We start from the raw sequence: 56,150 nt of genomic DNA, 5'->3' as shown, positions 1-56,150 counted from the left end.
CGTTGGTCAGCACTTCGTCGCCACGCTTGATCTTCTCCAGCATGGACTTGTGCTCCTTCTGCCGCTTCATCTGCGGGCGGATCATCAGGAAGTACATGATGGCGATCAGGATGACCGGGAACAGCAGCGTGGTCAGGCCCATGCCCTGCGGTTGGCCGCCGGCGGCCTGGGCGTGGGCGGCGGGAATCAGGAAGGCAAGCAGGTTCATCGTTGGTCCTTTGGTTGGGCGGCGCTTCGGCCCTTTCACGGGCACGAGGTGTCGACCGCGGATCTGGGTCAGCCTTGAAGTATGCCACGGCCCCGGGCATTCGTCCTTGGGCCGTTTGGCAGGGGGTGTTCGGGTTACAGGGGCGGCGCGACCGCCCCGCGTGCCGCGTAGAAAGACTCACGGAAGGCCAGGAAGGTTCCCGCCTCGATCGCCGCGCGGATGTCGGCCATGAGCTTTTCGTAATAGAACAGGTTATGCAGGGTGCCCAGCATCGGCGCCAGCATCTCGTTGCAGCGGTCCAGGTGGCGCAGGTAGGACCGGGTGTAGCCGCCGGTGCAGGCCACGCAGCCGCAGCCCGGCTCGATCGGGTCCATGTCGCGCGCGTACTGGGAATTACGGATGCGAACGGTGCCGAACGAGGTGAAATAGTGGCCGTTGCGCGCATTGCGGGTCGGCATTACGCAGTCGAACATGTCCACGCCACGTGCGACACCCTCGACCAGGTCCTCCGGCCGGCCCACGCCCATCAGGTAGCGCGGGCGGTCAGCAGGCAGTTCCGGGTCCAGGTGGTCGAGCATGGCGTTGCGCTCGTCTTCGGGCTCGCCCACGGCCAGGCCGCCGATGGCATAGCCGTCGAAACCGATCGCCTGCAGGGCATCGGCCGAGCGGCTGCGCAGGTCGGTGTGCACGCCGCCCTGGACGATGCCGAACAGGGCCGCGTCGTTGCCGAGCTCGTCATGCGCGTTGCGGCTGCGCTGGGCCCAGCGCAGGCTCAGCTCCATCGAACGGCGCGCCACATCCTCGGTGGCCGGGTACGGGGTGCACTCGTCGAAGATCATCACCACATCCGAATCGAGCACCTTCTGGATCTTCATGCTCTCTTCCGGGCCCAGGAACACCCGGGCACCGTCGGTTGGCGAGGCGAAGGTCACGCCCTGCTCGGTGATCTTGCGGCGGTGGGCCAGCGAGAACACCTGGAAGCCGCCGGAGTCGGTCAGGATCGGGCCATCCCAGCGGCAGAAGCCATGCAGGCCGCCGTGGTCGGCGATGATGTCCAGGCCCGGCCGCAGGTACAGGTGGAAGGTATTGCCGAGGATGATCTCGGCACCCAACGCACGCACCTGGTCCGGCAGGATGCCCTTGACCGAGCCATAGGTACCCACCGGCATGAAGGCCGGCGTTTCCACCGTGCCACGCGGGAAGGTCAGGCGGCCACGGCGGGCACGGCCGTCGCGGGTCTGGAGCTGGAACTGCAATCGGGACATGGAGCGGTCATTCGGGCAAATAGTTGCCCATTGTCCCCCAAAACCCGGCGCCGACGAACCCCACGACCTGTCTACGCCGTTCAGCGCCCTGCCCGCAGGCGCCAGCGCTGCGCCACCAGATCGGCCAGCGCATCCGCCTGGATGGAGTTCAGGATGTCGTTGTGGTCGGCCGAGACACTGTCTGCGCCTGCGATCACCCAGACCGGACGTTGCTGCATCGACGCACAGCCCTGGCCCAGCATGGTCCGGGCGCGCAGAACGAAACGGCCATCGGCAAGTGTTGCGGTACAGGCGTCCAGCTGTGGTGGGGGACAGGCGTCGGCCGTGGCGCAGACCCAGGCTCGATGAGTCTGGCGCTGACGGTCAAATCCAATGGGCGTGCCCCTGAACGCAATCCGGTAGCCCACACCGACGGCCTTGTCGCCCTGCCCCTGCAGCACCGTCACCTTTCGATGCTGGCGCAAAGCATCCGCAGCCGTGATCGATACCGTTCCGGCAAACGCCGGTGACGCGGCCCACGCGGAGACCAGCGCCTGCTCGACCTCGTCGAACTCACGCTCAGCCACTGCCGGATTGAGCATGAAGTACTCGAAGCCGTCCAACTGCTCCTGCACCAGGCCATCCTTGATGGCATGGAACAAGGCCGAGCCGCCGAAACTGTGGCCGATCATGTAGACCGCCCTCTCGGAATGCTGCTCGCGCAACAGGGCCACCACCTGCGCCAGCCCCTTCTCCCCTACCGTCACCGAGGCGTTCTTGCGATCCCATACCGTCAGAAAGTCGCTCGGCTCCCAGGCCAGCGGAGTATCGAAGGAGTCACCACGCCACCCCACATAGAGCCCCCTCACCGGGATCCCCGCCTTGGCCTCGACCTTGCCAAGGAACTCGTCAAAATCAGTGAAGTTGCTGTCATTGGGCGATGCGTTGTGGTGCCAGCCGTTGATGAAAACCACCACTGGGAGATCAACAGGTTCCGTCGCCAACCAGCGCTGCAGGCGGTCGAACTGACCCGGCCAATGGAAATTCCCGGCATCATTGATCTCGATCACCATTCGCTCGCTGCGCGCAGGCAACGCGAGGGGACGGGCCTCATGCTCGGGCCAGTAGGCGACATCGGGCACGCTGGAACAGGACGAAAGGCCACACACGATCAGGCACAGCCCGGCAATCCGGCGCATGAGCGTTCTCCTTGGTGGGGCACCGGCCCCTCCCCGGGGTCTGCGCGCTGCGATCCTAGCCTGCTGGCGCAGGCCTTGGACGACCGCCTGTCGGCGGGCTGCCCGCTCAACCCTGGAAGTAGCAACAAACCTTGAGGGGCGAGGCTTCAACTTCGCCGCCACTGGTCTTGGCGGGTGGTCACCCATCCCTCGCAGTGCACCTTCTGCTGGAGAGATCGTCGGGATGCCATCCACGCATGGCGTGGATCTACTGGTTCAAGTGTTGGAGCAGATCGACCCCATGCGGGGACTCGGTTTTCCGGGTACAAGCCTTGCGCACCAACGGTGCGCACCCATCAGGCTGGGACACCCATCAGGTTGGCTCACCCATCAAGGCAGTGCATCCACCAGGCAGAGGCAGCGCCTCAACCCGCCTGCGGGAACAACAGCATGGCGTCGCCGTAGCTGAAGAAGCGGTAGCGCTGCGCGATCGCGTGCTGGTAGGCCTCGAACACGCGCTCCTTGCCGGCGAACGCGGAAATCATCATCAGCAGCGTGCTTTCCGGCAGATGGAAGTTGGTCACCATCGCGTCGACGCTGCGGATGCGGTAGCCCGGGGTGATGAAGATCTGCGTTTCACCAGCAAACGGCAGCAGTTCGCCATCGCGCATCGCGCTTTCCAGCGCGCGCACCACGGTGGTACCGACGCCGATCACCCGGCCGCCAGCGGCGCGCGTGCGCCGTACCTGCTGCACCAGCTCGGCACCCACGTTCAGCCACTCGCGGTGCATCACGTGGTCCTTCAGGTCATCGGCACGCACCGGCTGGAACGTACCCGCACCCACGTGCAGCGTGACGTGGCCGAAGTCCACGCCCTTGTCCTTCAGCGCGGCCAGCAGCGGTTCGTCGAAATGCAGGCCGGCGGTCGGCGCGGCCACCGCGCCCACTTCACGCGCGAACACGGTCTGGTAGCGCTCACGGTCGTCCATGCCCGGCTCGCGCTGGATATACGGCGGCAGCGGCAGGCGACCGGCATGCAGCAGCCACTGCTCCAGCGATTCCGGCACATGGAACTGCAGCACATAGAACTCGCCGTCGCGGCCCAGCACCTCGGCTTCACCACCGGCATCCAGCGCGATGCGGCTGCCGGCCTTGGGCGACTTGCTGGCTCCCACCTGCGCGCGGGCCTGCTGGCCGCCGAGCAGGCGCTCGATCAGGATCTCCACACGGCCACCGCTGGCCTTCTGCCCGAACAGGCGCGCTGGGATCACCCGGGTGTCGTTGAACACCAGCAGATCGCCCGGCTGCAGCAGCGACGGCAGGTCACGCACCTGCAGATCGGTGAAGGCGGCGGGGGCTTGCGGCACCAGCAGCAGGCGGCTTGCGGAACGTTCGGCCAAGGGCGCCTGCGCGATCAGTTCAGCCGGCAGGTCGTAGTTGAAATCGGACTTCTTCAAGGCAGTGGGCGGCAACAGGTCGACAATGGCGCGCATTGTACGTCCAGCGTCTGCGAGCCGGCGCGCTTCGCGGCGAACGTCGCGCAAAATGCTGCTATGCAGCAGGTTTCTGCGGGGTTATCGCGCAAAAAAACAAGTGCTAGCATCGAGTTGGAAGTCCGCTGCACGAGCCTGCCCCAAGCGCGCGTGATGACGCGCGTTTTGCTTTTGAAGACCCGTGCGACCCATTGTTTCAGGAGATCTGCAATGAGCTTCATCGAACGTCTCGCCCCCCTGCGCAACCAGCCCGGCACCCGCCTCACCTCCGGCCTGGACGATGCCACCCTGAAGGCCCTGTCCGCCAACCACCCGCAGCTGATCGCCGCGGTGGACGCCGCCGCCGAGGAATTCGCGCGTGTGCAGGCCGACCTGGGGCCGCTGCTGGCGCAGGACGAACAGGCGCAGATCGACGCGATGCAGGACGGCTTCGTCAATTTCTATGCCGATGATGCGGTGACTCCGTACGTGGCACTGGCCGCACGCGGCCCCTGGGTGGTCACCCTGAAGGGCGCGGTGCTGTACGACGCCGGCGGCTACGGCATGCTCGGCTTCGGCCACACCCCGGATGCCGTGCTGGAGGCTATGGCGCGCCCGCAGGTGATGGCCAACATCATGACCCCCAGCCTGTCCCAGCAGCGCTTCATCACCGCGCTGCGCGCCGAGATCGGCCACCGTCGTGGCGGCTGCCCGTTCACCCGTTTCATGTGCCTGAATTCCGGCTCTGAAGCGGTCGGCCTGGCCGCTCGCATCGCCGACGTCAATGCCAAGCTGCAGACCGACCCGGGTGCCCGCCACGCCGGCGCCGCGATCAAGCGCGTGGTGGTCAAGGGCAGCTTCCATGGCCGTACCGACCGCCCTGCCCTGTATTCCGATTCCAGCCGCAAGAGCTACATGCAGCACCTGGCCAGCTACCGTGGCGAAGACTCGGTGATTACCGTGGCGCCGTACGATGAGACCGGCCTGCGCAAGGTGTTCGAGGATGCCGCACGCAACCAGTGGTTCATCGAGGCGGTGTTCCTGGAACCGGTGATGGGCGAAGGCGACCCGGGCCGTTCGGTGCCGCCGTCGTTCTATGCGGTGGCCCGCGAACTGACCCGTGCCCATGGCAGCCTGTTGCTGCTGGACTCGATCCAGGCCGGCCTGCGCGCGCATGGCGTGCTGTCGGTGGTCGACTACCCGGGCTTTGAAGGCCTCGATCCGCCGGACATGGAAACCTATTCCAAGGCGCTCAACGCCGCGCAGTACCCGCTGTCGGTGCTGGCCGTGACCGAGCATGCCGCGCAGCTGTACCGCAAGGGCATTTACGGCAACACCATGACCAGCAACCCACGTGCGCTGGACGTGGCCTGCGCCACCCTGGCCCAGCTGACCCCGCAGGTACGCGCCAACATCGCCGAGCGCGGTGCCGAGGCGGTGCGCAAGCTGGAGCAGCTCAAGGGCGAACTGGGCGGCCTGATCACCAAGGTGCAGGGCACCGGCCTGCTGTTCTCCTGCGAGCTGGCCCCGCAGTTCAAGTGCTACGGCGCCAATTCCACCGAGGAATGGCTGCGCCAGCACGGCATCAACGTGATCCACGGTGGCGAGAACTCGCTGCGCTTCACTCCGCACTTCGGCATGGACAGCGAGGAGCTGGACCTGCTGGTGGGCCTGGTCGGCCGCGCCCTGCGTGAAGGCCCGCGCCGCGAGCAGGCCGCCGCGGCGTAAGCCCCGTTCTTTGTAGAGTCGAGCTTGCTCGACTCTACCGTTGCCGCGATCTGAACGAAGAACCGCCGAGCGCGGCTCGGCTCTACAGACGGCAACCGCGAAGGTCCATAATCCATAGACACCCCGTCCCTGACCGCTCTGCGGTCGGCGATGGGGCGTTTTCGTTTCCGGCCAAGAGACAGGAAGATCCATGAAATCGATCTGTGTGTACTGTGGTTCCAACGCTGGCAGCAAGCCGGCCTATACCGAACGCGCCCTTGCCCTGGGCGACCGCATCGCCCGCGATGGCATGCGCCTGGTGTACGGCGGCGGCAACGTCGGCCTGATGGGAACCGTGGCCAATGCCGTGCTCGCTGCCGGCGGCGAAGTGACCGGCGTGATTCCGCGCCAGCTCGCCGACTGGGAAGTGGCACATCGCGGCCTCACCGAACTGGAAATCGTAGGCTCGATGCATGAGCGCAAGTCGCGCATGTTCGACCTGGCCGATGGCTTCGTCACCCTGCCCGGCGGCTTCGGCACCATGGAAGAGATCTTCGAGATGCTGACCTGGCGCCAGCTGGGCATCGGCAACAAGCCGTGCGCGTTCCTCGACGTGGAAGGCTTCTACGCACCGCTGATCGGCATGATCGACCGCATGGTGGAAGAGCGCTTCCTGCATCCCGACCAGCGCCAGGACCTGTGGTACGGCTCGGACATCGAAGAAATGCTGGCGTGGATGAAGAACTACCAACCGGCGCAGGCCTCGAAGTGGATCGACGAGAAGCGTCGCGCCGCCCTGCGCTGAGGCTTCCCTGCGCGGTGGTTCAGACCGCCGCGCAGCCCCACGGTGCCGGCCGCCCCAGCAGGTAGCCCTGGCCATAGTCGCAGCCGAGTTCGCGCAGCGTCTGCTGCTGCGCCTCGGTTTCGATGCCCTCGCCGATGGTCTCGATGCCCAACGTGCGCGCCAGCGACAGCACGCCCTCGACCAGCGCGCGCGTGCTCTGCACTTCCGGTCCATGCAGACCGGCGATGAAGCTCTGGTCGATCTTCAGCGTGCTGATCGGGAAGCGGTGCAGGTAGGACAGCGCCGAGAAGCCGGTACCGAAATCGTCCAGCTGCACCTGGATGCCGCGCTCGCGCAGGCCCTGCAGGATGCGCAGCGTGTGCGGGCCGTCATCCAGCAGTGCGACCTCGGTGATCTCCAGCCGCAGCCGCTGCGGATCGGCACCGTACGCATCCAGCAGGCCGAACAGCCGGCCGCTGAACTCAGCAGAGCGGAAATGACGCGGTGACACGTTCACCGACACATAGGTGTGCCCGCCTTCGGCCAGGCCGGCGATGACCTGTTCGTAGATCAGCCAGTCGACCTGTTCGATCAGCCCACTCTCCTCGCCCAGCTCCAGGAACGCCCCCGGCAGCAGCAGGCCACGGCGCTCGTGCTGCCAGCGCAGCAGCGCCTCGTGCCCGACCACCTCGCCATCGGAGAGGCGCACGATCGGCTGGTAGAACGGCACGAAATCGTGGTTGTTGATCGCGCGGCGCAGATCGGCTTCCAGGTCGAGGCTGCGCATGGCCTGCTCGCGCATGTCCTCGTCGAAGATCGCGCAGCGGTCATGGCCCTGCGCCTTGGCCCGGTACATCGCGGCGTCGGCATCGCGCAGCAGCTCTTCGCCGGTACGGTAGCGCGGGTTCCACAGGGCGATGCCCAGGCTGCCAGACGGGAACAGTTCGCGGCCGGCGATCCACATCGATTCCTGCAGCGCCAGTAGCAGTCGCTGGCCAAAATCCAGTGCCTGCGCCAGACCCTGCGGACACTGCAGCAGCACTGCGAATTCGTCACCGCCCAGCCGCGCCACCACATCGTCGGTGCTGGCCATCGACACGATGCGCTTGGCCACTTCCACCAGCATGCGATCGCCCGCGGCATGGCCGATGCTGTCGTTGACCAGCTTGAAGCGGTCCAGGTCAAGGAACAACACGGCGAACACCGGTCCACCCTCGCGTCGGGCCAGCGCCAACGCATCCTGCAGGCGGTCGAGCAGATGCAGGCGGTTGGGCAGGCCGGTCAGCGCATCGTGCATGGCCTGGTGGGTCAGCCGTTGTTCTGCGCGCAGCCGCTCGCCGATCTGGCCGAGCAGTTTCTCGTTGACCTCGGCCAACTCGCGGGTGCGCTCTTCCACCCGTTTTTCCAACTCGGCATGCGCCGAACGCAGCCGTTGCTGGTCGCGCTGGCGGGCCAGGCCGGTGCCGATGTTCTGCGCGACGAAGGTCAGCAGGCGCTGGTCGTGCACGCTGAAGGTGCTGTTCTGGCTGTAACTCTGCACCACGATCGCGCCGACCACTTCGTCGTCGCGCAGCAGCGGCACGCCCAGCCAGCAATGCGAGCGCGCACCGGATTCGCGCACCTCGCCGTTGGCCAGCAGCGCATCGATCTGCGCGCGCGAAGCCAGCAGCGGCCGCCGGTTGCGTACCACGTATTCGGTCAGGCCACGGCTGAACGGTCGCGGCGCACGGCTGGCATTGTGCTCGTCCACCGAATAGACGAAATCCAGGCCATTGCCCGCCGCGTTGACCAGCGCGATGTAGAAATTGCGCGCGTCGAGCAGGCGCCCCACCACGCCGTGTACCCGCCCGTAGAACTGGGCCAGGCTGTCGGCCGACATCGCCATCTCGGCGATGTTGTACAACGCGGTCTGCAGCTGCTCGGCACGGCGTCGTTCGGCCACCTCGTCCTGCAGGCTGTGGTTGGCGCGCTGCAGCTGCTGGGTGCGCCGCTCGACCTGCTGTTCCAGCCGCACCTGGGCCTGGCGTCGGTCCATCGCGGTCTGCACATGCTGGGCGACAAAACCCAGCAGGGCACGCTCGGACTCACCATAGCGGGCCGCGTGTTCGTAGCTCTGCACCACGATGGCACCGCACACGCGGCCATCGCGCAGCATCGGTACGCCCAGCCAGTCCAGGCTTTCCGGGCCACGCTGCGGATCGTGCTCCTGCTCGACCACCCGCGCAAGCAGCTCGCGTGACGGGCCACTGAGCGGCCTGCCATGGCGCAGCAGCGCCACCGTCAGACTGCGCGGCATCTCGCTGGCGTCATGGCTCTGCGCCGGGTCGGCAACGAAGTCATCAACCTGGTCGGCGAAGTACAGGAACCGGATCTGGTCGCGCACATCGTCGTACTCGACGATGTAGCAGTTCTCGGCGTACATCAGCGTGCCCAGCACACCGTGCACGTGGCGCAGCATCTCGCCCATCTCCAGGTCGGCACCGGCCAGGTCGGCGATCTGGAACAGCGCCTGCTGCAGCCGCTCGGCCTCCTCCAGCGCCTTGATCTGTCCCGCCTGGCGGCCGCGCTGCAGGGCCAGCTCCATCGCCTGCCGGGCCAGCCCCCACCACGCCGGCGAGGGGATCGCGCCCTCCACCGACAGCAGCAGGCGCGCACCGTCGTAGTCCCAGCCATGCTGGCCATCGCCGATGCCAGCAGGTACTGCAGGCCGGTCACCGCTGACGGGCGGCCAGCCGCCCTCGCCACGCCCCAGCTGCGGGTCTTCCCAGCCGACCCGGAGCACTGCCGTTTCCGGCAGCAGCGCATGCAGCGCGCGCACCAGCGCCGTGCTCAGCACGGCCTCGTGTAGTGGTTCTTCCGCCGGTTCAGCATGCGTGGACAAATGACAATCTCTTGGCGCCGTCTGTGCGTCGCCTCCCCTGAGCCGCCGAGCATAGCGCGCCACCCGGGGGGCAATGGAAGCCCGCAAACCCCGAATCGTGCGCCCGTACGTTTTTCCTGCCGACCGTAGCCCCTTCCGAGCCATGACCCTCGCCCTTCCCACCGCCGCCACCGGCTATGCGCCACCGTCTGCAGGCCTTACCCTGTACGCCGTGGAAGCCAGCGCACTGCCAACCGATGAAGCCTTGATGCTGGCCTGGGCCGGTGGCGACCTGCGCGCGTTCGAAAGCCTGTATGCACGCCACCGCAAGCGCCTGTTCGGCTTCCTGCTGCGGCAACTGCGGGACAACGCGCTGGCCGAGGAGATCTTCCAGGATGTGTGGCAGCGGGTGATCAGCGCCCGCGCCGGCTGGCAGCCCGAAGCGGCGTTCAGCACCTGGCTGTTCCGCATCGCCCACAACCGCTTGAACGACCACTGGCGCGCTGCCCGCCACCGCCCCGCCGCGCCGGCCGATGCCGACCTGCGCCTGGCGGCGATCGAGGACGGGCAGACCCCGGAAGCCGAGCTTTCCGAATTCGAACAGCGTCGCCGCATCCAGCTGGCGATGGAGCAACTGCCGCCCGAGCAGCGCGAAGTGCTGCAGTTGCGGCTGGATCAGGAACTGAGCCTGGAGGAGATTGGCCAGATCACCGGCGTGGGCCGGGAAACCGTGAAATCGCGGCTGCGCTATGCGATGGACAAGCTGCGTGCGGGATTGAACGCATGAACCGAAACGCCCCCCTGACGCCGGAAGAACGCGAGCTGGCCCAGCTGCTCGGCCGTCGCGCCGAGCAGGCACCGCCGGCCGCGCTGGACGCCGCCATCCTGGCCGCGGCACGTGCCGCCGTGGATGCGCCGTCCGCCGATGCCACCACCTCACCGGACGCGCCCCGCGTGCGGCGCACCCGCCCGCGCTGGCCGGCGGTGTTCGGCATCGCGGCCTCGATGGTGTTCGCGATCGGTATCGCCTGGCAGCTGCGCCCGGAACCGCCGCCGGTTCCGGCCGGCGAAGCCCAGATGGCGGCTGCGCCTGCAGCTGCCGATGTCGCCGCCACTGAGCAGACGATTGAAAGCAGCGCCGCAGACAACACGGCTGCCGCTGCAGAACCGGCTGTTGCCCCGGCAACGCCGGAAGCTGTTGCCGCCCCGGCAGCGGCCATTGCACGCGAGCGCAAGCCAGCACCAGTAGAAGCCACCGATGCACCGGCACCGGCCGCGCGATCGATGGCGGCAGAACCCGCTGCCGACAGCGCCTTCGCTGCACTGCCGCCGCCACCGGCTGCGGCGCCACCGGCGCCCCCTGCTCCCACTGCCTACTCGGCACCCGCGCCGCTGATGGCACCGGCTGTCGCCAGTGGTTCGCTGAAGGCACGCTCGGCAGGCACGCCAGAGCCCAACAGCGTGCAGGCCGAACAGGCCCCGGCATTGGACCGGGTAGAGATCACCTCGATGAAGCGCGAAGCCCCCAGCCGTTCCGCACCGGGGGTCATGCGCCGCGGCAGCGATGCTGGCCTGAGTGCGGACACGGTGCAGGCCGAAGTGGCCGCTGACGCCCGGCTGCCACGGCGGCAGTGGCTGCAGAAGATTCGAGAACGTCGCGACGATGGCCAGCGCGACCTCGCCCGCGCCAGCCTGGAGCGCTACATCCAGCAGTATCCGGAATCGCGCCTGCCGCGCGACCTGCGTCCGCTGCTGGACGACTGAGCCGGACCGGGTACTGCAGCAACCCCGTAGAATGGCGGGGATGCCCGATACCCTCGCCCAGCCGGTCAACCACACGCTGGAAGTCAAGCACAGCCGTTTCATCGCCCACGCCGCGCCAATCGACGGTGCGGTGGCGGCGATGGCCTTCCTGCAGCAGGTTGCGGTGACTGACGCCACGCACAACTGCTGGGCCTACCGGCACGGCCAGGACTATCGATCCAGCGATGATGGCGAGCCTGCTGGCACTGCCGGCCGGCCGATCCTGGCCGCCATTGATGGCCAGGGCTTCGACCGGGTGATGGTGGTGGTGACGCGCTGGTTCGGCGGCATCAAGCTGGGCGCCGGCGGTCTGGTGCGTGCCTATGGCGGGGCCGCGGCCGAATGCCTGCGTACCGCGCCGAGGCTGCCGCTGGTGGCCATGTCCCGGCTGCGGCTGCTGGCCGGGTTCGAGGATCTGGGCACCCTGCACGCCACCCTGCCCGTCTTCGCCGCAGAGAAGCGCGATGAACAGTTCGATGCCGACGGCGTGTGCCTGCGGGTCGAATTGCCTGCCGATCAGGTCGACGCATTGAAAATCCGCCTGCGCGACGCCACCCGTGACCGTATCCGCATACAAGACGACGACCAGGATGACTGACAAGGACGACGCCCCCGCTTCGCCCCCGCCGCTGCGCCGCCTCGGCAGCCTGCGCACGCTGTGGCCGTTCGTGCGCCGCCACAGTGGCCTGTTCACGGCCTGGCTGATGGCCTTGGCGGTGTCATCGGCGGCAACGCTGAGCCTGCCACCGGCAGTGAAGCAGATGATTGACCATGGCTTCACCAGTGGCGGCCAGATCAACCGCGCGTTCGCCCTGCTGATGCTGGTGGCGGTAGTCATGGCACTGGGCACGGCTGCGCGCTTCTATTTCGTATCGCTGCTTGGCGAAAAGGTGGTAGCCGACCTGCGCAGCCAGCTGTACGCCCACCTGATCCATCTGGGTGCGGGCTTCCACGACCGCAGCCGCAGCGGTGAACTGGTATCGCGCCTGACGGCAGACACCGAACTGCTGCGCAGCGTGGTCGGCTCGACCATGTCGGTGGCCCTGCGCAGCACGGTCACCGTGATCGGCAGCCTGGCGATGCTGTTCGTCACCAGCCCGCGGTTGGCCGCGTGGTCGCTGCTGGGTATCCCGTTGGCGGTGCTGCCGATCATCATCGGCGCGCGCAAGCTGCGCACGGTCGCACGCAACAGCCAGGACCGCATCGCCGATGCCAACAGCCTGGCCAGCGAAACTCTGGGAGCGGTGCGCACGGTGCAGGCACATGCACGCGAACCGTACGAACGCGGACGCTTCGACAAGGCACTCGTTGATGCCATCGGTGCCGCGCGCCGCCGCATCGGCGCACAGTCGCTGGTCACCGCCAGCGCCATTCTGCTGGTGTTCGGCGCCATCGTCGGCGTGTTGTGGCTGGGCGCGCACGACGTCATCGACGGCCGCCTCAGCGCCGGTACGCTGGGCCAGTTCGTGCTGTATGCACTGATCGGTGGTGGCTCGGTGGGCGCGCTGGCCGAAGTATGGAACGAGCTGCAGCGCGCGGCCGGCGGCATGGGCCGCATCGGCGAACTGCTGCAGGAAGACATCGAGATCCGCGCACCGGCACAGCCGCACGCATTGCCACAGCCATTGCGCGGCGAGATCCAGTTCAACGACGTGGTGTTCCACTACCCTCAGCGCCCTGAGCAGGCTGCGCTGGATCACTTCAACCTGCATGTGCGCCCGGGCGAGACCGTGGCGCTGGTGGGGCCATCCGGCGCCGGCAAGAGTACGGTGCTGTCGATGCTGCTGCGCTTCCACGATCCGGCTGCTGGCCACATCTGCGTGGACGGCATCGATGTACGCGAGGTCGATCCGGCCGAACTGCGCGACCAGCTTGCGCTGGTGCCGCAGCAGCCCACCCTGTTCGCGGCCAGCGCACGCGACAACATCCGCTACGGCCGCCTGCAGGCCAGCGACGCCGAGGTCGAAGATGCTGCGCGCGCAGCCGAGGCCGATGGCTTCCTGCGTGCGTTGCCGCAGGGCTATGACAGCGAACTGGGTGAGCGTGGCGCGCGCCTGTCCGGCGGCCAGCAGCAGCGTGTGGCGATCGCCCGTGCGCTGCTGAAGGACGCACCGATCCTGCTGCTGGATGAAGCGACCAGCGCGCTGGATGCGCAGAGCGAGCATGGCGTGCAGCAGGCGCTGGAGCGATTGATGGCCGGCCGTACCACGCTGGTCATCGCCCACCGCCTGGCCACCGTGCTCAAGGCAGACCGCATCGTGGTGATGGACCAGGGCCGCATCGTGGCCGAGGGTACGCACGCGCAGTTGCTGGCCGAAGGCGGTCTGTATGCTGAACTGGCAAGGCTGCAGTTCATCGATTGATGACAGCCGGCTAACACCCGGCGCGCCAAGCTGGCCACGCGTCAGCAACACCTGCTGAAGGAGGTGCACGATGTCGTTCCGACAGTTCCCCGCCGTCGACAGCAATGGCGACAGCCACATCATCATCGAGTTCAAGCCCGAGGCCAATGGCAGCGGGCACAACTCCGAGTCCACGCCGCGCTACGAGCTGGATGATGGACGCCAGCTGGTCCGCAATGGCCGTGAGTTCACCACCAGTGGCGGTGAAGTGCGGCTGACGATCTGAGGTTCGCCGGGCATGGCCCGGCGCTAGCGGATCTCGTATCGCCCCGCCCTGATAGGCGTCGACCTTGCTCGTATCGCCCCGCCCTGGTAGGTGTCGACCTTGGTCGACACGCTTCTTGCCAAGGGTAGTTGAGCATGGCCCGACGCCATAGAAAGCGTGGTGAATTTTTGACCAACCATCTTGACAGCCTTTCCTGGCAAGGGCTGCAGGCGGTTATCCACACCTTTGCTCAGAAACCATCCACACCGCCTGTGGATGAATATGCTCAGCCCAGCACCCGTCCGATGCCGCTGGCGTCCACCTCGGCCGCCGCCAGTGCGATGGCGGCCGGATCACTTCCCGCCACGAAACCGATACGGAAGTGCACTTCGCCGCTTGGAGTGCGCGAGGAATGGATCGAGGCCAGGCTGATGCGATGCTGCTCGAACACGTTCAGCAGCTCACGCAACGAACCTGGACGATCTTCCGGCAGGTGTACCGACAACGCGTTGCGCTCGGTCAGGTCGGCCAGCAGGTACCCCACCCGTTCAAAGGTGTAGTTGCCAGCGGCCAGCGCCTGCTCACCGAAGGCATTGTGGTTGGCCGACAGCGACTGCTCGCGGAACGCAGCACGCGCAGTGTCGTCGCCCTGCCCGACCTGTACCTGCAGGGCCTGCAACTGGCCCACCAGGCGCTCCAGCATCGGCGCCACGTAGGGATTGCCGAACTGGATGTCCTCGTAGATCGCCGGGTTCAGCGAGAGGATGCGCGAGATGATCGCCGTATCCAGCTCGAACGACGCGGAGCGGTACGGCATCATCGCAGCAAGATCTCCCAACTGCGGCTGGTACTGGCGCAGCACGCCGGCCTGGGCCAGATGGGTGGCATGCACCATCGCCTGCACCAGCGCCATCATCTGGTCGTGATGCTGCGGCGTGGCGCGCACGCACTCGGCCTGCAGCGCCGCGCACAACGCGTCGACCCACGGCTGCCAGTGCTGCAGCCGTGCTTCGCAGACCACCATCACCCGGCCCTTCAGCGTCGGCGCCTTGGGCGGAGCAGTCATCGGGTGCAGCCCGACCACTTCGGCCTGCGAGGCCAGCATCGCCTGTACCGGTGCCTCCTTTACCGAAGTCACATCCAGCCACAGGCGGTCCCGCTCGCGACCGGCCGATTGCCGCACGTATTCGGCGATCAGCGCCGGCGTGTGCCGGATCGGTGCCGAGAACACCAGCACATCGGCCTGCGCCAACAGCTGCTCCGGCGTATGCGAGGTTGCATCGGCCGGGTCGTGGCCGATCACCTGCAACTGCATGTGCTGCTGGAAGAAGCGGGTCAACCAGCGCCCATAGGCGCCGGCGCTACCGATGATGCCGACCGTGCGCGGCGTGCGTTCCTGCAGGCCGCTCATGCCACGCGTTCGGCGCGGAAGCGCATGCCTTCGGCCAGCGCGGCAGGCGCCGCGGCGATCACGTCGAATTCCTCGAAGCCGTTGTCCAGGGTCGCTTCCAATGCCGCATGAGTACCGGCGATGGCGCGCGAGATCGCCTGCTGCATTGATTCACCGCGCAGCAGGAACGACACCACCAGCGACATCAGCACGTCGCCGGTACCGGCCACGTCCACCGGCAGCAGTGGCGAGGTCCAGCGCCAGGTTTCCTCGCGGCCGACCGCCAAAGTCACCAACTCACCCGGGTTGCCACCCACGCTGTGCGCGATCACCCAGTGCGGACCGCGGTCCAGCAACGTGCGCGCGGCAGCGATGGCGTCAACCTCGGCCAGCGCAGGCATGCCGGTCAGGCGATTCAGTTCGAAGGCATTGGGCGTCACCAGCCAGGCATGCGGCAGCAAGCGTTCGGCGAAGATCGCCTCCAGGCCCGGTTCCACGTAGGGCCCGGTATGGGTATCGCCGATCACCGGGTCCAGGCAGTAGCGCAGTTGCGGGCAGGCCGGCAGGATTTCATCCAGCCAATCGGCGAACGCGGCGCCATTGGCCGTGCTGCCGAAGTAGCCGGATACCAGCATCTTCGCCCGCTGCGGCAGGCCGCGTTCGCGGGTGCCGAGCAGCAGATCGGCGAACCAGTCGGCGGGTAGCACGCGGCCGCGGGTGGTGTCGTAGAACGGCGCATTGCTGAGCAGCACGGTCGGGATCTCCGCCACGCGCACGCCAAGTGCACGCATCGGCGGCAGCGCGGCGCTGTTGCCGGCGTGGCCGTAGACAAGTTGCGACTGGACCGAGATGACATCGATCGGCGATGGGCCGTCGGGCCGCTGGCGGCGGCCGTGGACCAGGTGGCTGTCAAGGGATTCGCTCATGCGTGCATTCTACGCCCGGTGGAGGGTTCGGCAGGGCTTGCAGCCCTGCACCTGCCGAAGCAACGGCAAAGGCAACGGCAAAGGCAACGACAAAAGCAACGGCAAAAGCAACGGCAAAAGCTCGCATCCCTTGGGATGGCGGGGCGATGTCGGAGTGCGGGGACGCCGTGAACCCATCCATGGGGGCTTGGCAGCCGCATCCATGCGGCTGACACCCCGCACTCCGACACCGCCCCACCTCTGACAGATTCCGTGTGCTGTTGGTAGGTGTCGACCTTGGTCGACACATCTGTGAGACATCGAATGAATTCATCCGTGTCGACCAAGGTCGACACCTACCAGAGCAAAACGCCGCTCTGACAGATCGCGGAAAACTGTCGAAGGCGGGGTGGGTCCGGTTGAGGGGGCGTGAGCCGCATGGATGCGGCGACCGAGCTTACATGGACGTACTTGCAGTCCCCCTCAACCGGACCCACCACGCCAACCCACGGATAGCCCGCTTCTGCTGTTGACGTTGCCTCTGCGGGTGCAGGGCTGCAAGCCCTGCAAACTCAAACCCCTCAGTGAACAACAGGCCGCGACGGTGGCAGCCACGCCGCGACAATGCCGAGCAGCGGCAGGAACGCAGTCAGCTGGTAGACATACTCAATGCTGGTCTTGTCCGCCAGCAGGCCCAGCACGGCCGCCCCCAGCCCGCCCATGCCGAACGCGAAGCCGAAGAACAGCCCCGACACCATGCCGATACGGTGCGGCATCATCTCCTGCGCATACACCACGATGGCCGAGAACGCCGAGGACAGCACAAAGCCGATCAGCACCGCCAGCACCGTGGTCCACAGCAGGTCGGCATGCGGCAGCATCAACGCGAACGGCGCCACGCCGAGGATCGAGGTCCAGATGATCGGCTTGCGGCCGATGCGGTCACCCAGCGGGCCACCGAGGAATCCGCCGGCGGCGGAGGCCACCAGGAAGGCGAACAGGTGCAGCTGCGCCTGCGCCACCGGAATGCCGAAGTGGTGGATCAGGTAGAAGGTGAAGTAACTGCCGATGCTGGCCATGTAGAAGTACTTGCTGAAGATCAGCACGAGCAGGATCACCAGCACCCTGGCCACGGTGCGCGGCGGATGGCGCGGGGCCATCGACGCGGTGCTGGCCGGACGCGGTGTACCCAGGTGCAGCGCGTACCAGCGACCGACATAGGTCAGCAATGCAATGCCGATCAGGGCGGCGCCGGCAAACCACGATGCGGCATGCTGGCCATACGGCACGATCACCGCGGCGGCAATCAACGGGCCCAGCGCGGTACCGAAGTTGCCGCCGACCTGGAACACCGACTGCGCGAAACCATGGCGACCGCCCGAGGCCAGCCGCGCGATGCGCGAGGCTTCCGGGTGGAAGATGGCCGAACCAATGCCGACCATCGCCGCCGCCAGCAGCACCATCGTGTAGTTCGGCGCGAAGCCGAGCAGCAGCATGCCGCACAGGGTCGAGGCCATGCCGATCGGCAGCGAATACGGCGCCGGACGGCGATCGGTGGCGATGCCGATCAGCGGCTGGAAGATCGATGCGGTGAGCTGGTAGGTCAGCGTGATCAGGCCGATCTGGGTGAAGCTGAGATTGAAGCCGCCCTTGATCACCGGATAGATGGCCAGGATCAGCGACTGCATCATGTCGTTGACGACATGCGAGGTAGAAATGGCGGCCAACACGCCGGGAGCCACCGGGCGTGAGGTCGTTTTGGGGGAAGCCAGGGTCGACATGGACACAGTCAGGTTGGGGGCGAGCCACGCATGCTACGGTTGCACCTTCCTCCCCTCTGCCGCGTTCTGGTCATGGCCTATCGCAAAAAGGACATCACCTGCCCGGTCCGCGAAACCGCTCCCTGGCGGGAGGTGCCAATACAACGACCGGTGACCTGCCGTGCCCGCCATTACCAGGCCGGCACGCATATCTCGCCGCACAAGCACCGCCGCCACCAGTTGGTCTATGCGCAGTCCGGGTTGATGGTGGTGCGCTCGGAAGTCGGCCGCTGGGTAGTGCCTTCCACCCGTGCGATCTGGGTGCCTGCCGGCATTGCCCATGCGGTGGACTGCATTGCCGAGGTACACATGCGCAGCCTGTATGTGGAGCCGGAGTTCGCGCCACACCTGCCTGCCGAAGCTTTCGCGATACAGGTGGCCCCCCTGCTGCGTGAACTGCTGCTGGCTGCCAGCCTGATCGAGGGCGCGCACGAGGACGACAGCCGCGATGGCCGTGTGGTGCGCCTGCTGCTGGACGAACTGCGGCGGATGGATGCGCTGCCGCTGCACCTGCCGGAACCGTCCGATCCCCGCCTGCTGAAGATCTGCCTGCACATCCAGAAGCATCCTGCGGATGACGCAACGTTGCAGGACTGGGCGCAGGCACTGGCGGTGGACGTGAAAACCATCCAGCGTCATTTCGCCAGCGAACTGGGCATGACCTTTGGCCAGTGGCGGCAGCAGGCGCGACTGCTGGCAGCAATGGAACGGCTGGCGCTCGGCGAAAAGGTCATCGATGTCGCACTGGCGATGGGCTATGACAGCCCGAGTGCATTCACCAGCATGTTCAAGCGCCAGCTCGGGCAGACGCCGGCGGCGTTTTTCCGGTAGCGCCGGGCCATGCCCGGCGGCGGCAGTGCGGCACCACAAACGAAAACGCCGGGCACGGCCCGGCGCTACCGTTCAACGTTTCCGTTGAAGACTCAGGACGTCATCCGGTCCCAGAAGCCCTTCACGCCATCGATGAAGGTCGCCGACTTCGGCGAGTGCTTGCGCGCATCCTCACCGTTGAAGGTCGCTTCAAACTGCTCCAGCAGCTTGCGCTGATCGTTGGTGAGGTTGACCGGGGTCTCCACCACCACACGGCAGTACAGGTCGCCTTCGCTGCGGCTGCGCACCGAACGCACGCCCTTGCCGCGCAGGCGGAACAGCTTGCCTGTCTGGGTCTCGGCCGGGATGCGGATTTCCGCTTCACCGCCAAGGGTTGCCACACGCACGGTGTCGCCCAGCGCAGCCTGCGAGATGCGGATCGGCACTTCGCAGTGCAGGTCGTCGCCATCGCGCTGGAAGATCGCGTGCTCGCGTACCCGCACTTCCACGTACAGATCGCCTGGCGGCGTACCGGCCGGGCCGGCCTCGCCTTCGCCCGACAAACGGATGCGGTCGCCGGTATCCACGCCCGCCGGCACCTTCACCGACAGCACCTTGTCTTCCTCGACACGGCCGTTGCCGTGGCAGGTCTTGCAGGGCTTGGCGATGATCTGGCCGCGGCCGCCGCAGTTGTGGCAGGCCTGCTGCATGGCGAAGATGCCGCGCTGGATGCGCACTTGGCCGCGACCATGGCAGACGTTGCAGGTCTCGACCTTGCCGTCTTCGGAGCCGCTGCCATCGCAGTCGCCACATTCGGCCAGGGTTGGAATTTCGATGCGGCGCTCGACGCCACGCACCGCTTCTTCCAGGTCCAGCTCCATCACGTAACCGATATCGGCACCACGGCGGGCCTGGCGCGGGCCACCGCCGCCTGCACCACCAAAGATGTTGCCGAAGATGTCGCCGAAAATATCGTTCATGTCCGGGCCGCCCGGACCGCCGCCACCGCCCATGCCGTGCTCGAACGCGGCGTGGCCGTGGCTGTCGTACATGCGGCGCTTGTTGCCGTCGGACAGCACTTCGTAGGCTTCCTTGCACTCCTTGAAGGATGCTTCGGCCGCCGCATCACCCGGGTTGCGGTCCGGGTGGAACTTCATCGCACAACGGCGGTAGGCCTTCTTCAGCTCTTCGTCGTTGGCAGTGCGGGCAACGCCCAGCACTTCGTAGTAATCGCGCTTGCTCATATCGTGGATCGCATTCCGGAAAGTCGGGATTCGTCAAAGCGGAAGAGCGGAACCAGGTCCGCTCTTGCGTCGGGCGCCCCGACACGCCAGAGGGCGGTCAGGACCCTGGTACGACAACGGGACGCTGGCAGGCAGCGTCCCGCGTCGGTCCGGATCAGGACTTCTTGTCGTCCTTGACTTCGGTGAACTCGGCATCCACCACGTCATCCTGCGCCTTGCCCGCATTGCCGGCGTCGGCGCCCGGGGCGGCACCGCCCTGCTCGGCCGAAGCAGCGGCGAACAGCGACTGGCCAGCTTCCTCCAGCACCTTCGACTTGGCTTCGATCTGCGCCTTGTCGTCACCCTTCATCGCGGTTTCCAGGTCAGCCAGGGCCGCTTCCACCTTGCCGATGACATCACCGCCAACCTTGCTGCCGTGCTCGGTGATGGCGCTGCGGGTGCCGTGGATCAGGGCGTCGGCCTGGTTGCGGGCCTGCACCAGTTCCTGGAACTTCTTGTCTTCTTCGCGGTTGGCTTCCGCGTCGGCGACCATGCGCGCGATCTCTTCCTCGGACAGGCCCGAACCGGCCTTGATCTCGACCTTCTGTTCCTTGTTGGTCTTCTTGTCCTTGGCCGACACGTGCAGGATGCCGTTGGCGTCGATGTCGAAGGACACTTCCACCTGCGGCAGGCCACGCGGGGCCGGCTCGATGCCGGACAGGTCGAACTTGGCCAGCGACTTGTTGAAGCGGGCCTGTTCGCGCTCACCCTGCAGCACGTGCACGGTCACCGCCGACTGGTTGTCCTCGGCGGTGGAGAACACCTGCGAGGCCTTGGTCGGGATGGTGGTGTTCTTTTCGATGATCTTGGTGAACACACCGCCCATGGTTTCGATACCCAGCGACAGCGGGGTCACGTCCAGCAGCAGCACGTCCTTGACGTCGCCGCCCAGCACGCCGCCCTGGATCGCAGCACCCAGTGCCACGGCTTCGTCCGGGTTGACGTCCTTGCGCGGTTCCTTGCCGAAGAACTCAGTCACCGCCTGCTGCACCTTCGGCATGCGGGTCTGGCCGCCGACCAGGATCACTTCGCTGATGTCGCTCGAACGCAGGCCGGCATCGTTCAGGGCGACGCGGCACGGCTCGATCGACTTCCTGATCAGTTCTTCCACCAGCGACTCCAGCTTGGCGCGGGTCAACTTGATGTTCAGGTGCTTCGGACCCGACGCGTCAGCGGTGACGTACGGCAGGTTCACTTCGGTCTGCTGGGCGCTGGACAGCTCGATCTTGGCGCGCTCGGCAGCATCCTTCAGGCGCTGCAGGGCCAGCGGATCCTTGCGCAGGTCGATGCCCTGGTCCTTGTTGAACTCTTCAACCAGGTACTCGATGACGCGGTTGTCGAAATCTTCGCCGCCCAGGAAAGTGTCACCGTTGGTGGCCAGCACTTCGAACTGCTTTTCACCATCGACGTTGGCGATCTCGATCACCGAAACGTCGAAGGTGCCGCCGCCCAGGTCGTACACCACGATCTTGCGATCCTTGTTGTCGCCCTTGTCCAGGCCATAGGCCAGCGCGGCCGCGGTCGGCTCGTTGATGATGCGCTTGACGTCCAGGCCGGCGATGCGACCCGCGTCCTTGGTTGCCTGGCGCTGGCTGTCGTTGAAGTAGGCCGGCACGGTGATGACCGCTTCGGTGACCTTCTCACCGAGGAAGTCCTCGGCGGTCTTCTTCATCTTCTCCAGCACCTTGGCCGAGATTTCCTGCGGCGCCATCTTCTTGGCATCGCTGGTGGCCACCCAGGCATCGCCATTGTCATGGGCCAGGATGCTGTACGGGACGTGCGCGATGTCCTTCTGCACTTCGGCGTCGGTGAACTTGCGGCCGATCAGGCGCTTCACCGCGTAGAAGGTGTTCTTGGGGTTGGTGACGGCCTGGCGCTTGGCCGAGGCGCCCACCAGGACTTCGCCGTCCTTGGTGTAGGCGACGATCGACGGGGTGGTGCGATCGCCTTCCGAATTTTCGATGACGCGGGCCTTGCCGCCGTCCATGATCGCCACGCACGAGTTGGTGGTGCCGAGGTCGATACCAATGATCTTGCCCATGGGGGAGACTCCTTGAAGGATGTTGTTTTTGTCAGTCCGGCCGTTCGGCCGGTGGATGAATGGGATGTGGGGGAGGCCCGTGGAACATTCAAGCCATCCTCCGAACGCTGTGTTTCCGGTTGTCCGGCGCGTTCAGCGTCGGGTCGGGCGCGGGTCGTGCCCGCCTCCCGGCCCCGCGGGGGTCAGTCGGCCGCCACCACCACCAGCGCCGGCCGCAGCAGGCGCTCGTTGAGCAGGTAGCCCTTCTGGAACACGGTCACCACGCTGCCCGGGGCGGCACCCGGAGTCGGCACCTGGCTGATGGCCTGGTGATGCTCCGGATTGAACGGCTGGCCGGTCGGGTCCAGCAGGACCAGGCCGTTGTCGCCGGCGACCTTCAGCAGCTGCCGGTAGGTCAGCTCCAGGCCTTCACGCAGCGGATGGGCATCATCGCCGGCGGCCTTCAGGCCGGCATCCAGGCTGTCGAACACCGGCAGCAGCTCGCCCAGCAGCTTCTCGTTGGCGAACTTGCGGGCCTGCTCGATGTCGCGGGCAACGCGCTTGCGCTGGTTCTCGAGGTCGGCGCGTTCGCGCAGTACATCGGCCTTGACCTGCTCAAGCTCGGCGCGCAGGCGCTCCACTTCGTCGTTCACGCCGGCGGCGGCGGCCGCATCGGCGGCACTCTGCTGGGATTCGATATCTGGATGTTCGTGGTTCATGTCTGGGTCCCTGGCGGTCAATCTCCGCCTCCACCCACCCTAGTGTGGGCGGGATGCTGCGTTTCAAGCGTCGGATGTTCCGGGAGTACGCCCGGCCGGTGAAAAGGCCGCGCCGAGCACATCGGCGGTGGCCTGGACCAGCGGGATCATGCGGTCGTAGGCCATCCGCTTGGGCCCGATCACGCCCAGCACGCCCAGCACCTGGCCATTGGCGGTGTACGGGGCGGTGACCAGCGAGACGCCCTGCAGCGGCATCATCCCTGTCTCCTCACCGATGAAGATGCGCACGCCCGGGGCCTGGATGGTGCGCTCCAGCAGCTGCAGGATCTCGCGTTTGCTGGAAAACAGCTCGAACAGCTCACGCAGTCGCTCCAGGTCGGACAGGTCCTGTACTCCCATCAGCCGGGTCTGGCCGGCCACCAGCATGTCGTCGGCCGGCGGCTGCAGGGCCTGCTCGGCCAGCTCGATGCTGTGCGCCAGCAGCTGCTCCAGCTCCGAGCGGGCGTCGCGCAGCTCCAGCAGCAGGCGGGTACGGATCTCGGCCATCGGCAGGCCGGCGAAATGGGCATTGAGGTAGTTGGCGACCTGCTCCAGCTGGCCTGGCGCGAAGTCCTGACGGGTCTCGATGACGCGGTTCTGCACCTCGTTGTCGGCGAACACCAGGATCGCCAGCACCCGGCGTCCATCCAGCGCCACGAAATCGATCTGGCGGAAGGCGAACTGCTCGCGTCGTGGCGCGCTGACCACGCCGACGAAGTGGCTCATCGCCGACAGCAGTTCCGAGGCGCTGCCGAGCAGGGCCTGGGTGCTGCCGCCGCCCGCCAGTTCCTGACGCAGGCGGGCCAGCTCGCCCTCGCCCGGCGGCTGCATCTGCAGCAGGCTGTCGACGAACACCCGGTAGCCATGCGCGGTCGGGACGCGCCCGGCCGAGGTATGCGGCGACGCCAGCAGCCCCAGGTCTTCGAGGTCGCCAAGGATGTTGCGGATGGTGGCCGGGCTGACCTCCAGGCCGGCCACGCGCGCCAGCGTCTGCGAGCCGACCGGCTCGCCGTCCTGGATGTAACGCGCGATCAGCGTGCGCAGCAGATGGCGCGCACGCGGGGCAAGCTGGTCGGGAGAACCGTGCATGGAATCAACCTGTGAGACACGGACACTAGATAATGGCGGCGCATCACCTTGGCAAGTCATTGGACCTCCCTCGCCCACGTGCTAGCGTTGCGCGGCTGCTGATACCCCTTACCCATGCTCAGACATCTTTCGATCAAGGATTTTGCCGTTGTCCGCGCCACCGAACTGGAGTTCGGGCCCGGCATGACGGTCGTTTCAGGCGAGACCGGCGCCGGCAAGTCGCTGATGGTCGACGCCCTGGGCTTCCTGTCCGGCCTCCGCGCCGACAGTGGCGTGGTCCGCCACGGTGCCGCGCGCGCCGAGCTTTCCGCCGAATTCGCGCTGGACCAGCTGCAGGCCGCACGCCAGTGGCTGGCCGACAACGAGCTGGACGATGAGGAACAGTGCCAGCTGCGGCGGGTGATCCGCGCCGATGGCGGTTCACGTTCGTGGATCAACGGCCGCCCGGTGACGCTGGCACAGCTGGCGGACCTGGCCGGATTGCTGGTCGAAATCCATGGCCAGCATGAGCAGCAGGCCCTGCTGACGCGTCCGTCGCAGCTGGCCCTGCTCGACGCCTATGCCCGCAACGAGGACGAGCGCCGCCAGGTGCGCCGTGCCGCCGCCGCCTGGCAGACGCTGGTCGACGAATCGCTTGCCCTGTCGCAACAGGGCGACGTCAGTGACCGGATCGGCTTCCTCGAACACCAGCTGCGCGAGCTCGACCGCGAGGACCTGGAGCCGGAGTCGATCGCCGCACTCGGCGCCAGCCACCGCCGCCAGGCCCATGCCAGCGCCCTGTTGAGCGCCTGCCAGGCGGCCAGCAACCAGCTCAACGGCGACGACGGCAGTTCCGCACTTGACCTGCTGCAACAGGTCCGCCATGAGCTGTCGAGGCTGATCGAGCACGACCCGCGCCTGGGCGAGGTGGACGGCCTGATCGAGAACGCCTCGATCCAGCTGCACGAAGCCCTGTCGCTGCTGGACCGGGTACACGATGACCTCGACGCCGACCCCGAGCAGTTCGAGGAGAACGAGCGTCGCCTCGGCCGCCTGCACGACCTGGCCCGAAAGCACCGCGTGCCGATGGACGAGCTCGGCGCGCAGCGCGAGCGCATGCATGCCGAAGTGGAACAGCTGCGTGGCGCCGACGAGCGCCTGCAGCGCCTGGCCGGCGAGATCGACAAGGCCGCCGCCGCCTGGCGCGTACAGGCCGACGTACTGTCCGCCAGCCGCCGCAGCGCTGCTGCCGAACTGTCGGCCACCACCACCGGCATTATTGCCGAGCTGGGCATGGGCGGCGGCCAGTTCCTGATCGAGCTGGAGCCGCAGGACGCCGGCAAGCCCGATCCGCAGGGTGCCGAACGCGTGGAATTCCTGGTCGCGGCCAACGCCGGCCAACCGCCGCGCGCGCTGCGCAAGGTGGCCTCCGGCGGTGAACTGTCGCGCATCTCGCTGGCCATCGAAGTGGCCGCGCTGGACCTGGATGCGGTGCCGACCATGGTGTTCGACGAAGTCGACTCCGGCATCGGCGGCGCGGTGGCTGACATCGTCGGGCAGAAGCTGCGTGCGCTTGGCGAGAAGCGCCAGGTTCTGTGCGTGACCCACCTGCCGCAGGTCGCCTCGAAGGGCCATGCGCACTACCGGGTCAGCAAGGCGCCGGTGGAAGGCATGACCCAGAGCGCAGTGGAAAAGCTGGACAGCAAGGCGCGCGAAGAAGAACTGGCACGCATGCTCGGCGGCGTGGAAGTGAGCAAGGAAGCGCGCGCCGCCGCACGCAAGCTGCTGCAGGTCTGAGGCCCGCTTTTGTAGCGTCGGGCCATGCTCGACTTCCGCACGGTAGTGCCGGCCGCTGGCCGGCACCCCGACGCGGTTGGGCGAAGATCGTGAGGTTGCCGGCCAACGGCCGGCACTACCAGGCTCACCCCAACGGCCGCGCCAGATCCACCGTTTCCACCAGGAAATCGAGGAACGCGCGTACGCGTAGCGGCAGGTAACCGCCCTGCCCCAGGAACACTGCGTGCACCTCTTCGAGGTCACCGGGATTGGCCGCTTCCAGCACCGGCAACAGGCGTCCGGCAGCGATGTCCTCCTGCACCTGATAGGTCGCCAGTCGCGCCATGCCCAAGCCCCCCAGCACCAGCTGACGCAGTGCATTGCCGTTGCTGGCGCGGGCATTGCCGCTGGGCAGCAGCATCCGCTCGCGCCCTTCCTGCAGCAATGGCCAGCCCTGCATCGCACGCGCATGGCCGATGTCCAGACGGTTGTGCGACAGCAGCTCTTCAGCGTTGCGCGGCAGGCCGTGCCGCTGCGCATAGGCCGGTGCGGCCACGATCATCATCCGCGTTGCGCCCAGCCGTCGCGCGACCAGGCTGGAACTCTTCAGTGGGCCGGCGCGCACGGCCACGTCGGTGCGCTGCTCGAGCAGGTCGATCACCTCGTCATTCAAGGTCAGGTCCACCCCGACCTGCGGGTTGCGCTCGAGGAACGCCGGCAGCAGCGGCAACAGGAAATGCTGGCCGAACGGCACGTTGGAATTGACCCGCAGCCGTCCGCGCGGCTCGGCATGCGCGCTGGCGCAACGCTCGGCCTCCTCCAGGTCGGCGAGCACGCGCAGGCCACGCTCATAGAACGCGCAGCCCTCCGGGGTCAGCTGCAGCTGGCGGGTGGAACGCTGCAGCAGGCGCGTGCCCAGCCGCTGCTCCAGCCGTGCCACCAGCTTGCTGACTGCCGACGGCGTCATGTCCAGCGTACGGGCGGCGGCGGAAAAGCCACCGGTCTCGATCACCCGCACGAACACTTCCAGTTCGCCGGATCGGTTGATGTCGGGTCGTGCCATGGCTATGAATACAGTTCACAGATGATTATCCATGCGCAGTCTAGTTCACAGATCACTGCGGAATCACCATGGCGCTCCCTCCTCCCGGGATTGCCCGATGAACCGCTTCAGCCAGCTCACCGCCGCCGCGTTGATCACCCTGTCCGGCGCTGCCAGCGCCGCCCCTGCCCCGCACTGGGTCGCCAGCTGGCAGGCCAGCCCGCAGCGGGTGTGGGGCGCGGATTTCCTGTTTCCCACCCTTATTCCGGCCGAGCTGCATGACCAGACCTTCCGCCAGACCGCGCGTATCAGCCTGGGCGGCCCTCGGCTGCGGGTGCGACTGAGCAATGCCTACGGCACCCAGCCGCTGCGGATCGGAGCGGCGAGTGTGGCGGCACAGGCAGGCGCAACGCCGCAGCCACTCCGTTTCGACGGCCAGCCCGGCGTGCTGATCGCCCCCGGCCAGGAACGGCTGAGCGATCCTCTGCCACTGGCCACCAAACACCGCCAGGCCCTGCAGGTCAGCGTCTACGTGCCCGGACCAATCCCGTTGCAGACCTTCCATTGGGACGGCCGCCAGACCAGCTGGATCGCCGAAGGCGACCAGAGCCGAACCCTCGACCTGCAGCGGGCCAGCCCCAGCACTGCCCGGTTGTTCCTGACCGGCATCGAGGTCGAGGCGGCGGCCAGCGCGCGCAGCGTGGTGGTGATCGGCGATTCAATCACCGACGGCGCTACCGCCAGCCTCGACCAGGACCAGCGCTGGACCGACCATCTGGCGGCGCGCCTGGCACCGCAAGGCGTGGCCGTGGTCAACGCCGGCATCTCCGGTGGCCGGTTGCTGCGCGACGGGATGGGGGACGCCGCCCTCAGTCGCTTCCAGCGTGACGCGCTGGACCAAGCGGGCGTGGCCAGCGTGATCGTGCTGATCGGCATCAACGACATCAGCTGGCCCGGTACCGCCTTCGCCCGGAACCAGGTGCGGCCAACGCTGGCCGAACTGCAGGCTGGCTATCGCGCCTTGGCCGACCAGGCCCGTGGCCGGGGCCTGCGCATTCTGGTTGCCACCCTGACGCCGTTCGCCGGCGCCCTGCCCGGCACGCCGCTGGACGACTACTACCAGCCGGAAAAAGAAGCGCTGCGCCAGCAGCTCAATGCCTGGCTGCGTACCGGGAGCCCGTTCGATGCGGTGATCGATCTGGATGCCGCCCTGCGCGACCCGGCGGATCCGTCACGGATGGCTGCCGCCTATGACTCCGGCGACCACCTGCACCCGGGCGATGCGGGCAACCAGGCGATGGCCGAGGCGGTGGATCTGGACGCCGTGCTGGGCAGGCCGGGGTCGGATCCCCTTCCCGCAGGGAAAGGGCACTGACCCCATCAACGAAAAACCCCGGGCAGGCCCGGGGTCTTGTCGCATCCAGCTGGCCGGAACGGCTTACTTGCGCTTCTTGCGCACGTACAGCACCAGCGAGTGCTCTTCCAGCTCGTAGCCGTGGTCGGCTGCGATCTTGCGCTGCAGCTCCTCGATCTCGTGGCTTTCGAACTCGATGATCTTGCCGCTGTCCACGTCGACCATATGGTCATGGTGGCCACCACGGTCCAGCTCGTAGACGGCCTGGCCGCCTTCGAAATTGTGCTTGAGCACGAGGCCGGCGGCCTCGAACTGGGTCAGCACCCGGTACACCGTGGCAAGGCCGATCTCGTCGCCGTGCTCGAGGAGCTGGCGGTAGATATCTTCGGCGGTCATGTGGTGCTGGGCGTTGCGCTGCTCGAGCAGCGCCAGGATCCGCATCCGCGGATGGGTCACCTTCAGGCCGACTTTACGCAGGTCGTGGGTTTCCATAGGTCTCCGTTCATTGGCGATTTAGCGCCAGCTGCCTCGGATTGGGTCGCGGTGGCACGCCGGGAGTGTATCATCGGTTTGATTTCCCCAACCGCCAGTCCCGATGCGCAATCTCCTGTTGGTCGCCGCCGTCGCCCTGTCCACCACCGGGTGCGGCATCATCTACAAGCAACCCATCTATCAGGGCAACCTGATCCGGGAAGATGCCGTGGCCAAGCTGCAGGTCGGGCAAAGCAAGCAGCAGGTCACCGCGCTGCTGGGCACCCCGTCCATTCCCGACCCGTTCCATGCGCAGCGCTGGGACTACACCGCCAGCCAGCGCGTGAACCGCCTCGGCCGTACCGAGGTGAAGAACTTCACCGTGTTCTTCGAGAACGACAACGTGACCCGTTGGGAAGGCGAGTATTTCCCGGGCAACGACAAGGCCCTGGCCCAGCAGACCGTCCGCCAGTTCGGCCGCAACCTGCCGAAGGACAAGAAGAAGAAGGGCCGCTGAGGCCCCCTGCCCGTCCACGCGGACGGGTTGCGGGAATCAACCGCCGAGCGCGCGACGCCGGCGGTTGTCCTTGGGGTCGGCCAGCAGCGGGCGTAGCAGCTCGATGCGGTCGCCATCCAGCAGTACCTGCTGCGGGCGCGCCAGTACGCCGTGCACGGCCACGGCCGGGCATCCAGCACTGCCTTCCAACGCGGCAGCGACAATGGCTTCAGCCACGGTGGCGCCCTCTTCCAGCTGCAGCCGGCGCGAGAGCACCTGTCGCGGCCAGGCCAGCACCACCTCGACCTCGATCATCGTTCAGGCCTCGTCGGCGACGCGGACGAAGTCGTTGACCATGCGGTCGGCCAGCCCCTGGAAGCCGATCGCCAATGCCGGGCCAAGCAGCCGCGAGCTGGGCTCGAACTCCAGGGTCAGGGTCACCTTGCAGGCATCCTCGGCCAGCACATGGAATTCCCAGCGGCCGTGCAGTTGCTTGAACGGACCGTCACGCAGCTGCATGTCGATGCTGTGCGGGCGCTGCAGGGTGTTTTCGGTCTGGAACCAGGTACTGAACGAGCCCAGGCCCAGGTCCAGGCGCGCGACAAGGCGGTCCTCGCCCTGCTCCAGGATCTGGGCAGCCGAGCACCAGCGGAAGCGGCGCGGATAAGCCTGGACATCGTTGACCAGGTCGAACATGCGTGCGGCCGAATGTTCGACCAGGGCGCTGCGGCGGATAGTTGGCATGAATACAGGACGTTTCGGCAATCGACCGGGCGGGCCCGAATCGGAGACAATACGGAAATGAGCAAGAACAGCGGCAAGGATAAAGCAAAGAGCGCGACGGCCAACAAAACCATCGCGTTGAACAAGCGTGCCCGTCACGAGTACCACATCGAAGATCGCTTCGAGGCCGGCCTGGCCCTGCAGGGCTGGGAAGTGAAGTCGATCCGTGCTGGCCGCGGCAACATCGTCGACGCCTACGCCTACGTCAAGGATGGTGAGATCTTCCTGATCGGCGCGCAGATCACCCCGTTGATCCAGGCCTCGACCCATGTGGTGGCCAATGACCGGCGCGAGCGCAAGCTGCTGCTGCACCGGAGCGAGATCGACAAGCTGGTGGGCAAGGTCGAGCGTGATGGCTACACGATCGTGCCAACGGCGATGTACTGGAGCAAGAACAAGATCAAGCTGGAAGTGGCGCTGGCCAAGGGCAAGCAGACCCACGACAAGCGCGATGCCGCCAAGGATCGTGACTGGGCGATCGAGAAGCAGCGCGTGATGCGTCGCGGTAACCGCGACGCGTAAGGCCCTTGCACATGACCATGTAGAGTCGAGCCATGCTCGGCTTCGGCATTTGTAGAGTCGAGCCGTGCTCGACTGCGGTGAAGCAGCCGAGCATGGGCTCGGCTCTACAACACGATGCGGCTCAGCCAGCCAGAATGCCCTGCCTGCGCATCCGCGGCGCCAGCGCCGCATGCATCACTGCCAGGTGCATCACCACGGCCAGTTCCGGCGCGTAGCGGTCATCGCCCGCCCGCCATTTGCGGGCCAGTTCAGCCGCATCAGCCGGCAACAGCGCCAGTAGTTGGGCGTCATCCAGCGCATCAGCCGCGCCCTGCAGCTGCCGGGCCATCTGCCGCGACTGCCACACGTGCACACCAATACTGAGGCTGGCCAGCGACATCAGGACCATGGCCAGCCCGTGCTCAAACCACTGCGACAGCACCTCCGGCCCCCACAGCAGGGCAGCCAGCACCGCCAGCGCCGGCAGGCGCCAGCCCAGCCAATGGAACCGGCCCCGCTGCGACCAATGCACCACCACCGCGCTGGCCACCAACGCGGCAGCGGCCGTAGCCGGCAACTCAGTCAGCCAGGTGGCCGCCAGCAGCACCGCCAGCACCGCCCACACCCAGCCCGGCGGCAACGCGCGCCGCTGGTAGTCGGCACCGACCGGCCCGACCAGTTGTCGCAGGCTGCGTTGTTGGCTTGCATCGGTCACCCACCGTCTCCGTGTCTGTCCTGGCTTGGATGGTCGTTGCCAGTGTGTCGCAAATTCGTGCCCACGAAGTTAGCAATCCGCTATGACAGGCGCTCTACAACAAGTTGCGGATTGACAAGACGCGCGGGTGGCGGCCGTGCTCACCCCGCTGACAGATCCTTGCTGAGGAACACCCTGCACGTACCCGGCGGATCGCACGGCACTTCACCGAATACGGTCCAGCCATGCTTCACATAGAAGTCCGGCGCCTGGAAGCTGATCGTGTACAGCACACCGGAGCGGCAACCCCGCCGCCGCGCCTCGTCTTCCGCAGTCTTCCGCAGCCTTCAGCACACGCGAGCCCAGCCCGCTGCCGCGGTATGCCGGTGGCAGATGGAACAGATCGACAAACCACAGGCCCAGCGACGTTCGCCCTGTAAGGCCCCCTACCACCTTGCCGCTGGCCGGATCGGTAACCAGTACCGCCAGCGCGCGTCGATCGGCATACCCCGCAGCCTCCAGATTGAACTGGTCCAGGCCACTGCCAATCAGGTCCAGCGCCTCGTTGCTGGGTTCATCCGTTACAGCGATTTCAAGCGACATCGGCTCCGTCCATAGGCTGCATATCCGGGATCCTGATCCTATCAACCCTGCGTGCACCCGGCGCAGCGCCCAACGCTATTTCACCTTGTCGTCAGCACAGGCAGATGCCGCTGCATCCAACAGCGGGCCGGCCTCCAGGCGTGGCGCAGGACCTGTTGCCGGGAACGCTGCCGCGAGCGACTTCGCTGCCCGGTCTGCATGGGGCTGGATGTACCAGGACGACTCCGGCGACAGCGTGCCACCCCGTACCTCCTGCTCGAACCGGTACTGGCCCCAGTAGATCGCCAGTGGTTCCTCCAGCGCATTCAATGGGTTGCGCAGCGCCAGCGCGGCCGGGCACAACGTCACGAAGGCTTCGGCCAACGCCCTTCGTTGTGCTGGCGGCTGCCCAGCGGAAAGAAAGTGGCTGTACTCGTGCATCACGATCGGTGCCCAGTCTTCCTCGGCATCGAACGTCGAGAACAGAAAGATGTAACCGCCCCGCAGCTTGGCCTGGGTCTGCGTCGCATCCGGCCACCAGAGGAAACGCACCTGGAAGGTGGCTGGAGCATCCACTCTGAAGAACGCCTGCATCTGCGCCGCAAGCCCACCGACCGGGTCGGATGCCAGCTGCCGTGCGAGTTCGCGCGTCTGCGCGTTGAATGGCGCCTGCCCTGCCAGCAGCAGGCGGGCATGCGGGGCGAAGTGCGCGTAGTACCGCCACAGCAGCTTCTGGTCACGGCGGTCCTGGCCGACAATCGCGGCCCTGACGGCTGCATCGAACGATTCTGCCGCCAGGAAATGGCTGGCGAACGGATCGCCGTCGCGGGTATCTGCACCTGCGAACACCCGCTCGGCTGCCGCGGCCATTACCTCGTGATCACGCACCAGTGGCGACGTGCGCTGGCGGAATGCGGCATAGGCCGCCAACAACGCGCGGTCCCGCTCGTCCAGGCCGAAGCGCCGCTGCCATTCCTTCTTGTAGACCGAAGCGGTATATCCCGGCAGCCAATCGGGCAGGTTGTCGAGCAGGTTGAACAGGTCCAGCGATGGACTGTAAGCCACCTCCACCGTCGCCTGCGGGGATTCGGCCGCTACGACGGGCCATGCCTGCATTGCCAGAACGGCCGCGGCAAGCGCACCCGCCCATCCCAGTCGCATCTTGCCGGAGCTGACGGATACGACCATGGGAGGCCCGTGGAATGACGTCGGGAAATTCGAGCACGCCTCCCCGGGGATGGCAACGTGCCAAGCGGCAGGGGCACGAGGAAATCCCCGCGCGTGACTGTTCAGGAAGATTGCCGTACCATTTGCCCCGTTAGGCAGGTTCCTGGGCGACATCTGGTCAACTTGGAACCTGAAAGCCTTGCAAGACTTGAAGAAACCGGGGGTGCATTGGTTTCGACGGGGGTTGTGAAGTCGCCTGGCGCATGCCGAGGGGGTAGCTTTCCTCGTAAATCCAGCTGCAAAACTCTAGTTGCCAACGACGACAACTACGCTCCGGTCGCTCTCGCAGCCTAAAAACTGCGGTGCGTGACCTTCTGCCGACTTAGGCGGAGCCTCGAAACTGCTTGTGTCCATGCTCGCAGCGTAGAGTCATTATCATGGAATCGCGCTGGGCGGCTGCCTGTCAGTCCGGCACTAGAACACAACAGGCTGGTTCCCGGGTGCGCTTTGCACACCGTGCTGCTCGGGGATGAGATCCAACGGTGAGCTAAGCATGTAGTGCTGGGGATGGAGTGCCTTCGGACGGCGGTTCAATTCCGCCCACCTCCACCAACGAACGGTTCGTCACGAACCGAAGAAGCCCGGAAATTCCACCAACGTGGGTTTCCGGGCTTTTTTATTGCCCGCCTCGCCTCGCTGCGAAATTCACCACCCAGGCGCAGTCGCGACCCGATGCCGTCAAGCAATGTCGGCATTGCACATCTTCTCTCGCTTTCGACATCACTAAACCACTTCAGAAATTTCCCACCCTCTCCTTGGGGGGGATGTGCCCGCGAAGCCGTTCGTCCTTGGTCGCCATCAAGAGGAGACCACGGGTCACCTGCACCCTTCACACCGAAGCCGAGCCCGAGGGGCACGGCCTGTTCGACACATCTTCCACAAAGGAACTGTATCCATGCGTACGTCGCTTCGGGTTTCCCTTGCCAGTGCCATCACCCTGGTCCTGGCCAGCGCCCCCGCCTTCGCCCAACCCACCGAACGGGTATGGACGCGAGGCATGGCCAGCAACGAGCAGTACAGCAGTTTCATCGTCAAGTACCGGGACGGCAGCAGCAAGCGCGTCTCCGCCGACACCGCCCAGGACGCGCTGAAGAAGCGCCTCGGCGTCCAGCAGCGCAGCAAGCGTTCGATCGGCAGCGCACCGACTTCGGCTGCCTCCGTGACCCATCAACGCCGCATGGGCGGTGGAGCCGACGTGGTCACCACGGACAAGCCACTGGACCGTCCGGAGGCCGAGATCCTGATGCAGCGCATCGCCGACGATCCGGACGTCGAGTATGTGCAGCCGAACTACATGATGAGTGCATTCGCCACGCCGAACGACCCGCGCTATGGGGAGCAATGGCACTACAGCAACCCGACCAGTGGCGCTCGCCTGCCCGGCGCGTGGGATCGCTCCACCGGCCAGGGTGTGGTGGTTGCGGTGGTTGATTCGGGCTATCTCAACAACAACGACCTGCAGGCAAACCTGCTGCCGGGTTACGACATGATCTCGTCGACCCGTCCGTTCAGTGATTGGCAGTGCATCATCGGGGGAATGAATCCCGGCTGTGGTGGCTCCGACGATGGTGACGGACGCGACGCCGATGCATTCGATGCCTCAGGCATTGCACACGGCACCCACGTCGCCGGAACGGTCGCTGCGGTGACCAACAACCAGATCGGCGTGGCCGGCGTGGCCTACAACGCGAAAGTCGTACCGGTGCGCGTACTGGGAAACCAGGGCAATGGTGGTTCCGCTGACATCATCGACGGCATGCTCTGGAGTGCCGGTATCAACGTGCCCAATGTCCCTGCCAATGCCAACCCGGCCGAAGTCATCAATCTCAGCCTGGGCGGCCGCCGCGCCTGCTCGCCGGCCGAGCAGGATGCAATCGACGACATCACGGCCCAGGGTACGATCGTGGTGGTCGCCGCCGGCAACAGCAATCTTGATGTGTCCGAGTTCGCCCCGGCGAACTGCAAGGGTGTGATCGCGGTTGCTGCCAACGATCAGGGCGGTCGTCGTGCGTTCTACTCCAACTATGGCGCAGGCATCCACATCACCGCACCGGGTGGTGAGACCTGGTCGTGCCGTGCGTCGGTGGGCGAATTCCTGCCACTGGCCACGCCGCCGAGCCAGGCCAACTGCGCACCCACCCGCCAGCATCCGGCGCAGGGCATCCTGTCCACCGTGGGTAACAACGCCTTTGACTTCATGTCCGGCACCTCGATGGCGGCGCCCCACGTCGCTGGCATCGTCGCGCTGATGCAGGCGGTGGCGCCGGTGCCCAAGACCACCGACCAGGTCAAGGACATCCTGCGTCGAACCGCGCACCCGATCGCGGCGGCGAACTGCCCCGGCGGTTGCGGACCGGGCATTGTCGACGCCGCAGAAGCGGTGAAGGCCGCCAGCAACTGATGGCATGGCGCAGCGGCCTTCCGAGACCGCTGCGCTGCTTGCCGGTGATCCGATCCGGTACGTTCGTCACGCCGGAATGGCGGCGCATGATCGAGACTCTGTGACCCTATCGGAACGTACCCTGCTCCGAGAAGAACAGAAGGATCTGCAATGAAAACCGCACCCACCGTATTCGCCCTTGCCCTGGCTGCCCTTGTCGCAGGTCCGGCCGCCCATGCGGCCATCGCGCCACCCGGTACCGCCACGCTGGAAGCCCTGCTCGCCTGCAAGGCCGGTTCGAACTTCAGCGCGGCCGAGGCGATCGACGCGCTGCAGGCAGCCGGCCTGGCAAAGAAGCCGGGCGGTACGTTCGAGCCTGAGAGCTCGCCGGTTGCCCTGTTCGGCGGCACCATCAGCAGTGCCGATGTGAACGTGGCCGCGGGTGAGAAAAGCATCTTCGTGTACTTGAACGGTGTCGATTCGCAGCGCCTGGCCAAGTCCTGGTCGGTAACCACGGTCAACGAGCACGCCAACACCGAAGCCCCCTCCTACGTGAAAGCCATCGACAAACGCCACACCCTGCACGTGATCGCCGGCGACGACTACGAAGGTTATTCGGCGGCGGTGAAGTGCCAGATCACTCCGTAACGGCACAGGTCTACAGCCAGCGCCGCACGCGTTGGCGGAAGCCTGCATAGGCCTCGGGAAAGCGGGCCGACAGTGCCCGCTCTTCCGGCACGATCTGCAAGCGGGTGATGTACAGCACGAACAGCGGCACGGCCAGCAGCGCGGTAAGGTTTTGCAGGTACAGCATCGCACCGGCCAGGACGGTCGCCTGGCCCAGATACATCGGATTGCGCGTGTAGCGATACACCCCGTGCGTGACCAGCGCGCTCGACGCCGAGGGACGCAGCGGGTTCACCGTGGTACGCGCACGCTGGAAAGCCAGCTTCGGCAGCAGGTTCAGCACCAGGCCGATGGCCATCACCCCGCCCGCCAGCAGTGCCGGCATCGGCAATGACAACACTGTGCCCGGCCACAGGCGGCTGGCCAGGTAACCGGCAGCGACACACAGCAGCATCACCAGCGGTGGTGGAACACGGGTTTCAAGCCACCGCATCGCAGTCCCTGCATCACCCCATTCACCCCAGTGTCACACGGAAATGCCTGAATCGCCCGGGTGGCGGTGCTTTGGCTTGGCAAACCGACTGCCCGGTATCTTCCGCTTTGACAGGCCTGTCGTTAGAGTGTCGCCACCGCGCAGGAGGATCGTATGGCAACCACGGGCTTGGGCTTCATCGGCCGCACGACCCTCATCATCACCGTGCTGCTCACCCTTGGTGGCTGCGCGACGCTGCGCCAGTTCGGGCCGTCGGTGCAGGTGGCCTCGGTCACGCCCGGCCAGTACATCGCGCTCAAGCGCGGCGACATCCTCACCACCGGCAAGCTCAGCTCGGCAACGACGGAAACCCTGCGCGTGGCCGGCCTGGACGAAGGCGTCTGCGCCAAACCTGGCTTGCCCTGCATCGAAGCGATGGAAGCCACCATCGTGGTGCGCGAGGAGGACAAGCGCTCGAGCCTTGCCGAGTTGTGGCTGCAGTACGCCATGACCCTGCCCGCACCGAAACGCGAGTACTCCGCCTCGGGCCGGGCCAAGACCACCATCACCGAACTGGACGCCGACTTCCAGCCGCGCCTGGATGCCTGGATGCAGGTCGCGCGGCAGGCTTACGGGTATCTGTTCTTCACCGAGCGCACCGCCAACCAGCGTGGCTTCGAAGATCGCCAGACCCAGGTGCGTGACTATTACAACCTGGCCGTGCAGGAAGCTTCGGTGCAGCTGTACAACGCCTATGCCACCGGCCGCGTGCACAGCGAAGCCAGCCATTTCCAGCTCGGCCGCTGGACTTTCGTACTCGCCCCATCGGGCGAAGCTTCACCACTGGACACGCGTACCCCCACCGAGCTGGTGCCCGCTGCCTCGCTCTCGTTCACCGGCACGCTGCGCAGCGTGCACCGCCGCGATGGCTTCGGCGCGGAGCTGGTGGCTGTGATGAATGATCCAGCCAATGCCAGCGCCACGCCAACTACGGCCTCTACGGCGTCTACGACCGCGACGGCAGCGACGGCAGCGACGCAGCGCAGTTGGAGCGAGATGCCCTCGCCATCGATGACAGTGTTGCTGCGCTTCTCCGGAAAGAACCTGTGGGAAGTGCTGCACGACGACGAGCCGGAACTGGAGATTCACGATCCCTACCAGGTCACGGAAGTCACCCTGCACGGACAGGAAGTGCCGCTGGCCGCGAACTTCACCGCTGGCTACGCACTGTGGCTGGCGCGCTCGAACTTCAGCCACCAGTCGCTGCGCTCGCTGTTCGGTGGCAAGGGCGGCATCGATACGCCGCACCTGTACATGATGCAGCCGTACGATCCGAACCGTCGCGTGCTGCTGATGATCCACGGCCTGGCCAGCAGCCCGGAAGCCTGGGTCAACGTCGCCAACGAGCTGATGCGCGACGAGGAGATCCGCCAGGATTTCCAGATCTGGCAGTTCTACTACCCGACCAACATGCCGATCGCGATGAGCCACGATGCGATGCGTCATACGCTGGCCGAGGTCTTCCAGCACTTCGACCCCAGCGGCAAGGCGCAGGCCTCGCATGACATGGTGCTGGTCGGGCACAGCATGGGCGGCGTGATTGCGCGGCTGATGATCTCCTCTTCAGGCGACCACCTGGTCGATACCCTGCTGGCCACCGCACAGATGACGCCGGCGCAGCAGGAACTGCTGCGCACCAAGGGCGCGCCGGTGCTGACCTTCCTGCCGGAACCGGAAGTATCGCGCGTGGTGTTCATCGCCACGCCGCACCGCGGTACCGATGTGGCGAGCACCCGCCTGGGCCGCTGGATCGGCCGCCTGGTGCGCTTGCCGCTGACCGTTCTGGAAGACGTGGCCACTATCGCCAACGACGGCAAGATCGATCGCAACGACGGCAAGCACGGCTACCAGATGAACAGCATCCAGAACCTGGACAAGGACGATCCCTTCGTGCGCGCCGTGGCCGACCTGCCAATGGCGCCGAAGGTGCATTACCACTCGATCATCGCCCGCGCCAAGGCCGACGGCCCGCTGGAGAAGACCGACGATGGGCTGGTGCCGTACTGGAGCTCGCACCTGCCGCATGCGGTTTCGGAAAAGGTGATCGTGTCCGGGCACAGCGTGCAGGAGGCAACCCCGGCAATCGTCGAACTGCGGCGGATCCTGCACGAGGACATGAAGGAGCATGACCGCGCGGGCAACTGATCCGCCCGTCCCTCTCCTCAGGAAGCCGAGGCGCGGCGCGAGAACGTACCCTGCAGCGCTGCTGGGATCGCGAAGCCCTCCATGCGCACCTCCGGGCGGTAATCCGCGCCGGGGGTGAATCGATATTCGCGTGCGAGCAGCGCGCACAGGAGTACCAGCTGCGCATTTCCCACCGCCGATCCCACGCAGGAACGCGATGGGAAGCCATAAGGCACATAGATGCCGGCCGTCCGCTTGCGACGCTCGGGCAACCAGCGGTCTGGATCGAACAACAGCGGATCGTCCCAGTACTTCGACGACCGGTGCTGGATGAACGAGCTCAGCTCGAACACCGTGCCTTCCTTGATGGCCTGCCCATCCACCTGCAGATCGCAGGCCGCCACGCGTCGATTGTTGAAAGGCGTGGAGTACAGACGCATCACTTCCTTCAGGAACCGCATCGTGCAGGGAATGCGGGCGATGGGCAATGCATGGATCTCAGCGTCCGACAGCGGCGCGAACTCCTCTTCAATGCGTTGCCGCCAATGCGGATGCATCTGCATGGCCAGCAGCAGGCAGGCAGCCATCATGCCCGGCACCCCGGAGATGGCAATCAACTGCACCGTAACCAGATAGGTGACCTTGTCCAGCCCGATGCGCTCACGCAGCGTCAGCAGTGACTGCGCGTAGTCCAGCGAAGAGCGCCCGCTACGGACGCGGCGCTTCAACTCTGCATGGATCGTCCGCGACTCACCACGGCCGATGAGGAAATTGCGCAGCAGGTGGCGCCGGTGGATGACCTGCTCGACCTGGGTGGTGTAGCGCAGATGCAGGGCACGTTCGATGGCAGCGGTACCGCGTGCATCAAGCCCGTCGATCACCAGAGGAACGAGCGGATGCGCCATCACTTTCCACACCGCCGGCGTCGCATCCAATTCATGCCCGCACAGCGCATCCAGTGCCTGCCGCATGCGCGACTGCAGCGTCTTGAGGGTATCCACGCCAGTGAGCTCGGCACTGCAGGCGGCAATCAGGCTGCGTACTTCGGTCCAGCGCACGCGCTCGTGCCGGCGGAACAGATCGGCCAGCGATTCAACCACGAACAGGTGCTCGGAATTCTCCTTGTCAACCTTCCCGGCCAGCTCCGGGCAGAACACCCCGATGCCGCCGGTTTCCAGATGCAGTACCGGTCCTTCGCGCTCCACGCGCGCGGCCAACCGCTCGGCAGCAACGGTGCTGCCTTCATTCGACATCCCTTGCATGCAGTGCGCCTCCGGCAGGAAGGGACTCGAAAGACGAGTCCCTTCGTCTTGCTACCGCTCAAACGCGGGGTTGCCCCGCAGGATCAGAACTCGACCCAGAGCGGCCAGGTATTCCACACACTGCTCTTCTCGTTCGGATGGATATTCAGAGTGACGCGCAATGCTCGGGCGAATCTTTTCATTTTCATTCCTTTGCTTGCTGTGTGGTTATGCCGGGATTATCCCGGCACCGGCTAGATAGCACGACATAATGCTGCTGTCCAACCAGGCCATGTGGCGCGGTGCAACATCAGGACCGTGGCAGATTGGGGGAATTCCCTCATCGCACGTGCGCAGCGGCCCTTCTATGCTGGCCCCACTTTCCCCGCAGGAGGTCCGCATGAACACGCAAGAGTCCAGCCGCCAGCCCAGTCCCGATCCGGCCGAGCGTGACGCCTTCTTCCCTTCCCCGTACGCGCTGTCGCAGTTCACTTCGGCGAAGAGTGACCTGTCCGGCGCCGACTACCCGGATGCGCGCCGCGATGGCCGCTGGAAGGTGCTGATGATCGCCGCCGACGAGCGCTATCTGCCCACCGCCAACGGCCATCTTTTTTCCACCGGCAACCACCCGGTGGAAACCCTGCTGCCGATGTACCACCTGGACAAGGCCGGCTTCGAGATCGACGTGGCGACGCTATCCGGCAATGCCACCAAGTTCGAATGGTGGGCATTCCCGCGCGAGGACAAGGAGATCGGCGGACTGTATGAGCGCTATGAAGAGCGCTTCCGCCAGCCGCTGCAGCTGCACGACGTGGTGGCCGGCCTCGATGCCGATTCGGACTACGCAGCAGTGTTCATCCCCGGTGGCCATGGCGCGTTGATCGGCCTGCCGGAAAGCCGCGCGGTGAAGGCCACCCTGCAGTGGGCAATTGCCCAGCAACGCCACATCATCACCCTCTGCCACGGCCCTGCTGCATTGCTGGCTGCCGGCGTCGACGAAGCCGATGGCGGCTCACTGTTCCGTGGCTATCGCATCTGCGCGTTCCCCGATGCAATGGACCGGCAGACACCCGACATCGGCTACATGCCGGGGCAGCTGCAGTGGTTCTTCGGTGAACGGCTTGCGCAGCAGGGCGTGCAGATCGTCAACGAAGGCATCGACGGCAGCGTGCTGCAGGACCGCCTGCTGCTGACCGGCGACAGCCCACTTGCCGGCAACGCGCTGGGCAAGCTGGCCGCACGCACCCTGCTCGACACACTGGCCGGGCGCTGACCCCGATGGCCGAGCTGGTGCAGGCACTGCTTGGCCTTGAAAACGCCCACTCGCTGGCTGCGGTGGGCGCGTTGCTGCGCGGCGTCGCCGCGCCACTTGGCTACGATCGTGTGCTGGTATTCGCCACCGGCACCGGGCTGGAGCGCGACGCGCAGCGCGTGTACTGGATAGAGGGCGACTGGCTCGGCGATGGCAACGATACCGACCTCGCCCGCTACCTGCACACCTGTCCGGTCAATCGCCACGTACTGGACAGCGATGCACCGTTCTTCTGGAGCAAGCGCCAGGGCGTGCGCGGCGAACGCTACCAAGTGGTAAAGCAGCCACGTGGCGAGGGCCTGCACGGTCTGCAGGTGCCGGTGTTCGGCACCACCGGCCTGGAGGGCGCGATCAGCTTTGCCGGTACGTCAATCGACGCGTCGGCCAGCGCGCGCCTGCAGCTGGAGGCTGCTGCAACTGCAGCATTCCGAGCCGCGCGCCAACTGGCCGAATCGCCTGCCGAGCTTTCGGGAAGCGCGCTGAGCAACCGCGAGCGCGAAGTGCTGCGCTGGGTTGCCGCCGGCCGCCGGCAGGCTGAGATCGCGGCTACGCTTGGGCTTTCCACGCGCACGGTGGAGAACCACCTGCGCCACGCGCGCCAACGCCTGGGTGTGGCGACCACCGCGCAGGCAGTGCGTGCCGCCAGCCGTCGCGGCGAGATCGAGGACTGATCCCGGCAAGGCACTTCCGGCAGTCGGATTCACGTGATACACACGCCATGCGCATGTGCGCGATTGCAGAAAGCAAGGATGATGCTTATGAAACTGCAACTGGCCGCGATGGCCGCGTTGTTGGTGGCAACTGCAACCCTGGCTCCGGTGGCGGACGCCAACACAGGGGTCCCGAGAGAGAATGTTTCCTGTGTGCCAGTGAATGTGGACCGCAACCGCGTTCACCACCACTGCACGGAAACCTACACCGATGAATTCGGCAATGTCTACACAGCCGAGTACTGGATCGACGAGTACGGCAACCCCTACCTGCGCGACTGATCCGCGCGGGGACTGCGTCGGGCCGCGAGCCGGGCCGGCGCGTACGCAGCAGCCCTCGCGTAACAGAACTGCGGGCGCGGCGGCTGCACGACACAGCGCGAACGCGCGATTTCAGACACAAGGATGATGCCCATGAAACTGGACTTGGCCGCAATGGCCGCATTGGTTGTGGCAGTCGCTGGAATGATGTCTGCAGGTACCGCACGCGCGGGGGTTACCTCCCCGCCCGGCAGCGTGACCCGCTGCGAACCGTTTGAAGTGGAGCGTTACCGCATCCACCAGCACTGCATCGTGACCATGCCCGATGCCGGCGGCGATATCTTCCTCACTGAGTACTGGATCGACGAATACGGCAATCCGTACCTGATGTAAGCCCCCACCAACAAGGAGCGTGAGGATGAGACTGCAGAAAGGTTTGTCGGCATGTTCGTTTGCCGCCGTGCTTGCCGTGTCGATGCTGGCCCCGGTCGCCACCACGACGGCCGCCGAAGTCGTCGAGGTCCAGGAAGAATGCGTGCCCTTCCGCGTCGCTGGAAACGTGTTCCACCAACGCTGCACGACGTACGTGGTCTACGACGATGGCTCCCGCGAAGTGGCCGGGCATTACAACCGTGACGAAAACGGGATGATGTACGACCCCTGATCGCGCTCACGCGATCCACCGGGCGGCGCTTTCATCGCCCGCCCGGCACCGGCCAGCCGCCCATCCCGGCATACCGCTGCCCCCGCGTTCCATGGCATGCTCCGTGAAACCGTTTTCATGGAATGGAGGGATTCCACGATGTTGTCGCGCTTCCATCGCCCTGCGCTGTGCGCACTGTTGGCGCTTGCTCTGCCTGCCGTTGCCTGGGCCGCTGCGCCGGCGCCACTGAAGGTGATGTCGTTCAATGTCCGCACCCCGGCTGATACCGAACCGGGCAAGCGCTGGCCGGACCGTCGCGATGCCATGGTCAAGGTCATCCTCGATGCACACCCGGCCGTGATCGGCACTCAGGAACTGGTGAAGGAGCAGGCCGACTACCTGTCCGAGCACCTGCCCGGTTACCGCTGGTTCGGCGAAGGCCGCCGCGGTGGAAGCGGTGACGAACACATGGGCGTGTTCTACGACAGCACGGTGCTGGCCATCGAGGAGTCCGGCAACTTCTGGCTGTCCGATACGCCCGACGTGCCCGGCAGCATCAGCTGGGGCAACCTGTATCCGCGCATGGTCACCTGGGCCCTGTTCCGGCGTCTGGATGATGGCCGTCGTTTCTACTTCATGGATACCCACCTGCCCTACCGCGACGAGGACGAGCCGCGCCGGGTGAAGGGTGCCGAACTGATCGGCAAGCGCCTGGCGTTGCTGCCGGCCGACCTGCCGGTGGTGCTGACCGGAGACTTCAACAGCGAACCGGGCGGCGACACCTACAAGGCGTTTACCCGCGTGCTGCAGGACACCCGTCCCCAGGTGAAGGCGCCGCAGGGCCCGCGCCTGACCTTCCACGACTTCACCGGCAAGGCCACCTCCCAGCTGGATTGGGTGCTGGTGCGTGGTTTCCATGCGCGCAGCTTCCTCACCGATGACCGGCGCGTCGATGGCGTGCTGCCGTCCGATCATTTCCCGCTGGTGGTCGAGCTGGACTGGCCGGCACACTGAAACCCATGCGGCAGCCGCGACTACGGTGGCGGCTGCCGTGACAACAGGCGATACAACGCCTGATGCTGGTTGCGCGCCTGGCAGATGCGCGCGCCGATCGCCAGGAACACGGAGATGCCGATCAGGCCCAGCCCCAGCATCTGATCCGGCAGGCGCACGAAGCCGATCGCAGCCGCCATCGTAGCCAACACCATCAGCACTACGACCGCTACCGACAGCCCTGCGCCAGGCGGTCCCGGATCACCAAACAGCATGCGCTGGGTATCGCGTTTGTCATCGCTCATCGCCTTCCCTCCTTGAATCTGCCCCACTAGTTACACCGCGGGCCCCGGTTCTGGCAGAGTCAGAAACGTCATGACTGTGACAACGTCCACAGCACGCGACGCGCTACCCTTCCTCCATTCCCGAACTGTGGAGAAGGGCATGGCACACCAGAGCCGCCTGGCCGGATTCATCATCGACTGCGAGGGCATTCCCCCCGACGAAGGCGCACGCTTCTGGGCCGCCGCGCTTGGCCTGAAGGCGCAACCCGCCTATGCCGAAGGCGGCGCCGAGTACGCCGACCTGCAGGGCGCACCCGCGGCCCTGAACGTGGAAGTGCAACGTGTCGATCACCCGTCGCGGGTGCATCTGGATATCGAAAGCGACGACATCGACGCCGAAGCCGAAAGGCTGGAAAAACTCGGTGCCCGCCGGGTCGGTTTCGTCAAACGCTGGTGGGTGATGGAAGCGCCCACCGGGCATCGCTTCTGCATCGTGCACATGCGCGAGCGTGAGGTATCGGCCAATCACTGGCCCTGAAAGCAGAAGGGGACGGAAGCCACTGCGTCCGTCCCCTCCGGTTTACTGCACCTGCGCCACGCTGGGTTGCTGCGGCGATTGCCCCCAGCCGCCCAGCGCCTTGTACACACCCACTACGCTGACATTGACCTCGGCTTCGGCCGCGGCCAATGCATCATCAGCGGACAGCTGGGTGCGCTGTGCATCGAGCAGGGTCAGGAAGTCTTCCGAACCTTCGCGGTAGCGGATCTGCGCCAGCGACTCGGCTCGCCGTGCCGCCTGCGCCTGCTCGACCACGATGGCCAGGCGCGCCTGCTGCTTGGAATAGCGGGTCAGCGCGTTCTCGGTGTCTTCCAGTGCCAGCAGCACGGCCTGTTCGTACTGCGCGGCCACACCTTCGGCCTCGGCCTTGCTGGCACGCAGGCGTGCACGCACAGTGCCGAAGTCGAACGCCGCCCAGCTCAACGACGGGGTCAGCGACCAGGCCTTGTTGTTGCCGTTGACCAGACCGCTGGCGTCACCCCCAAGGAAACCGACGAAGCCGGACAGCGACAGCCGCGGGAACAGATCGGCAGTGGCCACGCCCACACGTGCGGTCGCCGCCGCCAGGCGACGCTCGGCCACGCGCACGTCGGCACGCTGGCGCAGCAGCTCGCGGGTATCACCCAGCGGCAACGCCTTGGCATAGGCCGGCACTTCGTGCGGTGCCAGCATCGCGGTCAGCGTCTCCGGACGCTGGCCCAGCAGCACCGCCAGTCGGTTGCGCGACTGCGTCTCGGCCACTTCCAGCAGCGGAATATCGGCCTCGATCGCCTTCAGCCGTGCACGGCTGCTCTGCACGTCCAGCTCGCTGCCGGCGCCCAGTTCCCAGCGCGCCTCGGTCAGCTTCTGCGTTTCGCGCAGATTGACGAGAGTGTGCTGGGCCACGGCGATGCGCTTCTGCGTGCCGCGCAGCTCGAAGTAGTTGCGTGCCACTTCGGCGGCGACCAGCACCTGCGCGTCGGCCAGGTTGGCCTGCTCGGCATCGAGGTCGGCACGCGCGGCTTCTGCAGCACGGCGCTTGCGGCCGAACAGATCCAGCTCCCAGCCCGCATCGAAGCCGAGCTGGTAGCTTTCACTGAACACCCGCTGCCCACCCAGCTGCGGATCGGGTTGCTTGCGGCGATCATAGCTGCCGCCTGCGGTGACATGCGGCGCCTGGTCGAAGCGACTCTCGACGAACACCGCACGGGCCTGGCTGACGCGGGCCACGGCCACACGCAGGTCCAGGTTGTCCGACAGTGCGCCATGCACCAGCTCTTCCAGCACCGGATCATCGAACTGCGCCCACCAGCTGGCGACTGGCGAGGTGGTGCTGAATACCGGCTGCTGCGCACCCTGCAGGACCACCGGTTCCTGCACCGGCGCCTTGTAGTTCGGGCCGACGCTGACACAGCCTGCCAGCACCAGGCTGGAGACGGCCATCGCCAACGTGCGGATCACCATGGCAGCACCTCACCCAGGTAAGTGAAGCTGCCGTTCGGACCTTCATGGCCGATCAGTGCCATCTGCACGCTGGAGCGCGCGCCTTCGCTGATCTCGATCTCGCCGTGGCCGCCGTTCATATCGGTTTTCACGTAACCCGGATGCACGGTGTTGACCTTGATCTGGGTGCTGCGCAGTTCATGGGCCAGCGCCAGTGTCCAGCTGTTCACCGCCGCCTTGGAGGCGTTGTACGCCGGAATCTTGAAATCGTAGATGCCCGAAGTCGGATCAGCGTGCAGGGTCTGCGAACCGAGCATGCTGGATACGTTGACGATGCGCCCGGACTTGGCCTGCCTGACCAGCGGCAGGAAGGCCTGGGTCACCGCCACCAGCGCGTACACGTTGGTGTCGAAGGTGCGCTTCCAGGTATCCAGCGACTGTTCGGACGGCGCCTGCGCCGGGTTCTCGATCATGATGCCGGCGTTGTTGACCAGGATATCCAGGCGCCCGTGGCGTTGGCGTACCTGCTCGACCGCTTCGGCGATGCTGGCCGCGTCGGTCACGTCCAGCTGGATGGCCTCCACCGGCAGGCCCTCGGCCTGCAGCTTCAGTGCCTGCTCGACGGCGGTCTCGCGCTTGCGGCCGGCCAGCAGCGTGTGCACGCCGGCCTGGGCCAGCTGGCGCACGGTCTCGGCGCCGATGCCGCGGGTAGCGCCGGTGACCAGCGCGATCTTGTTCTGATGGGAGTTCATGGATTCATGCCTTGTGAGGGGAAAGCCGCCGCCGGCCAGTGACCGGCGGCGACGGGGTTCCATGTCAGTGATGGATGGTCGGCTCGCCGTGCTGCACCAGCTTGCCACCACCATTGCGGGTGACGAACTTGCGCAGGGCTACGTAGAACACCGGCGTCAGGAACAGGCCGAACAGGGTCACGCCCAGCATGCCGGCGAACACGGTGATACCGGTCACCGAGCGCACTTCGGCACCCGCACCATGCGACAGCACCAGCGGCACCGTGCCAGCGATGAAGGCGATGGAGGTCATCACGATCGGGCGCAGACGCAGACGGCACGCTTCCAGTGCCGATTCAACGATGCCCTTGCCGCCCATCTCCAGCTCTCTGGCGAATTCGACGATCAGGATCGCGTTCTTGCACGCCAGGCCCATCAGCACCACCAGGCCGACCTGCACGAACACGTTGTTGTCACCTCCGGTCAGCCACACGCCGAACAGCGCGGACAGCAGGGTCATCGGCACGATCAGGATCACCGCCAGCGGCAGCGACCAGCTCTCGTACAGCGCGGCCAGCACCAGGAAGGCCAGCATGATCGCCACAGGGAACACGATGAAGGCAGCCTTGCCCTGGGTTGCCTGCTGGTAGCTCAGGTCGGTCCATTCGGTGGTCATGCCCACCGGCAGCACCTTGCCGGCGATCTCGGTCAGCTTGTTCATCGCCTCGGCCGAAGACAGCAGGCGCGGGTCGGCCTCACCGGCCAGGTCAGCCGCCGGGTAGCCGTTGAAGCGCAGCACCGGGTCCGGGCCGAAGGTCTGCTTGATGGTGACCATCGAACCGATCGGCACCATCTCGCCACGGTCGTTGCGGGTACGCAGCTTGCCGATGTCTTCGACGCTCTCGCGGAACGGGCCGTCGGCCTGGGCGATCACCTGCCAGGTACGACCGAACTGGTTGAAGTCATTGACGTAGGCCGAACCGAGATAGGTCTGCAGCGTGTCGAACAGCTCGGTGAGCTGCACGCCCTGCGCCTTGGCCTTGACGCGATCCACTTCAGCATCCAGCTGCGGCACATTGGCCTGGTAGCTGCTGATCGGGAAGGCCATACCCGGGGTCTGCGCGACGGTACCCTGCATCGCCTGCACGGCGTTCTGCAGCGCACCATAGCCCAGGTTGCCACGGTCCTCGATGAACATCTGGTAGCCGTTGCCGTTGCCCAGGCCAAGGATCGGCGGCGGCATCATCGCGAACGCGAAGCCCTCCTGCAGGCCGGCGATCTTCTGGTTGATCTCGGCGTTGATCTGCGCGGCGGTACGGCCATGACGCTCGGCGAACGGCTTGAGCGGAATGAATGCCACACCGGTGTTCGGGGTGTTGGTGAACTGCAGTGCGTTCAGGCCCGGGAACGAAATGGTGTGGGCCACGCCATCGGTTTCCTGGGCGATCTTGGCAACCTTGCGCAGCATTTCATCGGTACGCGCGATCGACGAGCCTTCCGGCAGCTTCACGCCCGCGATCAGGTACAGCTTGTCCTGGGTCGGGATGAAGCCCGGCGGCACCAGCTTGAAGATCACGCCGGTACCGACCAGCAGGATCGCGTAGACCACGAACACCGCACCGCGACGGCCGAGGATCTTCGACACGCCACGCTCGTACTTCTCCGAGCTGGACTTGAAGAAGCGGTTGAACGGACGGAACACCCAGCCGAACAGGCGGTCGATGATCCGGGTCGGAGCGTCCTTGGCCGCGTCATGCGGCTTCAACAGGCGCGCGGCCAGGGCCGGCGACAGGGTCAGCGAATTGATCGCCGAGATCACCGTGGAAATGGCGATGGTGACCGCGAACTGCTTGTAGAACTGGCCGGTGACACCGGACAGGAACGCCATCGGCACGAACACGGCACACAACACCAGCGCGATCGCCACGATCGGGCCGGACACCTCACGCATGGCCTGGTGTGCCGCCGCAGTGGGCGACAGGCCTTCCTCGATGTTGCGCTCGACGTTCTCCACCACCACGATCGCGTCGTCGACCACGATGCCGATCGCCAGCACCAGGCCGAACAGGCTCAGCGTATTGATCGAGAAGCCCAGCAGGTACAGCGCTGCGAAGGTACCCACCACCGACACCGGCACCGCGATCAACGGGATGATCGAGGCACGCCAGGTCTGCAGGAACAGGATCACCACCAGCACCACCAGGGCGATGGCTTCCAGCAGCGTGGAGACCACGGCCTTGATCGAGTCGCGCACGAAGATGGTGGTGTCATACACCGCTTCGTACTTCACATCGGCCGGCATGGTCTTCTGCATCTCGTCCATCGTCGAGATGACCTGGTCACGGATCTCCAGTGCATTGGCACCCGGCGACTGGAAGATACCGATACCCACCGCGTTCTTGCCGTCCAGCTGCGAGCGCAGGGTGTAGTCACCGGCGCCCAGTTCCAGGCGGGCCACGTCGGCCAGGCGCACGATCTCGCCATCCACACCGCTCTTGAGCACGATGTCGCCAAATTCCTTCTCGGACTTGAGGCGGCCCTGGGCATTGATCAGGGTCAGGAACTGGCTGTTCGGCAGCGGTTCGGCGCCGAGCTGGCCGGCCGAGACCTGCACGTTCTGCTCGCGCATGGCGCGCACCACGTCACTGGCGGTCAGGCCGCGCGAGGCGACCTTGTCCGGGTCCAGCCAGGCACGCATGGCGTAGTCGCCACCACCGAAGATCTGCGCGTCACCCACGCCCGGAATACGCGCCAGCGCATCCTTGACGTGCAGGCGGGCGTAGTTGCGCAGGTACAGGGTGTCGTACTTGCCTTGCGGCGAGGTCAGGTGCACCACCATCAGGAAGGTCGGCGACTGCTTCTGCGTGGTCACGCCCTGCCGGCGCACGTCCTCGGGCAGGCGCGCCTGCGCCTGCGCCACGCGGTTCTGCACCTTCACCGCGGCCGCGTCCGGGTCGGTGCCCGGGCGGAAGGTGACGGTCATCTGCAGCACGCCGTCGGAACCGGCAACCGACTTCAGGTACATCATGCCTTCGACGCCGTTGATTGCTTCTTCAAGCGGCGTGGCGACGGTCTCGGCAATGACCTTGGGGTTGGCGCCCGGATACACCGTGCGCACCACCACCGACGGCGGGACCACTTCCGGGTACTCGCTGATCGGCAGGATGGGAATTGTGATCAGGCCTGCGGCGAAGATCACGATCGACAGCACCGCCGCGAAGATCGGCCTGTCGATGAAGAAACGGGAAAAGTCCATGGAGGAATTCCTGGAAAAGGCGTTCGGCGGGCAACAGCCACCCTGCCCCTCGCCGATATGACGAAGGCAGGGAAGGCTGCCGCTGGCGCCGGCAGCTAAGCGGGGACGCGGTTCAGTGGTTCAGTGCAGCGGTGGCATCGCGACCCGGTGCCGGCGGCGCAGCCTGCGGCTGCATCGCCACGGCCTTGGCCTGCACCGGCATGCCCGGCATGAAGACCTTCTGCACGCCATCGATGATCACCTTGTCGCCGGCGGCCAGGCCGTGTTCGACAATGCGCAGGCCGTCGGCGGTGCGGCCGAGCTGGATGTCACGGCGCTGGGCCTTGCCATCCTTGTCGACCACGTAGACGTACTTGCGATCCTGGTCGGTCAGTACCGCCTTGTCGTCGATCAGCAGGGCCTGGAACTGGCCGCTGCCGAGCAGCTGCACACGGGCGAACAGGCCCGGGGTGAACTGGCGGTCGGCATTGTCCAGCAGTGCACGGACACGGATGGTGCCGGTGCTGCGGGCCACCTGGTTGTCGAGGAAGTCGACCTTGCCCGAATGCGGGTAGCCCTCTTCGCCGGACAGGCCGACCTTCACCGGCAGATCGCTGTCACGCTCGCTCGGGCGTTCGCCCTTGCGTGCCATCTGTGCGTAGCGCAGGAAGGTGCTTTCGTCGGCATCGAAGTAGACGAACACGGTATCCAGCGACACCAGGGTGGTCAGCACGCTGGCGCTGTCGCCCGCAGTGACCAGGTTGCCAGCGGTGACCATCGCGCGGCCGGCACGGCCGTCGATCGGGGCCCGCACCTTGGTGAACTCCAGGTTGAGGCGGGCGGCATCCACCGCCGCCTGCGCCGCCTGCACGGCCGCACCGGACTGGTCGGCCGCAGCACGACGCTGCTCGGCCGTCTCGGTGGAAATGGCCTGCTGCTCGGACAGCCGCTTGGCACGCTCCGATTCGCTGCGGGCCAACGTCGCCTGGGTGCGGGCGCGGGCCAGTTCGGCAGCAGCGCGATCGTACTCGGCCTGGTAGCTGCGCGCGTCGATGGTGAAGAGCACTTCGCCCTTCTTCACTTCCTGGCCTTCGACGTAGTTGACCTTGTCGATGTAGCCGGACACGCGCGGGCGAAGTTCAACGCTCTGCACCGCCTCGACGCGGCCGCTGAACTCGTCCCACTGGCTGACCTGCTTGACCAGGACCGGCGCGGCACTGACCTGCGGCGGCGGCGGTGCGCCCGCTTCTTCGGCGTGGCCGCCGCTGCAGGCCGCAAGCACGGCTGCGGCGAGGATCGACACGCCGACCATCGCGATGCGATGGCCGAAACGATGTGGGGTGGTATTGGGGGAAGTCATGGCATGCATCCGTACGGAGGGGTGGTACAGCTAGATGAGAACGTGTTGCAAAAACGGGCGGCGTATCCTGCGACCTCAACCAAGGTCGAGGTCAAGCAACGCCGGCGGTATCGCGCCACAAAGGTGGAATTTCCAGGTGCAGCAGGCCACGCGGCAGCTCGGCATCACTGCTGTCACAACGGACGACGGCGCGGTTGTCGCGGCATCCATCCAGCAGCGAGACCACGCGACGGCCGACCAGCAGCGAGCTCGGCCACTCGATGCAGGCATTGGCCGCGTTGGCCGGGGTACACACCGGGCTGCAGACTTCCAGCATCTGCGCGCGCACGCCGATCGCCTGCGCTTCCTGGTGCACCACCTGCGCGTACATGCGCATCGCGGCAGCCGTGATCGAGCTTTCGCCGTAACCGGCCCACGGCTTGACGGCGGCCGGGCTGCCGATCATCACGTAGCGACGTGCGTGCACGTTGTCCTGCAGCAACGGCAGCAGGTGGCGCACCGCGTGCACGTGCGGCATCAGGTCAGCCTGCAGCGCGCCGAGCAGTTCATTGCCATTGCGATCGACCACGCGACCGCGGCGGTAGGGACCGCCCATGGCCGCGATCACAGCGGCCAGCGGCCGTGGGCGCTGCGCGACCCGCTCGGCCAACGCACGCGCCGAACCATCGTCGCTGAGCGAGCCGAGCAGCGTTTCCAGGCCTGGCTCATCGGCGAACTGCTCATGCAGCGCTGCCAGCCGGCCCGGATCGCGACCGACCACCAGCACCGGGCTGCCGGCTTCCAGCAATGCGCCAACCACGCCCTGCCCCACGGCACCGGTGCCGCCGAGAACCAGAACTTCGGGCGTCAACATCCCATTCACGGGACATTTCCTCCCAAATCCGGGATAGTCCCAATTCGGCGCAGTCGGTCGCCCTTGTGGGGAACCAGGCGGATGGCACCGCCACGCTGCTGACGCATGGGCGCGGTAAACTCACGGAAGTCCTTGTGCACCAAGGAACTCGGGCGGACTTCAACGGTCATTGCCAGGTCCAGGGTGCTCTGGCCGGCGTTCCGGAGACGGGCAAGAATGTTGCGCAGGCTCATGGCGGACGGGCTCCAAATAACGAATGGCGCCACGATAGACCTCAAACCTTTACTTGATTAGTCCTGATTAAGGGGAATAATCATCCCGCTCCCGGTCCAATCGTTCTGTCACGATTGTCCCATCCCCGACGTCCAGGATCCCAGACCATGTCCCACGATCTCAACGAGACGCTGATCTTCGTCAAAGTGGTCGAGCAAGGCAGTTTCATTGCCGCTGCCAAATCGCTCGGCCTGCCCAAGACCACGGTCAGCCGCAAGGTGCAGGAACTGGAGACGCGCCTGGGTGCGCGCCTGCTGCACCGGACCACGCGCCGCCTTGGCCTTACCGAAGCCGGCTCGATCTACCACGAGCACTGCCAGCGCATCGCGCGCGAACTGGAAGAAGCCGAAAGCGCGGTCAGCCAGCTGCAGTCCGGCCCACGCGGTTGGCTGCGCTTCACCGTGCCCTATTCGATCGGCATCACCTGGATTGCGCCGCTGCTGGGCCAGTTCCATGCGCAGTATCCAGAGATCCGCCTCGACATGCATATGGGCAATGAGAAGCTGGACCTGATTGCCGGCGAAGCCGATCTGGCTCTGCGCGTGGGTGCCCTGCCCGATTCCAACCTGGTGGCACGCAAGCTCGGCAGCCTGCGCACGCAGGTGTTCGCCAGCCCGGCCTACATCGAACGCTATGGTGAGCCGCTGCATCCGGAAGAGCTGCAGTTCCATCGCATCCTGGCGATGCGCAAGCCGTACCACACCGGCAACTCGCCGCGCTTCACCTGGCAGCTGGGCGAGAATGGCGGCGAGTTGCGTGACTTCCCGGTCACCCCATTGATGACCGCCAACGACATGTCCGCGCTCAATGGTGCGCTGGTGTGTGGCGAAGGCCTGCTGTTGACCGGCGACGTGATGGCCAAGCCGTTCGTCGAATCAGGCATGGTGCGCCGCGTTCTGGCTGGCTGGACCGGACCGGAGGTGGACTTCAATGCCGTGTTCGCCGGCGGCCGCCTGGTCTCGCCGAAGGTACGTGCATTTGTCGACTTCCTGGTCGAGAAGCTCAACTTCGACGCCAATTACATGCTGGCGCAGTGCCCGGGCGCGAAGCTGGCGCAGCAGCAGAAGGAAAAGGAAGACGCCGCGCTGGAAAGCAGCGGCAAGCGGATCCTGGAAAAGGTCGCGGCTTCGGCGGCATGACCGGCTTTTGTAGAGTTGAGCCATGCTCGATTGCTGTTGGAACCGCGCCGACCAAGGTCGGCACCTACCAGGATAGCAGTCGAGCATGGCTCGACTCTACATGTGCTATCGGCTTGCCGAGCAAGCTCGGCACCCACAAAAATGCCGCCTGCAAGGGCGGCATTTTCGTTCCGGCCGATGGCCGGACCGGCTCAAGCAATAACGCGTAGCGTTATTGCTTGAGCGGAATCACGCGGATTTCGACGCGGCGGTTCTTGGCGCGGCCGGCATCGGTGCTGTTGTCGGCAATCGGGTACGACTTGCCAGCGCCCAGGGTTTCGATGCGCACGCTCTGCACACCCTGGCCAACCAGGTACTGCGCGACCGAGTCGGCACGTTCCTTGGACAGACGGTTGTTCACTGCGTCGCTGCCGATGCTGTCGGTGTGGCCAACCACTTCGATCATGGTCTGGTTGTAGTCACGCAGGGTACCTGCAACACCGTTGAGCGAGCCGTAGAACTGCGGCTTCAGGGTCGCCTTGCCGAAGTCGAAGGTGATGCCGTCCGGCAGGTTCAGCATGATGTTGTCGCCCTGGCGCTGCACATCGATGCCGGTGTTGGCGGTGCGCTCGCGCAGTGCACGTTCCTGACGGTCCTGGTACTGGCCAACGGCCGCGCCGCTGAGCGCGCCGATACCGGCGCCGATCAGCGCGTGCTGACGACGCTCCGTGGCGCTGTCACCGGTCAGCAGGCCGGCGGCCACGCCGATGGCGGTACCGATCAGCGCGTTGCGGCCGGTGCGGTTCTGCTGCTCGGTCGGGTTGCCGTACTGGTCACTCTGCACATAGGAGCCGCCGGTGGCGCAGGCCGACAGGACGGCCGCACTCATCAGGGCCAGTGCGACGTTGCGGGTGGTGTTGCGGATCATGGGGTTCTCCTTGGTTTCCGGTCGGGCCGGCGGCTTGCGGGCGCAAAGAGAATAAACAGCCCAATGCGATGCCGGAATGATGATCCGGCGCGCTGACAGGTCCACGTTCAGCTAACTGACTGGATCGCGTCAGGGGCGCTTTACCCTGCCCCTGACTGACGGTAGGCGGCCAACGCTGCATCCCGGCCTGCGGCCAGATCCACCAGCGGCGTGCGCGGATAGTCCGGGGCATGTGCGGCCAGCAGCAACGGATGCTGCCAGGGCGCGAAGCGCGCTTTCACCGGCAATGCTGCCAGCTCGGGCACCCAGCGGCTGATGTAGCGGGCCTGCGGATCGAACTTCTCGGCCTGGGTGACTGGATTGAATACCCGGAAGTACGGCGCTGCGTCGGCACCGGTGCCGGCCACCCATTGCCAGCCCATCGTGTTGTTGGCCAGGTCCGCGTCGACCAGGGTGTCCCAGAACCAGCGCGCACCGTGCAGCCAGTGCGCACGCAGATGCTTGCACAGGTAACTGGCAACGATCATGCGCACCCGGTTGTGCATGTAGCCGGTAAGCCACAGCTCGCGCAGGCCCGCATCGACGATCGGCACGCCAGTGTTGCCGCGCTGCCAGTCGTGCAGCTGCGCGGCACTGGGCGTGGACCACGGGAAACGGTCAAAGCGCGGGTTGAGGTTGTCTGTGGGCGTCTTCGGGAAGTGGTGCAGCAGGTGATAGGCAAAATCACGCCAGCCCAGCTGGCGCAGGTAACCATCGATATCGGCGTCGGTGCCCGCACTGCGCAGCCCTTCCAGCGCGTGGGCGATGCGCCACGGTGCGATCTCGCCGAAATGCAGGTGCGGCGACATTCGCGAGGTGCCCACGCGATCCGGCAGGTCACGCTGCTCGCGGTAACCGCGCAACGCGCCGTCCTCGAACACGGACAGCGCCTCCAGCGCACCGGCTTCGCCCGGCTGCCAGTGCTCCCAGAAGCCGGTGTCCCAGTCCAGCGTGGGCGCGAGCCGCAACTCCTCCAGCCCGAGGCTGTCGACCGAATGTGCCGTCAGCGCCTTCGGTGCGGCCTGCAGCGCGGGCAGGCACCAGTGGCTGAGCACGTTGCGCCAGTACGGCGTGAATACCTTGTACGGCTGGCCCTGCTGGGTGGCGATATCCCACGGCTCGAACAGCAGGCTGCCATTGCAGCTCTGTGCGTCGATGCCCTGCTCGCGCAGCGTGCGCTTGATGGTGGCGTCGCGTGGCTGGGTGGCGGGTTCATACTTGCGGTTCCAGTACACCGCTTCGGCGCCAGTCTGCTGGATCAACGCCTGCAAGGTAGGCAGGCTGTCACCGGCACGCAGCACCAGCGAGGAGCCGCGCGTACGCAGGTCGGCATCCAGCGCATCCAGTGAACGATGGCGCCACGCATCGGAGGCCGCGCCGGGCAGCCACTCGCCTTCCTCGTGCGGCGCGTGGATGTAGATAGGCACCACATCGTGGCCAGCATCCAGCGCGGCCTGCAGGGCAGGATTGTCCTGCAGCCGCAGATCACGGCGGAACCATAGCAACGCTACCGACACATGCACCGCCTTCGTTGTGGAAGGCGGTCATGATAGCCAGCCGCGGTGAAGGCATTGCAGGCAGAGGCAGTCTGCCAGGCTGCCGGGCCGCTCCCCGCTGGACCCTGCCATGAATGATCTGCAGACCTCATTCGCCCGCTTCGGGCTGCTGCATGCCCAGCGCGA

The 56,150-nt window shown here is 66.1% G+C and carries 54 protein-coding genes and 1 other RNA gene (2 of these 55 cut by a window edge); 25 read left to right on the top strand and 30 right to left on the bottom strand.

Going from position 1 to position 56,150, the window contains the following annotated elements:
• The 4 genes from yajC to queA all read right to left on the bottom strand — a co-directional run.
• Positions 1–208, bottom strand: the 5' portion of a protein-coding gene (gene yajC / locus AC07M7_RS17260) for a preprotein translocase subunit YajC (RefSeq protein WP_012510769.1). It extends 137 nt beyond the left edge of the window; 208 of the gene's 345 nt are visible here — the first part of the coding sequence; its start codon is at positions 206–208; its stop codon lies off the left edge, out of view.
• A gap of 134 nt (positions 209–342) precedes the next feature.
• Complete coding sequence (gene tgt / locus AC07M7_RS17255; protein WP_012510768.1) at positions 343–1,473, bottom strand: tRNA guanosine(34) transglycosylase Tgt; 1,131 nt, start codon at positions 1,471–1,473, stop codon at positions 343–345.
• 80 nt (positions 1,474–1,553) lie between these two features.
• Positions 1,554–2,651 (bottom strand): alpha/beta hydrolase, encoded by a 1,098-nt coding sequence (locus AC07M7_RS17250; protein WP_495207904.1) that lies wholly within the window; start codon positions 2,649–2,651, stop codon positions 1,554–1,556.
• 404 nt (positions 2,652–3,055) lie between these two features.
• Positions 3,056–4,123 (bottom strand): tRNA preQ1(34) S-adenosylmethionine ribosyltransferase-isomerase QueA, encoded by a 1,068-nt coding sequence (gene queA / locus AC07M7_RS17245; protein ID WP_337301943.1) that lies wholly within the window; start codon positions 4,121–4,123, stop codon positions 3,056–3,058.
• 210 nt (positions 4,124–4,333) lie between these two features.
• On the opposite strand from queA, the gene AC07M7_RS17240 reads away from it, so the two are divergent.
• Entirely contained in the window at positions 4,334–5,830 is a 1,497-nt protein-coding gene (locus AC07M7_RS17240; RefSeq protein ID WP_495207903.1) for an aminotransferase class III-fold pyridoxal phosphate-dependent enzyme, read from the top strand.
• A gap of 190 nt (positions 5,831–6,020) precedes the next feature.
• Positions 6,021–6,614 (top strand): LOG family protein, encoded by a 594-nt coding sequence (locus AC07M7_RS17235; RefSeq protein WP_012510766.1) that lies wholly within the window; start codon positions 6,021–6,023, stop codon positions 6,612–6,614.
• A 19-nt stretch (positions 6,615–6,633) separates the two neighbouring features.
• On the opposite strand, the gene AC07M7_RS17230 is transcribed toward AC07M7_RS17235, so the two are convergent.
• The gene (locus AC07M7_RS17230; protein ID WP_253078872.1) at positions 6,634–9,474 is read right to left on the bottom strand and encodes a bifunctional diguanylate cyclase/phosphodiesterase; all 2,841 of its coding nucleotides are present in this window, start codon (positions 9,472–9,474) and stop codon (positions 6,634–6,636) included.
• Positions 9,475–9,721: 247 nt separating this feature from the next.
• On the opposite strand from AC07M7_RS17230, the gene AC07M7_RS17225 reads away from it, so the two are divergent.
• From AC07M7_RS17225 to AC07M7_RS17205, 5 genes are all read left to right on the top strand, one after another.
• Positions 9,722–10,240 (top strand): RNA polymerase sigma factor, encoded by a 519-nt coding sequence (locus AC07M7_RS17225; protein ID WP_229298213.1) that lies wholly within the window; start codon positions 9,722–9,724, stop codon positions 10,238–10,240.
• Entirely contained in the window at positions 10,237–11,217 is a 981-nt protein-coding gene (locus tag AC07M7_RS17220) for a hypothetical protein (RefSeq protein WP_495207902.1), read from the top strand. The genes AC07M7_RS17225 and AC07M7_RS17220 overlap by 4 nt, the downstream gene beginning before the upstream one ends.
• Before the next feature lie 40 nt (positions 11,218–11,257).
• Positions 11,258–11,854, top strand: a complete 597-nt coding sequence (locus AC07M7_RS17215) for an IMPACT family protein (RefSeq protein WP_046983661.1) — start codon at positions 11,258–11,260, stop codon at positions 11,852–11,854.
• Positions 11,847–13,619, top strand: a complete 1,773-nt coding sequence (locus tag AC07M7_RS17210; RefSeq protein ID WP_495207901.1) for an ABC transporter transmembrane domain-containing protein — start codon at positions 11,847–11,849, stop codon at positions 13,617–13,619. The genes AC07M7_RS17215 and AC07M7_RS17210 overlap by 8 nt, the downstream gene beginning before the upstream one ends.
• A gap of 70 nt (positions 13,620–13,689) precedes the next feature.
• Positions 13,690–13,884 (top strand): hypothetical protein, encoded by a 195-nt coding sequence (locus AC07M7_RS17205; RefSeq protein ID WP_046983651.1) that lies wholly within the window; start codon positions 13,690–13,692, stop codon positions 13,882–13,884.
• 265 nt (positions 13,885–14,149) lie between these two features.
• Here AC07M7_RS17205 and AC07M7_RS17200 read toward each other — a convergent pair whose 3' ends face one another.
• The 3 genes from AC07M7_RS17200 to AC07M7_RS17190 form a co-directional block, all read right to left on the bottom strand.
• Entirely contained in the window at positions 14,150–15,274 is a 1,125-nt protein-coding gene (locus AC07M7_RS17200) for a prephenate dehydrogenase (protein WP_337301939.1), read from the bottom strand.
• On the bottom strand, positions 15,271–16,179 hold the full coding sequence (gene pdxY, locus AC07M7_RS17195) for a pyridoxal kinase (RefSeq protein WP_495207900.1): 909 nt from the start codon (positions 16,177–16,179) through the stop codon (positions 15,271–15,273). Before pdxY ends, AC07M7_RS17200 begins: the two co-directional genes overlap by 4 nt.
• Positions 16,180–16,739: 560 nt before the next feature.
• Positions 16,740–17,939 carry an MFS transporter gene (locus tag AC07M7_RS17190; RefSeq protein WP_482998586.1) on the bottom strand — a complete coding sequence of 400 codons (1,200 nt, stop codon included), beginning with the start codon at positions 17,937–17,939 and terminating at the stop codon, positions 16,740–16,742.
• Between the two features lie 72 nt (positions 17,940–18,011).
• Here AC07M7_RS17190 and AC07M7_RS17185 point away from each other — a divergent pair, with 72 nt between their 5' ends.
• Positions 18,012–18,809 carry an AraC family transcriptional regulator gene (locus AC07M7_RS17185; RefSeq protein ID WP_046983363.1) on the top strand — a complete coding sequence of 266 codons (798 nt, stop codon included), beginning with the start codon at positions 18,012–18,014 and terminating at the stop codon, positions 18,807–18,809.
• A 92-nt stretch (positions 18,810–18,901) separates the two neighbouring features.
• On the opposite strand, the gene dnaJ is transcribed toward AC07M7_RS17185, so the two are convergent.
• The 4 genes from dnaJ to hrcA all read right to left on the bottom strand — a co-directional run bounded on the left by dnaJ (position 18,902) and on the right by hrcA (position 23,938).
• Entirely contained in the window at positions 18,902–20,032 is a 1,131-nt protein-coding gene (gene dnaJ / locus AC07M7_RS17180) for a molecular chaperone DnaJ (protein WP_004153270.1), read from the bottom strand.
• Between the two features lie 154 nt (positions 20,033–20,186).
• Positions 20,187–22,112, bottom strand: a complete 1,926-nt coding sequence (gene dnaK, locus AC07M7_RS17175) for a molecular chaperone DnaK (RefSeq protein WP_012510757.1) — start codon at positions 22,110–22,112, stop codon at positions 20,187–20,189.
• A gap of 182 nt (positions 22,113–22,294) precedes the next feature.
• Positions 22,295–22,810: a nucleotide exchange factor GrpE gene (gene grpE, locus AC07M7_RS17170; protein WP_046983364.1), complete on the bottom strand. Its 516-nt coding sequence runs from the start codon at positions 22,808–22,810 to the stop codon at positions 22,295–22,297.
• Between the two features lie 63 nt (positions 22,811–22,873).
• Positions 22,874–23,938, bottom strand: coding sequence for a heat-inducible transcriptional repressor HrcA (gene hrcA / locus AC07M7_RS17165; protein WP_046983365.1), 1,065 nt, complete (start codon positions 23,936–23,938; stop codon positions 22,874–22,876).
• A gap of 114 nt (positions 23,939–24,052) precedes the next feature.
• Between hrcA and recN the strand changes: the two genes are divergently transcribed.
• Entirely contained in the window at positions 24,053–25,714 is a 1,662-nt protein-coding gene (recN, locus tag AC07M7_RS17160) for a DNA repair protein RecN (protein WP_253078876.1), read from the top strand.
• Positions 25,715–25,838: 124 nt separating this feature from the next.
• Here recN and AC07M7_RS17155 read toward each other — a convergent pair whose 3' ends face one another.
• Positions 25,839–26,756: a LysR family transcriptional regulator gene (locus tag AC07M7_RS17155; RefSeq protein WP_046983367.1), complete on the bottom strand. Its 918-nt coding sequence runs from the start codon at positions 26,754–26,756 to the stop codon at positions 25,839–25,841.
• A gap of 97 nt (positions 26,757–26,853) precedes the next feature.
• Here AC07M7_RS17155 and AC07M7_RS17150 point away from each other — a divergent pair, with 97 nt between their 5' ends.
• Positions 26,854–28,110, top strand: coding sequence for an SGNH/GDSL hydrolase family protein (locus AC07M7_RS17150; RefSeq protein WP_136640025.1), 1,257 nt, complete (start codon positions 26,854–26,856; stop codon positions 28,108–28,110).
• Between the two features lie 63 nt (positions 28,111–28,173).
• Here AC07M7_RS17150 and fur read toward each other — a convergent pair whose 3' ends face one another.
• Positions 28,174–28,581: a ferric iron uptake transcriptional regulator gene (fur, locus tag AC07M7_RS17145; protein WP_005409235.1), complete on the bottom strand. Its 408-nt coding sequence runs from the start codon at positions 28,579–28,581 to the stop codon at positions 28,174–28,176.
• Positions 28,582–28,684: 103 nt separating this feature from the next.
• Between fur and AC07M7_RS17140 the strand changes: the two genes are divergently transcribed.
• A complete protein-coding gene (locus AC07M7_RS17140) occupies positions 28,685–29,077 on the top strand; it encodes an outer membrane protein assembly factor BamE (protein ID WP_012510752.1) in 393 nt (130 codons plus the stop codon).
• Between the two features lie 36 nt (positions 29,078–29,113).
• On the opposite strand, the gene AC07M7_RS17135 is transcribed toward AC07M7_RS17140, so the two are convergent.
• Complete coding sequence (locus AC07M7_RS17135; RefSeq protein ID WP_100468243.1) at positions 29,114–29,371, bottom strand: RnfH family protein; 258 nt, start codon at positions 29,369–29,371, stop codon at positions 29,114–29,116.
• Between the two features lie 3 nt (positions 29,372–29,374).
• On the bottom strand, positions 29,375–29,800 hold the full coding sequence (locus AC07M7_RS17130) for a type II toxin-antitoxin system RatA family toxin (RefSeq protein WP_012510750.1): 426 nt from the start codon (positions 29,798–29,800) through the stop codon (positions 29,375–29,377).
• Positions 29,801–29,857: 57 nt separating this feature from the next.
• On the opposite strand from AC07M7_RS17130, the gene smpB reads away from it, so the two are divergent.
• Positions 29,858–30,361, top strand: coding sequence for an SsrA-binding protein SmpB (gene smpB / locus AC07M7_RS17125; RefSeq protein WP_040007975.1), 504 nt, complete (start codon positions 29,858–29,860; stop codon positions 30,359–30,361).
• Positions 30,362–30,482: 121 nt separating this feature from the next.
• Here the strand turns inward: smpB and AC07M7_RS17120 are convergent, their stop codons facing one another.
• From AC07M7_RS17120 to AC07M7_RS17110, 3 genes are all read right to left on the bottom strand, one after another.
• Entirely contained in the window at positions 30,483–31,055 is a 573-nt protein-coding gene (locus tag AC07M7_RS17120) for a hypothetical protein (RefSeq protein WP_495207899.1), read from the bottom strand.
• Positions 31,056–31,259: 204 nt separating this feature from the next.
• Positions 31,260–31,637 carry a GNAT family N-acetyltransferase gene (locus AC07M7_RS17115; protein ID WP_495207898.1) on the bottom strand — a complete coding sequence of 126 codons (378 nt, stop codon included), beginning with the start codon at positions 31,635–31,637 and terminating at the stop codon, positions 31,260–31,262.
• A 75-nt stretch (positions 31,638–31,712) separates the two neighbouring features.
• Positions 31,713–32,957, bottom strand: coding sequence for a hypothetical protein (locus AC07M7_RS17110; RefSeq protein ID WP_495207897.1), 1,245 nt, complete (start codon positions 32,955–32,957; stop codon positions 31,713–31,715).
• A gap of 45 nt (positions 32,958–33,002) precedes the next feature.
• Between AC07M7_RS17110 and ssrA the strand changes: the two genes are divergently transcribed.
• From ssrA to AC07M7_RS17095, 3 genes are all read left to right on the top strand, one after another.
• Positions 33,003–33,395: a transfer-messenger RNA gene (gene ssrA, locus AC07M7_RS17105) on the top strand.
• Between the two features lie 343 nt (positions 33,396–33,738).
• Entirely contained in the window at positions 33,739–35,244 is a 1,506-nt protein-coding gene (locus tag AC07M7_RS17100) for a S8 family serine peptidase (protein ID WP_248298466.1), read from the top strand.
• A gap of 150 nt (positions 35,245–35,394) precedes the next feature.
• Entirely contained in the window at positions 35,395–35,871 is a 477-nt protein-coding gene (locus tag AC07M7_RS17095) for a hypothetical protein (RefSeq protein WP_046983373.1), read from the top strand.
• Positions 35,872–35,881: 10 nt separating this feature from the next.
• On the opposite strand, the gene AC07M7_RS17090 is transcribed toward AC07M7_RS17095, so the two are convergent.
• Positions 35,882–36,343: a methyltransferase family protein gene (locus AC07M7_RS17090; RefSeq protein WP_295377912.1), complete on the bottom strand. Its 462-nt coding sequence runs from the start codon at positions 36,341–36,343 to the stop codon at positions 35,882–35,884.
• A 153-nt stretch (positions 36,344–36,496) separates the two neighbouring features.
• On the opposite strand from AC07M7_RS17090, the gene AC07M7_RS17085 reads away from it, so the two are divergent.
• A complete protein-coding gene (locus tag AC07M7_RS17085) occupies positions 36,497–38,527 on the top strand; it encodes an esterase/lipase family protein (protein WP_295377915.1) in 2,031 nt (676 codons plus the stop codon).
• A 17-nt stretch (positions 38,528–38,544) separates the two neighbouring features.
• On the opposite strand, the gene AC07M7_RS17080 is transcribed toward AC07M7_RS17085, so the two are convergent.
• Entirely contained in the window at positions 38,545–39,768 is a 1,224-nt protein-coding gene (locus AC07M7_RS17080) for a cytochrome P450 (RefSeq protein ID WP_046983376.1), read from the bottom strand.
• A 379-nt stretch (positions 39,769–40,147) separates the two neighbouring features.
• Between AC07M7_RS17080 and hchA the strand changes: the two genes are divergently transcribed.
• The 6 genes from hchA (at position 40,148) to AC07M7_RS17050 (ending at position 43,687) form a co-directional block, all read left to right on the top strand.
• Complete coding sequence (hchA, locus tag AC07M7_RS17075; RefSeq protein ID WP_046983377.1) at positions 40,148–41,020, top strand: glyoxalase III HchA; 873 nt, start codon at positions 40,148–40,150, stop codon at positions 41,018–41,020.
• A gap of 5 nt (positions 41,021–41,025) precedes the next feature.
• A complete protein-coding gene (locus AC07M7_RS17070; protein ID WP_046983378.1) occupies positions 41,026–41,730 on the top strand; it encodes a PA1136 family autoinducer-binding transcriptional regulator in 705 nt (234 codons plus the stop codon).
• 87 nt (positions 41,731–41,817) lie between these two features.
• Positions 41,818–42,051, top strand: a complete 234-nt coding sequence (locus AC07M7_RS17065; RefSeq protein ID WP_046983394.1) for a hypothetical protein — start codon at positions 41,818–41,820, stop codon at positions 42,049–42,051.
• A gap of 132 nt (positions 42,052–42,183) precedes the next feature.
• Complete coding sequence (locus AC07M7_RS17060) at positions 42,184–42,423, top strand: hypothetical protein (protein ID WP_248298468.1); 240 nt, start codon at positions 42,184–42,186, stop codon at positions 42,421–42,423.
• A gap of 25 nt (positions 42,424–42,448) precedes the next feature.
• A complete protein-coding gene (locus AC07M7_RS17055; protein WP_046983380.1) occupies positions 42,449–42,694 on the top strand; it encodes a hypothetical protein in 246 nt (81 codons plus the stop codon).
• A gap of 138 nt (positions 42,695–42,832) precedes the next feature.
• Positions 42,833–43,687: an endonuclease/exonuclease/phosphatase family protein gene (locus tag AC07M7_RS17050; protein WP_046983381.1), complete on the top strand. Its 855-nt coding sequence runs from the start codon at positions 42,833–42,835 to the stop codon at positions 43,685–43,687.
• 20 nt (positions 43,688–43,707) lie between these two features.
• Here the strand turns inward: AC07M7_RS17050 and AC07M7_RS17045 are convergent, their stop codons facing one another.
• The gene (locus tag AC07M7_RS17045; protein WP_046983382.1) at positions 43,708–43,971 is read right to left on the bottom strand and encodes a hypothetical protein; all 264 of its coding nucleotides are present in this window, start codon (positions 43,969–43,971) and stop codon (positions 43,708–43,710) included.
• 139 nt (positions 43,972–44,110) lie between these two features.
• Between AC07M7_RS17045 and AC07M7_RS17040 the strand changes: the two genes are divergently transcribed.
• Positions 44,111–44,488 carry a VOC family protein gene (locus tag AC07M7_RS17040; RefSeq protein WP_495207896.1) on the top strand — a complete coding sequence of 126 codons (378 nt, stop codon included), beginning with the start codon at positions 44,111–44,113 and terminating at the stop codon, positions 44,486–44,488.
• Between the two features lie 42 nt (positions 44,489–44,530).
• On the opposite strand, the gene AC07M7_RS17035 is transcribed toward AC07M7_RS17040, so the two are convergent.
• The 6 genes from AC07M7_RS17035 to AC07M7_RS17010 all read right to left on the bottom strand — a co-directional run bounded on the left by AC07M7_RS17035 (position 44,531) and on the right by AC07M7_RS17010 (position 52,343).
• The gene (locus AC07M7_RS17035) at positions 44,531–45,952 is read right to left on the bottom strand and encodes an efflux transporter outer membrane subunit (RefSeq protein ID WP_004153207.1); all 1,422 of its coding nucleotides are present in this window, start codon (positions 45,950–45,952) and stop codon (positions 44,531–44,533) included.
• Positions 45,946–46,683: an SDR family oxidoreductase gene (locus AC07M7_RS17030; RefSeq protein ID WP_012510730.1), complete on the bottom strand. Its 738-nt coding sequence runs from the start codon at positions 46,681–46,683 to the stop codon at positions 45,946–45,948. The genes AC07M7_RS17035 and AC07M7_RS17030 overlap by 7 nt, the downstream gene beginning before the upstream one ends.
• A 64-nt stretch (positions 46,684–46,747) precedes the next feature.
• The gene (locus AC07M7_RS17025) at positions 46,748–49,918 is read right to left on the bottom strand and encodes an efflux RND transporter permease subunit (protein WP_012510729.1); all 3,171 of its coding nucleotides are present in this window, start codon (positions 49,916–49,918) and stop codon (positions 46,748–46,750) included.
• Between the two features lie 112 nt (positions 49,919–50,030).
• A complete protein-coding gene (locus AC07M7_RS17020) occupies positions 50,031–51,257 on the bottom strand; it encodes an efflux RND transporter periplasmic adaptor subunit (RefSeq protein WP_046983395.1) in 1,227 nt (408 codons plus the stop codon).
• Positions 51,258–51,348: 91 nt separating this feature from the next.
• A complete protein-coding gene (locus AC07M7_RS17015) occupies positions 51,349–52,119 on the bottom strand; it encodes an SDR family NAD(P)-dependent oxidoreductase (protein WP_032969666.1) in 771 nt (256 codons plus the stop codon).
• On the bottom strand, positions 52,116–52,343 hold the full coding sequence (locus AC07M7_RS17010; protein ID WP_012510726.1) for a hypothetical protein: 228 nt from the start codon (positions 52,341–52,343) through the stop codon (positions 52,116–52,118). The genes AC07M7_RS17015 and AC07M7_RS17010 overlap by 4 nt, the downstream gene beginning before the upstream one ends.
• Before the next feature lie 147 nt (positions 52,344–52,490).
• On the opposite strand from AC07M7_RS17010, the gene AC07M7_RS17005 reads away from it, so the two are divergent.
• Positions 52,491–53,522 carry a LysR family transcriptional regulator gene (locus tag AC07M7_RS17005; RefSeq protein WP_005409107.1) on the top strand — a complete coding sequence of 344 codons (1,032 nt, stop codon included), beginning with the start codon at positions 52,491–52,493 and terminating at the stop codon, positions 53,520–53,522.
• Between the two features lie 211 nt (positions 53,523–53,733).
• Here AC07M7_RS17005 and AC07M7_RS17000 read toward each other — a convergent pair whose 3' ends face one another.
• Complete coding sequence (locus tag AC07M7_RS17000; RefSeq protein ID WP_012510724.1) at positions 53,734–54,429, bottom strand: YiaD family glycine zipper/OmpA-like lipoprotein; 696 nt, start codon at positions 54,427–54,429, stop codon at positions 53,734–53,736.
• Positions 54,430–54,569: 140 nt separating this feature from the next.
• Complete coding sequence (locus AC07M7_RS16995) at positions 54,570–55,985, bottom strand: cryptochrome/photolyase family protein (protein WP_495207895.1); 1,416 nt, start codon at positions 55,983–55,985, stop codon at positions 54,570–54,572.
• Positions 55,986–56,094: 109 nt separating this feature from the next.
• On the opposite strand from AC07M7_RS16995, the gene AC07M7_RS16990 reads away from it, so the two are divergent.
• Positions 56,095–56,150 carry the 5' portion of a hypothetical protein gene (locus tag AC07M7_RS16990; RefSeq protein ID WP_495207894.1) on the top strand. 529 nt of this gene lie beyond the right edge of the window, so 56 of the gene's 585 nt are visible here — the first part of the coding sequence; the start codon lies at positions 56,095–56,097; its stop codon lies off the right edge, out of view.

Source organism: Stenotrophomonas sp. GW821-FHT09E08 (assembly GCF_059416125.1).
The sequence above is the reverse complement of the archived record's forward strand: the minus strand, read 5'-3'. Positions and strand labels throughout refer to the sequence as shown.

Coding starts and splice junctions, on each gene's coding strand:
- tgt (WP_012510768.1), bottom strand. CDS start 1,473: ATGTCCCGATTGCAGTTCCAGCTCCAGACCCGCGACGGCCGTGCCCGC.
- AC07M7_RS17250 (WP_495207904.1), bottom strand. CDS start 2,651: ATGCGCCGGATTGCCGGGCTGTGCCTGATCGTGTGTGGCCTTTCGTCC.
- queA (WP_337301943.1), bottom strand. CDS start 4,123: ATGCGCGCCATTGTCGACCTGTTGCCGCCCACTGCCTTGAAGAAGTCC.
- AC07M7_RS17240 (WP_495207903.1), top strand. CDS start 4,334: ATGAGCTTCATCGAACGTCTCGCCCCCCTGCGCAACCAGCCCGGCACC.
- AC07M7_RS17235 (WP_012510766.1), top strand. CDS start 6,021: ATGAAATCGATCTGTGTGTACTGTGGTTCCAACGCTGGCAGCAAGCCG.
- AC07M7_RS17225 (WP_229298213.1), top strand. CDS start 9,722: ATGCTGGCCTGGGCCGGTGGCGACCTGCGCGCGTTCGAAAGCCTGTAT.
- AC07M7_RS17220 (WP_495207902.1), top strand. CDS start 10,237: ATGAACCGAAACGCCCCCCTGACGCCGGAAGAACGCGAGCTGGCCCAG.
- AC07M7_RS17215 (WP_046983661.1), top strand. CDS start 11,258: ATGCCCGATACCCTCGCCCAGCCGGTCAACCACACGCTGGAAGTCAAG.
- AC07M7_RS17210 (WP_495207901.1), top strand. CDS start 11,847: ATGACTGACAAGGACGACGCCCCCGCTTCGCCCCCGCCGCTGCGCCGC.
- AC07M7_RS17205 (WP_046983651.1), top strand. CDS start 13,690: ATGTCGTTCCGACAGTTCCCCGCCGTCGACAGCAATGGCGACAGCCAC.
- AC07M7_RS17200 (WP_337301939.1), bottom strand. CDS start 15,274: ATGAGCGGCCTGCAGGAACGCACGCCGCGCACGGTCGGCATCATCGGT.
- pdxY (WP_495207900.1), bottom strand. CDS start 16,179: ATGAGCGAATCCCTTGACAGCCACCTGGTCCACGGCCGCCGCCAGCGG.
- AC07M7_RS17190 (WP_482998586.1), bottom strand. CDS start 17,939: ATGTCGACCCTGGCTTCCCCCAAAACGACCTCACGCCCGGTGGCTCCC.
- AC07M7_RS17185 (WP_046983363.1), top strand. CDS start 18,012: ATGGCCTATCGCAAAAAGGACATCACCTGCCCGGTCCGCGAAACCGCT.
- dnaJ (WP_004153270.1), bottom strand. CDS start 20,032: ATGAGCAAGCGCGATTACTACGAAGTGCTGGGCGTTGCCCGCACTGCC.
- dnaK (WP_012510757.1), bottom strand. CDS start 22,112: ATGGGCAAGATCATTGGTATCGACCTCGGCACCACCAACTCGTGCGTG.
- grpE (WP_046983364.1), bottom strand. CDS start 22,810: ATGAACCACGAACATCCAGATATCGAATCCCAGCAGAGTGCCGCCGAT.
- hrcA (WP_046983365.1), bottom strand. CDS start 23,938: ATGCACGGTTCTCCCGACCAGCTTGCCCCGCGTGCGCGCCATCTGCTG.
- recN (WP_253078876.1), top strand. CDS start 24,053: ATGCTCAGACATCTTTCGATCAAGGATTTTGCCGTTGTCCGCGCCACC.
- AC07M7_RS17155 (WP_046983367.1), bottom strand. CDS start 26,756: ATGGCACGACCCGACATCAACCGATCCGGCGAACTGGAAGTGTTCGTG.
- AC07M7_RS17150 (WP_136640025.1), top strand. CDS start 26,854: ATGAACCGCTTCAGCCAGCTCACCGCCGCCGCGTTGATCACCCTGTCC.
- fur (WP_005409235.1), bottom strand. CDS start 28,581: ATGGAAACCCACGACCTGCGTAAAGTCGGCCTGAAGGTGACCCATCCG.
- AC07M7_RS17140 (WP_012510752.1), top strand. CDS start 28,685: ATGCGCAATCTCCTGTTGGTCGCCGCCGTCGCCCTGTCCACCACCGGG.
- AC07M7_RS17135 (WP_100468243.1), bottom strand. CDS start 29,371: ATGATCGAGGTCGAGGTGGTGCTGGCCTGGCCGCGACAGGTGCTCTCG.
- AC07M7_RS17130 (WP_012510750.1), bottom strand. CDS start 29,800: ATGCCAACTATCCGCCGCAGCGCCCTGGTCGAACATTCGGCCGCACGC.
- smpB (WP_040007975.1), top strand. CDS start 29,858: ATGAGCAAGAACAGCGGCAAGGATAAAGCAAAGAGCGCGACGGCCAAC.
- AC07M7_RS17115 (WP_495207898.1), bottom strand. CDS start 31,637: ATGTCGCTTGAAATCGCTGTAACGGATGAACCCAGCAACGAGGCGCTG.
- AC07M7_RS17110 (WP_495207897.1), bottom strand. CDS start 32,957: ATGTCGCCCAGGAACCTGCCTAACGGGGCAAATGGTACGGCAATCTTC.
- AC07M7_RS17100 (WP_248298466.1), top strand. CDS start 33,739: ATGCGTACGTCGCTTCGGGTTTCCCTTGCCAGTGCCATCACCCTGGTC.
- AC07M7_RS17095 (WP_046983373.1), top strand. CDS start 35,395: ATGAAAACCGCACCCACCGTATTCGCCCTTGCCCTGGCTGCCCTTGTC.
- AC07M7_RS17090 (WP_295377912.1), bottom strand. CDS start 36,343: ATGCGGTGGCTTGAAACCCGTGTTCCACCACCGCTGGTGATGCTGCTG.
- AC07M7_RS17085 (WP_295377915.1), top strand. CDS start 36,497: ATGGCAACCACGGGCTTGGGCTTCATCGGCCGCACGACCCTCATCATC.
- AC07M7_RS17080 (WP_046983376.1), bottom strand. CDS start 39,768: ATGCAAGGGATGTCGAATGAAGGCAGCACCGTTGCTGCCGAGCGGTTG.
- hchA (WP_046983377.1), top strand. CDS start 40,148: ATGAACACGCAAGAGTCCAGCCGCCAGCCCAGTCCCGATCCGGCCGAG.
- AC07M7_RS17070 (WP_046983378.1), top strand. CDS start 41,026: ATGGCCGAGCTGGTGCAGGCACTGCTTGGCCTTGAAAACGCCCACTCG.
- AC07M7_RS17065 (WP_046983394.1), top strand. CDS start 41,818: ATGAAACTGCAACTGGCCGCGATGGCCGCGTTGTTGGTGGCAACTGCA.
- AC07M7_RS17060 (WP_248298468.1), top strand. CDS start 42,184: ATGAAACTGGACTTGGCCGCAATGGCCGCATTGGTTGTGGCAGTCGCT.
- AC07M7_RS17055 (WP_046983380.1), top strand. CDS start 42,449: ATGAGACTGCAGAAAGGTTTGTCGGCATGTTCGTTTGCCGCCGTGCTT.
- AC07M7_RS17050 (WP_046983381.1), top strand. CDS start 42,833: ATGTTGTCGCGCTTCCATCGCCCTGCGCTGTGCGCACTGTTGGCGCTT.
- AC07M7_RS17045 (WP_046983382.1), bottom strand. CDS start 43,971: ATGAGCGATGACAAACGCGATACCCAGCGCATGCTGTTTGGTGATCCG.
- AC07M7_RS17040 (WP_495207896.1), top strand. CDS start 44,111: ATGGCACACCAGAGCCGCCTGGCCGGATTCATCATCGACTGCGAGGGC.
- AC07M7_RS17035 (WP_004153207.1), bottom strand. CDS start 45,952: ATGGTGATCCGCACGTTGGCGATGGCCGTCTCCAGCCTGGTGCTGGCA.
- AC07M7_RS17030 (WP_012510730.1), bottom strand. CDS start 46,683: ATGAACTCCCATCAGAACAAGATCGCGCTGGTCACCGGCGCTACCCGC.
- AC07M7_RS17025 (WP_012510729.1), bottom strand. CDS start 49,918: ATGGACTTTTCCCGTTTCTTCATCGACAGGCCGATCTTCGCGGCGGTG.
- AC07M7_RS17020 (WP_046983395.1), bottom strand. CDS start 51,257: ATGACTTCCCCCAATACCACCCCACATCGTTTCGGCCATCGCATCGCG.
- AC07M7_RS17010 (WP_012510726.1), bottom strand. CDS start 52,343: ATGAGCCTGCGCAACATTCTTGCCCGTCTCCGGAACGCCGGCCAGAGC.
- AC07M7_RS17005 (WP_005409107.1), top strand. CDS start 52,491: ATGTCCCACGATCTCAACGAGACGCTGATCTTCGTCAAAGTGGTCGAG.
- AC07M7_RS17000 (WP_012510724.1), bottom strand. CDS start 54,429: ATGATCCGCAACACCACCCGCAACGTCGCACTGGCCCTGATGAGTGCG.